This is a genomic window from Pseudomonas sp. 6D_7.1_Bac1 (genome assembly GCF_025465945.1).
In the GTDB taxonomy this organism is placed as follows: domain Bacteria; phylum Pseudomonadota; class Gammaproteobacteria; order Pseudomonadales; family Pseudomonadaceae; genus Aquipseudomonas.
In genome coordinates this window covers 57672-113304 of the sequence record NZ_JANLNW010000004.1, presented here as the reverse complement: position 1 = coordinate 113304, position 55633 = coordinate 57672, and the positions used below count along the sequence as shown (strand labels likewise).

The following is a 55633-nucleotide window of genomic DNA, read 5'->3' as shown; positions in this document are numbered from 1 at the left end:
GAAACCCTGCTGGCTTCGGTGCTGCACGGTTACGGTCTGGTGGGTAACGACCACCCGATCCAGCCCGGCAGCCGCTTCATCAATACTGCGCTGGAACAACGCACTTACGACCCGGACAAGTCGCGCTTCTACTTGCGCAAGGCCGGTGTGGATTCCCTGAAGGTTCGCCTGCAAGCCTCCGACGCGGCCTACACCGGCGCGGTGGATGCCTCGGTGCTGTTCAAGGAACAGGCCCGTCAGGCCGGGATCGATATCGACGTGGTGCGCGAGCCGGCGGATGGTTTCTTCTCCAACGTCTGGATGAAACAACCCTTCACCACCTCCTTCTGGTACAGCAGCCTGACCGCCGACCGGATGTTCAGCATCGGTTATGCCAAGGGCGCGGCCTGGAACGAAACCCACTGGGACAACCCGCGTTTCAACCAGTTGCTCAACGCCGCCCGAGGCGAGATGAACGACCCGCTGCGCCGCGAGATGTACAACGAAATGCAGGCGCTGTGCCGGGACGATGGCGGGGCGATTGTGCCGCTGTTCGCAAGCTCGGTGGCCGCACGTTCCAACCGGGTCAGTCACGCAGAACTCACCGCGCCCTACGGCGAACTGGATGGCTTGCGGGTTATCGAGCGGTGGTGGCAGGCGTAATGCGATATCTAAAACAGTGACGATCAACGGTGGGAGCGAGCCTGCTCCGGGCGGCGTTCCGACGATGACGGCAGCACGTTCAACATCAATGTTGGCTGACCGTCCGCTATCGCGAGCAGGCTCGCTCCCACAGTAGAAAGTCGTGGTCTTCGCAAGCGTGCCCAATTCGAGGAACTGTGCGGTGAATAGTATTTTCAAGTTGCTCCTCCAGCGTCTGGCGCTGGGGCTGTTATCGCTGTTTGCGGTCTCGGTGATTATCTTCCTGGCGGTCGGCATGCTGCCGGGGGATATCGCCCAGGCCATGCTCGGCCAGTCGGCCACCCCGGAAACCGTAGCGGCGTTTCGCGCTCAATTGGGCCTGGATCTGCCGCCGTTGACCCGCTTCGGCCACTGGATCTGGCACCTGCTGCAAGGTGATCTGGGCGTCTCGTTGGCCAACCAGCGACCGATTGCCGAGTTGGTCGCCGCACGCTTGGGCAACACCTTCAGTCTGGCGATGCTGGCGGCTCTGGTCTCAGTGCCGCTCGCACTCATGTTGGGGATGCTCGCGGCGCTGTATCGCAACAGCTGGTTCGACCGTTTGCTCAATACCACGGCGTTAAGCGCGGTGTCGTTTCCAGAGTTCTTCGTCGCGTACATCCTGATTCTGCTGTTCGCGGTGAAGCTCAATTGGTTCCCGAGCATTTCCAACCTGGCACCGGATGCTTCCTTTGGCACAGTGCTGGAGCGTTCGGTGCTGCCGGTCGCCACCCTGAGCCTGGTGGTCATCGCGCAGATGATGCGCATGACCCGCGCCTCCTTGATCAACCTGTTGGCCAGCCCGTACATCGAAATGGCGCGGCTCAAGGGCATCAGCCAGTCGCGGATCATCTTTCGTCACGCCTTGCCCAACGCCTTGGCGCCAATCGTCAACGTGGTGGCGCTGAACCTCGCTTACCTGGTGGTTGGCGTGGTCGTGGTCGAAGTGGTGTTCGTTTATCCCGGCCTCGGCCAATTGCTGGTGGACTCAGTGGCCAAGCGCGATATCCCGGTGGTCCAGGCCTGCAGCCTGATCTTCGCGGCAACTTACATCCTGCTCAATACCACCGCCGATGTGCTGTCCATCGCCAGCAACCCACGCCTGATGCATCCGAAGGGGTAGACCATGAGCCTGCTTAAACAATTGGTCCGGGCGCCGCTGAGTGCCAAGTTCGGTCTGTTGGTGATCATCCTGTACATCCTGGTGGCGCTGTTCGCCCCGGTGCTGGCGCCGTATGGCGAAACACAAGTGGTCGGCGACGGCTTCGCGTCCTGGAGCGGCCAGTTCCTGTTGGGCACCGACAACCTTGGTCGAGACATGTTCAGTCGTCTGGTCTATGGCGCGCGCAACACCTTGGGGATTGCCTTTCTGACCACGGTGCTGGCGTTTCTGCTGGGCGGCTTGAGCGGGTTGATCGCGGCAATCAAGGGCGGTTGGGTCGATCAGGGACTGTCGCGGGTGGTGGACATTCTGATGGCGATCCCGCAATTGATCTTCGCCTTGCTGATTCTCAGCGTGGTCGGCACCACGGCCACCTCGCTGGTGCTGGTGATCGCCTTGCTGGATGCGACCCGGGTGTTCCGCCTGTCGCGGGCGGTGGCGATGAACGTAGTGGTTCAGGACTTCGTTGAAGCCGCACGCCTGCGCGGTGAAGGCCTGTGGTGGCTGGTGACCCGAGAAGTGTTGCCCAACGCTGCCGCACCGTTGATTGCCGAGTTCGGTCTGCGCTTCTGTTTTGTGTTTTTGTTCATCAGCGCGCTGTCGTTTCTCGGCCTGGGCATTCAACCGCCCACCGCCGACTGGGGCAGCATGGTCCGCGACAACGCGGTGCTGATTACTTTCGGTGACATCAGTCCGCTGTTGCCCGCGCTGGCCGTGGCGTTGATCACGGTCAGCGTCAACTTCGTCGTTGACTGGATGCTGCATAAATCCAGCGGCCTCAAGGAATGCTGAACATGAACACCCTCAACAATGAAAGGCCGCTGCTGGAAATCCGCGATCTGCACATCGAAGGCCATTACGAAGATGCCTGGCATCCGCTGATCAAGGGCATCGACCTGACCCTGCAACGCGGTGAAGTACTGGGCTTGATCGGCGAATCCGGCGCTGGCAAGTCGACCCTCGGCCTGGCCGCCATGGGCTACACCCGTGACGGCTGCCGGATCACCGGCGGCTCGGTGCAGTTCGACGGCATGGACCTGCTGCTTGCCAAACCCGAAGCGTTGCGCAAACTGCGGGGCCTGCGGATCGCCTATGTCGCACAAAGTGCGGCGGCTTCGTTCAATCCGGCCCATCGGTTGATCGATCAGCACGTGGAAACGGCGGTCAAGAACGGTGGCATGAGCCGTGCTCAGGCGAAGCGCGAGGCGGTGGAACTGTATCGAGTGCTACGCCTGCCAAATCCCGAACAGATCGGCCAGCGCTATCCGCATCAGGTTTCCGGCGGGCAGTTGCAACGGGTTATGACCGCCATGGCCATGGCGTGCCATCCGGACCTGATCATCTTCGACGAACCGACCACTGCCCTTGATGTGACCACCCAGATTGAAGTGCTGGCGGCGATTCGCGATGCAGTGGCAACCTACGGCAGCGCGGCGATCTACATCAGCCACGACCTCGCGGTGGTGGCGCAGATGGCCGACCGGATCATGGTGTTGCGCCACGGCAAACGGGTGGAGGAGGCCGAGACTCGCCAGATGCTCGGCGATCCGCAAGAGGACTACACCAAGTCGCTGTGGGCGGTTCGCAGCTTTCGGACCGAACCCAAGCCGTGCCCGCAGCAGGAAAAACCGCTGCTGGAATTGCGCAACAGCTGCGCCAGTTATGGTCATCAGCCGGTGCTGCACGATGTCTCACTGAAACTCTATCGCGGCCAGACCCTGGCAGTGATCGGCGAGTCCGGCAGCGGTAAGAGTTCGACCGCACGCTTGATCACCGGGTTGCTGCCACCGACTAATGGTCAGGTGCTGTATGACGGTGAGGTGCTGCCCGCGGACTTTCGGCAGCGTAGCAAGGAGCAACTGCGGCGCATCCAGATGATCTATCAGATTCCCGATACCGCGCTCAACCCGCGTCAGCGCATAGTCGACATCATCGGTCGGCCGCTGACTTTTTACCTGGGGCTCAAGGGCAAGGCGATGCGTGCGCGGGTGGCGGAGCTGCTGGAAATGATCGAGCTCGATCCGGCGACCTTCATGGAGCGACAGCCCCGCGAGTTGTCCGGCGGGCAGAAGCAACGAATCTGTATCGCTCGGGCGCTGGCGGCTGATCCACAACTGATTATTTGCGATGAAGTGACCTCGGCGCTGGATCAACTGGTGGCCGAAGGCGTGCTGAAATTGCTCAACCGGATTCAACAGCAACTGGGTGTCGCCTACCTGTTTATCACCCATGATGTCGCCACGGTGCGGGCGATTGCCGATGAAGTGCTGGTGATGCAGCGGGGAAGGGTGGTCGACCACGGCTCGCGCAACGCCATCTTCAGGCCGCCGCATCAGGACTACACCGGGCTGCTGTTTTCATCCGAACCGCAAATGGACCCCGACTGGCTGGACCGGTTGCTGGCCGCACGCGCGTTACCGTCTTCAAACACAAAGCTTGCAAACGTCTAAGGAATTGCCATGAAAGTACTGATCGTCCACGCCCATCCGGAGCCGAAATCCTTTACCGCCGCCTTGCGTGACCAGGCTGTCGCGACCCTCGAAGCCCAGGGGCATGAGGTCCAGGTCAGTGACCTGTACGCCATGAACTGGAACCCGATCGCCAGCGCCGATGACTTTTCTTCGCGGGAAAACCCGGAGTACCTGGTCTATGCCCTGGAGCAACGTTTGGGCGTGAAGAGCCAGTCGCTGGCTGCGGATATCCAGTCTGAACTCGACAAGCTGCTGTGGGCGGATTTGCTGATTCTCAACTTCCCGATCTTCTGGTTCTCCGCGCCGGCGATGCTCAAGGGCTGGATCGACCGGGTGCTGGTGTCCGGCGTCTGCTACGGCGGCAAGCGCTTCTACGACCAGGGTGGGTTGAGTGGCAAGAAGGCGCTGGTGAGCGTGACCCTTGGCGGACGTGAGCACATGTTCGGCGAGGATGCGATTCATGGCCCGTTGCAGGACATGCTGCGGCCGATACTGCGCGGTACGCTGGCCTACGTCGGCTTCGACGTGCTGGAGCCGTTCGTGGCCTGGCATGTGCCTTACATCAGCGATGAGGCACGCCAGACGTTCCTTGAGGATTATCGCCAGCGCCTGGAACACCTTGGTGATGAGCAGGCGCTTGAGTTTCCGCGCTTGTCGCAGTTCGATGAGCAACTGTATCCGTTGCGTAAGCCGGCCACTGCCGATGCCTGATTAAGACCACATACCTTGTGGGAGCGAGCCTGCTCGCGAAGGCGGCGTGTCAGCCAACTAAGATGTTGAGGTTGATGGCCTCTTCGCGAGCAGGCTCGCTCCCACAGTGCTTTGTGCCGTGGGCAGCTCGCCGGTGGTTTCACCCCCATTCGGGGTATGGTGCCGCCCGCAAATTCCCTCAATAGTAGGCTCGTCCGCTCATCCAGAGCAGAGCTTGCTAAAAGGTGAAACTGCATGCGCAAGGCACTGAGGGTGATTTCCAGTCTGTTGCTTGCTCCCTTGTCGGTGGCGGTACACGCCACAGACGTGAACGATGCGAATACGTTGAGGTTGTTCAACTGGGCGGATTACATCGGCGAAAAGACCATTGCCAACTTTGAGAAAACCACCGGCATCAAAGTTGTTTACGACACCTTTGATTCATACGAAACGGTTCAGGCCAAGCTGCTGACCGGGCACTCCGGTTATGACCTGGTGGTGCTCAACGCGGCCCTGGTTCCTCCGCTGATCAAGGCCCATGTGTTCCAGCCACTGGATAAAAAGCTACTGCCTGGCTGGAGCAACCTCGACCCCAAGGTGCTGCAGAATTTACAAGGTTACGATGCCGGAGTGGCCTATTCGGCGCCTTATACCTGGGGCAGCAATGGCGTGACCTACAACGTTGACATGATCAAGGCGCGTATGCCGGACGCACCGATCGGCTCGTTGGCAATGATCTTCGACCCCAAGATTGTCTCGCGCTTCGCCGACTGCGGCGTAACCCTGGTCGATGCACCGACCGAAGTTATCCCGCTCGCGCTGAAGTACCTGGGACGTGACCCTCGCAGCGCCGCGCCGGAAGACCTCAAGGCTGCGCAGGACCTGCTGCTGTCGGTGCGGCCTTACATCAAGAAATTTGACTCGGTGAATTACCTCACCAGCCTGCCTAACGGTGATGTCTGCATGGCCATGACCTGGTCCGGCGACTATGCCACCGCCCAGGCCCGTGCCGAAGAAGCCAAGCTCAAAATCAAGCTGGCTTACTTCATTCCCAAGGAAGGCTCGCTGATCTGGTTCGACAACATGTACATCCCCGGTGACGCACTACATGTCGCCAACGCGCACAAGTTCCTCGAATACCTGTTGCAGCCGCAAGTCATGGCCGATGTCACCAACTTTATCCATTATGCCAATAGCAACTCGGCGGCAACCGCGCTGGTGGATGCCGATGTGCGCAGCAATCAGGCCATTTATCCCGACGATACGACCCGCGAACGCCTGTTTACGCAGAAGACTCAAGACGCAAAAGACATGCGGGCGATTACCCGTGTCTGGAGCACAGTGAAAACCGGGATGTAAGCCTTGAAGTAGCGTCAACGCTGAATGCGATCTGCTTGTTTTTTCTATTCGAGAACATTTTATGGCCACCCCAACCCAAGATTTCTTTGCTACGTTTGAACAGACCAAACTGGTAAAAGCCGATAAAGCCCATTACATGCACGGTTATCACGTGTTCGATGAACATCAGGAGCAGGGCGCGCTCAACATCGTTGCCGGCGACGGTGCGTATATCTACGACACCGAAGGCAATCGCTTCCTCGATGCGGTCGGCGGCATGTGGTGTACGAACATCGGCCTGGGCCGTGAGGAAATGGCCTTGGCCATCGCCGATCAGGTGCGGCAACTGGCGTATTCGAACCCGTTCTCCGACATGTCCAATGCGGTGGCCATTCAGCTCTGCGAAAAACTCGCCAGCCTGGCACCGGGGGATCTCGATCACGTGTTCCTCACCACGGGTGGGTCCACGGCGGTGGACACCGCGTATCGACTGGTTCAGTTCTATCAGAACAGTCGCGGCAAACCGCAGAAGAAACACGTTATCGCCCGTTACAACGCCTACCACGGTTCAACCTGCCTGACGATGTCGATTGGCAACAAGGCGGCGGACCGCGTGCCAGAGTTCGACTACGCCCACGACAAGATTCATCACATCTCCAATCCCAACCCTTACCGCGCGCCCAAGGGCATGAGCGAGGCGCAATTTCTCGAATTCCTGGTGCAGGAGTTTGAAGACAAGATCCTCACCCTTGGCGCCGATAACGTCGCCGCGTTTTTCGCCGAACCGATCATGGGCTCGGGTGGCGTGATCATTCCACCAAAGGGTTATCTGTTGCGCATGTGGGAAGTCTGCCAAAAGTACGACATCCTTTTTGTCGCAGACGAGGTCGTCACCTCATTTGGCCGTTTGGGCAAGTTCTTCGCCTCGTACGACGTATTTGGCGTGCAACCGGACATCATCACCACCGCCAAAGGCCTCACATCGGCTTACCTGCCACTGGGCGCCTGCATCTTTTCCGAGGGTATCTGGAAAGTCATTGCCGAACCCGGCAAGGGCCGTTGTTTCAGCCACGGCTTCACTTACAGCGGTCATCCGGTGTGCTGCACAGCCGCGCTGAAGAACATCGAAATCATCGAGCGGGAAAACCTGTTGGCCCATGTCGACACGGTTGGCAGCTATCTGGAACAACGCTTGAGCACGCTGCGAGACTTGCCGTTAGTGGGTGATGTGCGCTGCCAAAAACTGATGGCCTGTGTCGAGTTCGTCGCGGACAAGGACACCAAGGCGTTGTTTGCCGATGAGGTGAACATCGGCGAAAGAATTCACATACGCGCTCAAGCGAAAGGCCTGTTGGTGCGGCCGATCATGCACCTCAATGTCATGTCGCCGCCGTTGATCATCAGTCATGCGCAAGTGGACGAGATCGTTGAAACCCTGCGTCAGTGCATTCTCGACGTTGCGGCTGAACTTCAGGAACAAGGGCTGTACGCCGGTCAATGAGCCCCGTAGACATGACTTTGCGAGCCACTGGCTCACCCGCTAGACTGCGGGGCATGAGCAAAGCACACGACGACACCTTGATTGCATTGTCCTTTCGCGCCTTGCATCAATGGCACGCCGGCGTACAGGAAGCGTTTGCCCATGTCGAAGAGCCCGATGCTCTTCGATACCTGGCGCTGGCCCTCGGACATTTAGTGACGATTGAGTCGGTGATGATCAGCCTGGAGCGCAAGGACCGGCCGCCGCACTTGCTGTTTCAACAAGGCATACCCGAGCAATATCGCGATTCGATCATCGACCGGTATTTCTCCGGCGGCTACTTGCTCGACCCGTTTTGCCTGGCGGTGGAGCAGGGGTTGGCTGAAGGCTTTTATCACCTGGAGGAAATCGCCCCGGACAATTTCTTCGACAGCGAGTATTACAAAACCTACTACCTGAAAGCCGGTTGCTCGGAAGACAGCTTTTACATTGTCGATCTGGGTAATAACAGCAAGGTCTCTGTCAGTCTGTTCCAGGGTTTTGGCGGCGAATGCTTGAGAGCCGATCAATTGAATCTGCTGCGCGCGGTCGAGCCCATGGTTCGGGAGCTGATCGCCCAATTTGCAAAACGCGGGCTCCAGCGCAATGCCGCCATTTATGAACAAGGCGTCATTGCCGACAGTACACAAGCCGGTATCAAGCTGAGTATTCAAGCGGCCTTCGAGAACTTCGGCTGTGATCTGCTGACCGACCGTGAGCGCGAAGTCGCGCATATGATCCTGCGTGGCCACTCCGTCAAATCCACAGCCAGCGAGATGGGGATTTCTCCGGAAACCGTGCGTATGCACCGCAAGAATCTGTATTTGAAACTGGGGGTTAGTTCTCAGTCGGAGCTGTTCGCGCAGTTTATCGAGTGGCTGCGTCAGGATTGAACCGGTTCCGACACGTGCAGTGTGCGCCACCGAACAGACGTGGGGCGGTAGCTACTACACTCTAATGTGCAGTCGGCGGCTGCCCCTCATGCTGGTTATCGGCTTGCCGCATCGTTTGTATCGCTGGCATTGGAGTACAACCATGACAACCTCACTACGCTCACTTCTATTTATCGCGCTCGCCACTTTGTCGCTGGCTTCAACCGGTTTGCTCAATACTGCAAGCGCCGCAACAGCCCAGGATCTGGATCAAGACTCCCGGCATGCCTTGCAAATCCTCTACAAAGCCAATCCGTTGGCAGAGACCATGTCGCGCACTGCCAAGGCTGTGCTGGTGTTCCCTAAAGTCATCAAAGCGGGCCTGGTGTTTGGCGGCAGTTATGGTGAGGGGGTGATGTTCAAAGGCCCCAAATCAGACAGTTACTACAACACAGTCACCGGTTCATGGGGGCTGCAGGCGGGTGCCCAGTCCTATGCTTATGCGCTGTTTCTGATGACAGACAAGGCGGTTAACTATGTGCGTGAGACCAAGGGGTGGGAAATTGGCGTAGGTCCGACCGTTGTCCTGGTTGACCAAGGTGTCGCGAAAAACCTGTCGAGCTCGACATTGAAAGACGATGCCTATGCGTTTGTCTTTGACCAGCAAGGCCTGATGGCAGGCGTCAGCATTGAAGGCACCAAGATTTCGCTGATCAAACGTTAAGCAGAACACGCTACGCGGTGATGATCGATCAACTGGGTTAGAGAGGCTGCCTAAGGCAGTCTCTCCCAGACTTCCGTATTGGCTAGCTCGTGGTCTGTCGCGTGTTTCGCGTGGCCGTTTATAGGGCTCAGCTCATAACTGCCGGCTGCGTCATAGACTGCCAGGTAACGTACGCCACTGAGCTTGTGCAAGTAGCACAGCAATGGATGGCACTGTGCGTTGATGCGCAGTACCAGCGCTGAATCGGTCATTGTGTTCATGGTCATACCTGCTGCGGCGAACGCTGCTCTGTTGTTATTTTTATCCTGCTCCTGATCGTCGCAATGATCTGTACGCCATCACACACTGTGCAACCTGAATACTGCAAAAAGCGTTGCACAAGCGAAATAACAACGACTGCGCAGCTGATCAACCAAACAATGACGATATGTGTGTTGCCGTACAGACTGCACCGGATACTTGCGCCAATTTGGTGACATGCACCGTGCAGATAAGGGACTCACTGCCTGCACATAATCCACTCACTTGCAGACTCAAGGAGAAACGCCATGAGCTTGGGCACAATACTGTTGATCTTGCTGGTTTTGCTGCTATTTGGCGCCATTCCGACATGGCCGCACAGCCGCAGTTGGGGATATGGACCTAGCGGTTTGTTGGGCGTGGTTGTTGTCGTGCTGATCGTGTTGCTGTTGCTGGGAAGGATTTGACACTTGTCACTAAAGCAAACGGCTATCCGTGTACTAGCGCACAGACCCCGTCCGGCGACCACGCGCACTCTGAGTGACAGGCAGATTGCTGCCAGTCACTCACCGGAGAAAACATGAAAACCCTGCACAAATTCACGCTCGGCGCTTTAACGGTAGCCTTGCTCATCAGTTTGAGTGGTTGTCCCAGCATGTCGACACGAGGGCGCAACACGGCCATTGGCGCTGGCGTCGGTGCTGTCGGCGGGGCCGTACTGACTGGAGGCAGCGCTTTGGGGACTGTCGGTGGAGCGGCCGTGGGCGGAGTCATTGGTCACGAAATCAGAAATTAGTTTCCCAATTCACTGTCATTCGTTTCAGTACGATCCAAGGAGCATTCATCATGATGTTCAGTCATTCACTAACGCTTCCAAGACTCGCATTGGCCCTATTGCTGGGTGTGTCACCCCTGGTGGTGCATGCGGCCACCGAAGAATCGCCTGACCTGTCTGTCGTACGGCTGGAGCCGCAGGAGCAGAATGGAATCCACTATGTATCAGGCGGCATTGGCCTGGATGAATCACAGGCCTTGCTCCAGACCCAGGGCTACAACCTGCACATGACCTTTTCAATAGGTAAAGGCAATCAGTACCAAAGCAATGTCGACGTGGTGATCCAGAGCGAAAAAGGCAGCCCCCTGTTGTCGCTGAGTCAGGTCGGTCCCATCGTGTACGTTCAGTTACCGGCCAACAAATACTTGGTCATTGCCACTTTCAATGGACATGAAGAGCGCCACACCATTGCACTCGATGGTAAATCCGTCGAAACGCTGAATTTGCATTGGAGTGAATAGCGTGCAACCCAGTGCCGATTTACGGCGAGGTCATAGTGGGAGCGAGTGGGTGTCGCTATAGCATTCGCATGACGCCGCTTCCAATCCCTTGCGGTCAATAATCGTGATTTCACCGCGGGTATAGCGGATCAACCCACGCTGTTGCAGTGCGCCAGCGGCCAACGTCACGCCACTACGCCGAACCCCAAGCATGTTCGCCAGCGACACGTGGGTCAGATGAAAGTGGTTGGCGTGCGCACGATCGTGGGTCATCAGTAACCAGCGCGCCAGGCGCGGTTCGATTTCATGGAAATGGGTACAGGCAGCGGTTTGAGCGAGTTGCATCAGCTGCACATACAGGTATTGATTGAGCCTGCGCAACAATAACGGGCTATTGCGCAGTGCGATCTGCAGCTGTAAGCCGCTCATCCTCAGACACGTGCCGGCCCCTTGCACCACGGCACGCATGGGGGCGGTATTCACCCCCAGCGCAAGGGTCGCCCCGAGCATTCCTTCGTTACCGATCAGGCCCACCTGAAGAGGAGGGTGGCCGTGTAACGTGACCACTTGAGAGATGAACGCGGTTTGCGGGAAGTACACATGCAGGATCGGATGACCCGATTCACACAGGACGGTGCCAAAGGTCAGTTCGACGTTATCGCACTGCGCCTCCAGCCGGCCGTAGTCAATTTTCGACAGCCCCTGGAGTAGTCGGTTTTCGACCGGCCGATTTGTGGTCATTGGCATGCGAATGTCCTGCAGCACCGTGGGCCCTGAATGGGCGTGACAGGTGCCGAACCGTCGTGTGCTTGCAGTGTGGGTGACGCCGGCAGGGCGGTCTGTACGCTAGAACACGCAGGTGCGGGTCAGCGAGCCGGTTTAAACGGAACATAGGGCAGCAAGCGCTCGGTTTCTTTTCTGACGACGGCGTAGCACTCACAGCTCAGTTCTTCGAGCCTGGTTCTATCCAGCACCTTGATGTGGCCACGGCTGTATTCGATGACGCCCAGGCGTTGCAGCTTGCCGGCGGCATCGGTTACGCCCTCGCGGCGTACGCCCAGCATGTTGGCGATCAATTCCTGGGTCATGATCAACTGATTGTCTTGCAGGCGATCGAGGGACAGCAGCAACCAGCGGCACAATTGTTGATCTATGGAGTGGTGGCGATTGCACACTGCGGTCTGGGCCATCTGCGTGATCAACGCCTGGGTGTAGCGCAACATCAACAGGAGCATCTCCCCGTGGCGGTTGAACTCATCCTTGAGTCGCTGGCCGGGCAACCGGTAAGCATGCCCGGCACTCTGGACAATGGCCCGGCTTGGCGTGCTTTCACCGCCCATGAAGACGGCGATGCCGATCAAGCCTTCATTGCCGACCACCGAAATCTCCGCCGATGCGCCGTTTTCCATCACATACAGAAGAGACACGATGGAATCGGTGGGGAAGTAGACGTGGCGCAGGGCATCCCCAGACTCGTAGAGCACCTTGCCGAGCGGCAGGGTGATCAGTTCAAGGTAGGGCAACAAACGCTCCAACGCTAATGCGGGAAGAGCCGCCAAAAGATGGTTCTGTTGTGGCTTGGGAGCATCAAGCATTTCAGCCACCGTCCGAAAGTGAGTTTTCCGATACCTACAGATTAATCCATGGCGCGCTGTGTACGTTGCCGTACGAAGCCGTCCGTCGGTTTTGGTCTGCACATTCAAGTGTGCTGGGACCTTCCCGGTAATTATTGACCATGATCAATCGCTCGCCCGCGACCCCGGCGCATTCTGAGCCTCGTGTTCAATTCAAGCCCCTGTACAGGGGCAGGAGAGATCGTCATGGCAGTCATGAAAGCGGCGATATTTGTCGAGAAGAATCGGATCGTCCTCGATGACAAACCGATCCCGGAGGTCGGCCCATTGGATGCGCTGGTCCGTATTACCACGACGACAATCTGCGGCACAGACGTGCACATTCTGCGCGGCGAGTATCCCGTCGCCAAAGGGCTGACCGTCGGCCATGAACCGGTGGGCGTTATCGAGCGCCTCGGCTCCCAGGTACGCGGCTTTGTTGAAGGGCAACGGGTAATCGCCGGGGCAATCACCCCCAGCGGTCAAAGTTATGCCTGCCTGTGCGGTTGTGCCTCACAGGATGGCCCGGACACCCGTCATGGCTTCCGGGCCACGGGTGGCTGGAAGTTCGGCAATATCATCGATGGCTGCCAGGCCGAGTACGTGTTGGTGCCGGACGCCCTGGCCAACTTGTGTCCGATCCCGGACGGTCTCAGCGACGAACAAGTGCTGATGTGCCCGGACATCATGTCCACCGGCTTTTCCGGGGCGGAGCGGGGCGAGGTGAGCATTGGCGATACGGTGGCGGTATTCGCCCTCGGGCCGATCGGGCTCTGTGCAGTGGCCGGTGCACGCCTCAAAGGCGCGACCACCATCATCGGCGTCGACACCGTGGCAGAGCGGATGAGCGTCGCCCGACGGTTGGGGGCGTCCCATGTGGTCAACTTCAAGGACGGCGATGTGGTTGCGCAGATCATGGCCCTGACCGATGGGCGCGGTGTCGATGTGGCCATTGAAGCATTGGGAACCCAGGGCACGTTCGAGTCCGCCCTGCGGGTACTGCGTCCCGGCGGCCGGCTGTCCAGCCTGGGGGTGTACTCCAGTGACCTGCGAATTCCCCTGGATGCCTTTGCTGCTGGTCTGGGGGATTACAGCATCGTTACCACGCTGTGCCCTGGCGGCAAAGAGCGTATGCGCCGCTTGATGGCGGTGGTGGCCAGCGGCGCCGTCGATCTGTCACCGCTGGTGACCCACCGTTTCAAACTGGACGATATCGAAGCGGCTTATGAGCTGTTTGCCCAGCAACGTGACGGGGTGATGAAGGTTGCGATTACGCCGTGATGAGGCCAGAGCGTGTTGCAGTCATGAGCGTTGAATCGCCCCCCGGAACGCCGATATCCGACCCTCCGGGGGGCGATTTCTTTATAGGCTGAGACGGTGAATGACCTGCCGGGTATCGTCAGGATCATGACGCAGTCCAAGGTAGGAACCAATCTCTTCGCGCCGCATCTTCAGGACAGACTCCCTGGATGAATAACCGCGAATGCCGAACCGCTGAGACAGATTAAGCAGAAAAGCCGCCAGGCGTTCGTCCGAGCTCATGTTGCCCATCATCAGCATGCTGTGATCACGGACGATTTCCCTGCTCAGGAGTTTGTTCAGATTGTGCTGCAGTGAAGGCAGCTCATGGGCGAGCTTCTCCAACTGGGCGAAATGGATGGGGCAAACCTCGCTGTCCTCAAGGGCGAAAGCATTGCAGGCGTGCTGCTCTGCACTGATCGCATCCAGGCCTAGCATCTCGCCGAGCATTTGAAAACCGGTGACCTGCTCGCGGCCATCAAGTGACAGCACACTGGTTTTGAAAGAGCCTATGCATAGGCGTTGTGAGTCCAGACAAACACTTCATTTGAGCGCTGTAGGGGAGGGGCGACGAACGGGGGGGACGCTGATGATCCAGATGCAAAGACGCAAACCCGAAGAGGCTCCTCGCGCCGGATGTCATTGGCAACAGGAAACAGGAAACAGGAAACAGGAAACAGGAAACGTCATTTGCCTTTCCAGTACCTCTGCATCTCGAGAAACAGAAACGATGCGGTCCAGGAGATGAGTACCAGACCGGTCAGTGCCTGCAACCCAGTCAGGTACTTGAGTTTCCCCATGGGGGATATATCGCCGAAACCGATCGTGGTGAAGGTGGTGAAGGAAAAGTACACGCAGTCCATGAACGAGCCGTCAAAGTTGCCCTTCAGACTTCCCCACTCGCCAGAGCCAGCCATCAGGTAATAAACCAGTGCGAAGCACCAGACTTCTACCGCATGGGCCAGCAGCGCACCGAATACGCCAACCACGATTCTGAATCGGCTCCAGACCTTAAGTCTGGGTAGCCAGTCGTTCAGGCGCGACAGACATTCGTAGTGGATCAACACCGCTACGATCACCACCAGCGTATTGATCAGCGTTACTGCAAGCATGACGAACCTCGAAAGTGCGAGCTCCTGTGCCGATCAGGCACGCGAGGGGTACTTTCCCCGACCACAACATCTTAGGTTTGTCCGCCTCACCATCAAGTCTGGGGTCAGTTGATCCACTGCAGAGGGCGTCGATAAGGATTCATAACGCAAACGGCATTTTTTAATATTTGAGGTTCCGGCTGGCGCCAGAATGAAAAAATCAGACTCTGATTAATCGTCTATCCGGAACGGATACACTACTTCTGCTTATGCAGGTATTGCTGTATTGCATCAACCTCAAGTTTGTTTGGTGTCGCACCGTTGTCAGATTTGAAGCTGGCACCCTTCCAGTGTGGCATTGGCCCCTTTAGAGGCTTTCCATGGTCATCAATACCGTTCAATACGGCCCGTTCAAATACCGTTGACTTCCACTCGCTGGCATCTCCAGCCAATTTAGGTGCTGATCCCCCAATGCCTTGAGGCCCATGGCAGACGCTACAGTTCTCTTGGTAAAGCGCCTCCCCATCTGGGGAGGAAGCAATAGTCGATGAGCAAAAGAGTAGAGTCATCATTGCAAAAAACGCATGCTTCATTTCCGGCTCCTTGGCAGGCCAATAGCTGCGTGGGTCACAAAGAAGGGGAATGCCTTCCACGGCGAGAACCCTTGAGTTGCTATTGGGTGAAAGAGTAGCAGGTCGAATAGGGGGGGACTGAGTCAATTCCTGTTCTCAAGTACATTTCATATAAACGCTAAGTAACCGCACCGAATGAAATACCGACTGCAGCCGTAATGGCCATCGCCAGCGCGCCCCACAGCGTCACCCGCCATGCCCCCATCAGAAGATCGGCGCCACCAGCCTTGGCGGCAATACCTCCCAATGTACCCAGGAATACCAGTGACATGCCCGATATCCACGGGATCACACTGTGAGGTGGTGCGAGGATGGTCACGCCCAGCGGTAATGCTGCGCCAACAATAAAACTCGCCGCCGAGGACAGTGCTGCCTGCAGTGGTTTTGCGCTGAGCGCATCAGAAATGCCCAGTTCGTCGCGCGCATGTGATCCCAGTGCATCGTGCGCCATGAGTTGCGTTGCGACTTTTCTGGCGAGCTCGGGTTCAACGCCGCGCCCCATGTAGATAGCTGCCAACTCCCTATGCTCAGCAACCGGAGCCGTCTCAAGCTCTGTTTGTTCGCGCAATAGATCAGCCCGTTCGGTATCCGCCTGGGAGTGCACGGAGACGTATTCTCCTGCCGCCATCGACATTGCACCTGCCACCAGCCCGGCGATACCGGTGACGAGTAACGTGCTGTGGGTGGCATTGGCTGCGGCCACCCCGATCAACAGACTGGCAGTCGATACAATGCCGTCGTTGGCGCCCAGTACCGAGGCTCGAAGCCAGCCGATCCGGTCATGTTTATGGGACTCAGCGTGCTTGCGAAAGAACTTCATCTTTGAAATCTACTCACTGTCGTTGCGTCAATGTCGATTAAAAATCTGCCGCGGTGAGTCGGTCAGTCGCATCTGATCTTGATCAGATGAGGGCTCTAAAGACGGCCGTGATAAGCCGCATCGAAAATTTCTGCCGCGCCGTTGCGTGTCAATGGCAGCGGGTTGCCGCAGGCAGTGGGGTCGACAACCGCCATGTCCGCGATCAGATCGGCTTGCCGATCATCCACCCCCAGCTCAAACAGCGTATGCGGTACGCCGATGTCCTTGCGCAACTTGAGGACGAAGGCCAGGAAGCTATCGAAACCTGGAGAGGGCAGACGCAGATAAGCCGCGAGGCGGGTGATGCGTTCCTCGATGGCCGGACGATTGAACTTCAATACATAGGGCATGAAGGTGGCATTGGTCATGCCGTGATGGGTGTCGTACAGGGCGCCCACCGGATGTGAGAGCGCGTGTATCGCGCCCAGACCTTTCTGAAAGGCAGTGGCGCCCATCGCAGCAGCCGCGAGCATTTCCGCTCGCGCCTCAAGGTCGGAAGGTGTACGTACTGCCCGCACCAGGGCATTGGCCACCAGGCGCATGCCTTCCACCGCAATGCCTTCGGCCATCGGATGAAAACCGGGGGCGCAGTACGATTCCAGGCAATGCGCAAACGCATCCATGCCAGTACCGGCGGTGACCTTTGCCGGCATGCCGACGGTGAGCGCCGGGTCGCTGATGACCACCCGCGGCATCATCTTCGGGTGGAAAATGATGCGTTTGGTGTGCGTGCGCTCGTCGATGATCACCGCCGCACGCCCCACCTCGGATCCGGTACCCGCAGTGGTCGGCACTGCAATGATCGGGGCGATGCTGCCTTCGTCGGCGCGTGTCCAGTAGTCGCCGATGTCTTCGAAATCCCATACCGGTCGGGTCTGGCCGCTCATGAAGGCAATAAGCTTGCCCATGTCCAGGCCGCTGCCGCCACCGAAGGCGACCACCCCATCGTGGTTGCCGGCGCGCCAGGCGTCGAGCCCACCTGCCAGATTGGCCTCAACCGGATTGGGCTTGAGGTCAGAAAACAGCACAGCGCCGAGGCCGGCGTCGCGCAAGGATTCCAGCGCTGCGGTGGTGATCGGCGCACGTGCCAGGCCACTGTCGGTGACCAGCAACGGGCGCTGGATACCTTGACTGCGGCAGGTTTCAGCCAGCTCGGCGATACGGCCAACACCGAAGTGGATGCTCGTGGGGTAGTTCCAGTTCGCGGTCAGGCTCATGGCTCAGGTCTCGTGGCGCAGATGGAAGGATTTGGCGCGGGTCAGGTGCTCAAAGCCCAGGCGTGACAGCGTTATGCCGCGCCCGCTGTTCTTCACCCCGGTCCAGGCCAGGGCCGGGTCCAGGTAGTCGCAGCGGTTCATGAACACGGTGCCGGTGGCGATCTCGTTGCCGATACGTTCGGCGGCGGCGAGATCCTGGGTCCAGAGGGAGGCGCTGAGCCCGAATTCACTGTCGTTCATCAAGGAGATGGCTTGGTCATCGCTGGCGACAGGCATGATGCCGACCACCGGACCGAAGCTTTCCTCACGCATCACCGACATGTGATGCGTGACGTCGACTAACACCTGCGGCGCGAGGTAGGCGCTGCCCGGCGCGTCAGCAGGGAAGGTCTTCGGATCGATCAGCGCACGGGCGCCCTTCGACAATGCATCGGCGATTTGCCCGCGAACGAACTCAGCGGCGCTTGGTGTGACCAGTGGGCCGAGCGTGGTGGCTTCGTCGAGTGGGTTGCCGAGCACGTATTGACGGGTCAAGGCGACGAAGCGCTCGACAAACGCCGGGTAAATTTTTTCATCGACATATATACGCTCGACGGCGCAGCAGCTTTGCCCGGAGTTGAAGAAGCTGCCGTCCACCAGGTTTTCCACGGCATGCTCAAGGTTGGCGTCTGCTCGCACGTAGGCCGGATCTTTGCCGCCGAGCTCCAGGCCCATACCGAGGAAGCTTCCGGCGGCGGCGATTTCTATTGCCTTGCCCGCGTCGACTGAACCGGTGAAGTTCACCTGCTGCACACGTCCTGAGGCAATGATCGCGGCGGTTTGGTGATGGTCGAGCAACAGGTTATGAAACAGGCCAGCGGGCAGATGGGCGCGGCGCATGGCCTCGGCGAAGCGTTCGCCGACCAGCAGCGTTTGCGAGGCGTGCTTGAGGATGACGCTGTTGCCGGCCATCAGCGCCGGGATAATCGTATTCACCGCCGTCAGGTACGGGTAGTTCCAGGGTGCGACGACCAGCACCGTACCCAGTGGCTCGCGTTGGATATAACGCCGAAAGCCCGCGACAGGCGCGGGCTCTAGCGCTGCCAGTGCCTCAGGCGCAATCGCAATCATGTGGCGGGCACGCTCTTCGAAACCGCGCAGCTCGCCGGCACCGAAACGTACTGGGCGGCCCATCTGCCAAGCCAGTTCCGGCACGATTTCAGCCTTCATTGCCAGCATCGCGTCCACCGCGGCGTTACAGAAAACGGCGCGTTCGCTCAATGGCCGGCGCTTCCATTGCGCCTGGGCGGCAGCGGCAGCCGCCAGAGCCTGTTCGATCTGCGTCGCATCGGCGCAGCGGCGTTCGGCGTAGACCCGGCCATCGACCGGTGAGATGAGTTGAATCATCGAAGTCATGGTGGTCTCAATAGCGCTCAAAGCCGCGCTGCAGTTCCCAGTCGGTTATCCGTCGGTCGTACTCTTTCTGCTCCCAGTCGGCGGTGTGCACGTAGTGGTCAATCACCTCATCGCCGAACGCCTCACGCAACATAGTCGAGACCCGGAGCGCGGCGCAGGCCTCGCGCAGGGTCTTCGAGACTTCAGGCAAGTGCTCGTCGAGGTAGGCATCGCCCTCGAAGGGGGGCGCCAGGCTGAGCTTTTCGTCGATACCGGCCAGGCCCGCGGCGATCAGGGCGGCGAAGGCCAGGTAGGGATTGAGGTCAGCGCCGCCGATGCGACATTCGATGCGGATGGCTTTGCTGCCTTCTGCGCACAACCGAAAGCCCGCGGTGCGATTGTCCCGACTCCACACCGCCCGCGTCGGCGCGAAGGTGCCGGCCTGAAAGCGCTTGTATGAATTGATGTAGGGCGCGAGAAAACAGGTGATGTCATTGGCGTATTTGAGCTGCCCGGCCACCCAGGAACGCATCAATTTCGACATGCCAAATTCGGCCTTTGGGTCGAAAAACAGCGGCTTTTTGGCATTTTTGTCCCACAACGAATTGTGGATATGGCTGCTGGAACCGGCGGCGTCATAGCGCCACTTGGCCATGAACGTGATCGCCTTGCCTTGCAGTTGCGCGATCTCTTTGCAGGCGTGCTTGATGATGACGTGGTGGTCGGCCATGGTCAGGGCATCGGCATAACGGATGTTGATCTCTTCCTGGCCCGGCCCCCATTCACCCTTGGAGTTTTCCACGGGAATTCCCGATGCCTGCAGATGTTTGCGAATCGCCCGCAGCACCGGCTCTTCGCGGGTGGTCTGCAGGATGTTGTAATCCTCGATGTAGTGGCCGGCTGTTTTCGGCTTGTGGTAGTTGCGTTCGTGGATGGCCGCGTAACTCTCATCGAACAGGTAGAACTCCAGCTCAGAGGCGAACATGGCGCTGTAACCGCGCTCGTGCAGTCGTTCGACCTGTTTTTTCAGGATTGCCCGTGGGCTGTGGGGCAGATCCTTTCTGTGGTGATGATCGAGCACGTCGCAGAGCACCAGCGCCGTACATTCCAGCCACGGCACGCGCCGCAATGTGGCCATGTCGGGTTTGAGCACAAAATCGCCATAGCCTTTGCTCCAGCTGGCCGCGGCGTAACCCGGCACCGGCTCCATGTCGATGTCGTCGGCCAGCAGGTAATTGCAGCAGTGGGTCTCTTCATGGCCGCTGTCGATGAAAAACTCGACCTGGAATCGCTTGCCCACCAGTCGTCCCTGCATATCAACCATGCAGACCAGCACGGTATCGATCTCACCGCTGGCCGCGGCGCGTTTGAGTGCTTCGAAGCTGAGGAGGGGCTCGGTCATCACGTCAGTCCTGCGCGAAATATGAGCAATGAGCTGCTGAAAGCGTAGCCTACTGCTGCTGTAAACAAGTCTTGGCGGGCGAGACCCGACGAATCAGCAGCAGATCCAGAAGCTAAAATAACTATCAAGAAATGTCAGTCAGTTAAGTCAGTACGCAATCTGTAGCAGCTGGCGAAGCCTGCGTTCGGCCGCGAAGCGGTCGTGAAATCATGCGATGCGGACTTCCAGATCGACCGAGGAGGCAGGATTTACGACCGCTTCGCATTCGAACGCAGCCTTCGGCAGCTGCTACGAGTATGCGTTACACCCGGAATCTCTTATGCCTCCTGGAGTGACACCATGAGTGAATTCGTCAAGGTCGCCTGCGTAGGCGATATCGAACCGGGAAACGGCAAGACCGTGAACCTTGGGGGAACGCCCGTCGCGCTGTTCAATGTGGACGGCGAGTATTTCGCCATCCACAACACCTGCCCGCACGAAGACGGGCCGCTGGGCGAAGGAATACTCTGCGACAACGTGGTGATTTGCCCGGTTCACGCCTACGAGTTCGACGTGACCAGCGGTGAATGCCTCACAGAACCGGCTTATCGAGTCGAGCAATTCGAGGTGCGGGTGGACGGCAACGACATTCTGTTGCGGCAGTCGTCGGATGTTTGAACGCTAAGGATGAGCTCGAGTTGCAAGCGATAGGGAAGGAGTATAGTTAAACGATCACATCGTCCTGCCAACAGCAGGAGGCATCAGCGATGAGTACCGACAATGCCAGGATCCGCGAGCTCAGCAATCGCGCCTACAAGTACGGCTTTGTCTCTGATCTTGAGAGCGACGCGGCCCCGCGCGGGCTCAATGAAGACCTCATCCGCCTGATCTCGGCGAAGAAGAGCGAACCGCAGTGGTTGCTGGACTGGCGCCTGAAGGCGTATCGCCACTGGCTGACGATGCGCGAGCCCACCTGGCAGAACGTCCACTTTGATCCCATCGACTACCAGGACATCATCTATTACTCGGCACCCAAGCCGAAAACGCCGGGGCCCAATAGTCTTGACGAGGTCGATCCCGAGCTGCGCGAGATGTTTGGCAAGCTTGGCATCTCGCTCGCCGAACAGGAGCGCCTGACCGGAGTTGCGGTGGATGCCGTGGTCGATTCGGTCTCGGTGGCGACCACCTTCAAGCACAAACTCGCCGAAGTTGGCGTGATCTTCTGCTCCTTCTCCGAAGCGGTGCAAAATCATCCGGAACTGGTGCGCAAATACCTGGGGTCGGTCGTGCCCTACAGCGACAACTTTTTCGCCACACTGAATTCGGCGGTGTTTTCCGACGGCTCTTTCTGCTACGTGCCCAAGGGCGTGCGCTGCCCAATGGAGCTGTCGACCTATTTCCGCATCAACGCCGCGGATACCGGCCAGTTCGAGCGCACGCTGATCGTTGCAGAGGAGGGCGCCTACGTGAGCTACCTCGAAGGCTGCACCGCACCGATGCGCGACAATAACCAACTGCACGCGGCGGTGGTCGAGCTGGTCGCGCTGGATAACGCCCGGATCAAGTACGCCACGGTGCAGAACTGGTACCCGGGCGATGCTCAAGGGCGCGGCGGGATCTTCAACTTCGTGACCAAACGCGGCAAGTGCGCCGGCGCGCACTCGAAGATTTCCTGGACCCAGGTCGAAACCGGCTCCGCGATCACCTGGAAGTATCCAGGGGTGATTCTCCAGGGCGACTATTCGGTCGGCGAGTTCTACTCGGTCGCCCTGACGGCCAATCACCAGCAGGCAGACACCGGCACCAAGATGATCCACATCGGCCGGCATACGCGTAGCACCATTCTCTCCAAGGGCATTTCCGCCGGCCATGGACAGAACACCTACCGTGGCCTGGTGAAGATCCAGAAGGCCGCGACGGGTGCCCGCAACCATACGCAGTGCGACTCCCTGCTGCTGGGCAGCCAGTGTGGCGCGCACACCTTCCCCTATATCGATGTGAAGAACCCGAGCGCCCAGGTCGAGCATGAGGCCTCCACCTCGAAGATCAGTGATGAGCAGCTCTTCTACTGCCGGCAGCGCGGCATAAGCGCCGAGGACGCGGTGCCGATGATCGTCAATGGCTTCTGCCGCGAGGTGCTCAAGGAACTGCCGATGGAGTTCGCAGTGGAAGCCCAGAAACTGCTGGGTGTGAGCCTGGAGGGTTGTGTGGGCTGAGGCCCGGGGTGGGAGCATGCTCGAGATCAATGATCTGCACGCCAGTGTCGAAGGCCGTGAGATTCTGCGGGGCATCACGCTGCGTATTGAAGCGGGCGAGGTGCACGCGATCATGGGGCCGAACGGCTCCGGCAAAAGCACGCTGGCCCAGGTGCTGGCGGGCCTCGACACCTACGAGGTCAGCGGCGAGGTGCTCTACGAAGGCCAGGACCTGCTCGCCATGCCGGCCGAAGCGCGCGCGGTTGCCGGGATCTTCCTCGCGTTCCAGTACCCGGTCGAGCTCCCCGGTGTCGGCAATCTGTATTTCCTGCGCACGGCGCTCAACGCTGTGCGCAAGCAGCGTGGGCTCGAAGAACTCGACGCGCTGGATTTTCTGACACTTGCCAAGGAGCGCATGGCGCTGGTGGAGATGGACCAGAGCTTCATGAACCGCTCCGTCAACGTGGACTTCTCGGGTGGCGAAAAGAAGCGCAACGAGATTTTCCAGATGGCGATTCTGGAGCCCAGGCTGGCGATCCTCGACGAGAGCGACTCGGGGCTCGACATAGACGCGCTGCGGATCGTCGCGGCAGGCGTCAACGCGCTGCGGAGCAAGGATCGTGCGCTACTGGTCATCACACACTACCAGCGACTGCTCGACTACATTGTCCCGGATCGCGTCCACGTCATGGCCAACGGCCGGATTGTGCAGTCCGGCGGTAAGGAGCTGGCCGTCGAGCTGGAAAAGCACGGCTATGCCAGCTTTGAACAGGCCACGCCAGTACCCGGAGCCGAGTCATGAACACCGCGGCGAGCGTAGCCTTCCTCGCCCGGCTCAAGCCCGAGGTCGACGCCCGGCATCCTGCCTGGTTGCAAGCATTGCGCTATGCAGCGTTCCAGTGGGTGGCCGAACAAGGCTTTCCCACGGCCAAGGACGAGTCCTGGAAATACACACGAGTCGCGCCCATCCTCGAGACCGCTTTCCAGCCGGCCGAGAGCCGGTACCCGTCCATTGCCAGCGTCGAGCGGCTGGTCGGCGACTATGGCGGCCCGCGACTGGTTTTCGTCAATGGCTTTTTTGACCCCGAGCTCTCGGTACTTGAGTGGCTACCTCCAGGCACACAAGTCACCCATTTCGCGCCGCTGCTGCGGGCCGACCGCGGGTCGCTCGAATCCGTGTTTGCGCAGGCGTTCCGCTCGCAGCCGCAGGCCTTTACGGCGCTCAATGCGGCACTCGCCGAGGACGGGGCGCTGGTGCGGATACCCGCCCACACAACGGTCGAAGCACCGATCCACCTGGTGTTCTTCTCGGACCCGGGCGCCACGCCGCGGGTATCCCATCCGCACACGATGGTGCAGGTGGGCGAAGGAAGCCGAGCGATCCTGGTGGAAAGCCACGTCGGCAGTGAAGGCGAGGTTTACCTCAGCAATGCCGTCAGCGAGGTGGTACTCGAAGCGGACGCTGTACTCGAACATTACACGGTGCAGAACGAAAGCACGTCGGCATTCCATGTCGCGCTGCTCAGCGTGCGCCAGGCTCAGGGCAGCCACTTTACTGCGCACTCGTTTGCACTGGGCGCGGCGCTGGCACGCCAGGAGGTGCGGGTCGTGCTCGAGGGGCCAGGTGCTGCGATCGCGCTGAACGGTTTGTACCTGCCCCGAGGCGAGCAGCACCTGGACAACCAGACGACCATCGAGCACCAGGCACCGCGCTGCACCAGCCGCGAGCTCTACAAGGGTGTGATCGATGATCATGGGCATGGAATCTTTGACGGGCGGATCATCGTGCGCCCACATGCAATGAAGACCGATGCCAGCCAGACCAACAAGAATCTGTTGTTGTCGACGTCGGCCCAGGTCAACACCCAGCCACGGCTTGAGATCTTCGCCGATGACGTCAAATGCGCTCACGGTGCCGCGGTTGGCCAGCTGGATGAGCAGGCTGTTTTCTACCTGCGCTCGCGAGGGATTCCGCTGGCGATGGCGCGGTCCGTGCTGACCGTTGCGTTCGTCAGCGAGATGCTCGAACTCATCCAGTTGAAGCCGCTGCGCGAGCATGTGGAACGGCTGGCCACCGCGCAGTTACGGGGCCAGGAGGTGTTGGCATGAGTGACCTCGAAAACAGCCTTCGGGCACTACCTGAACAGCTCGACCTTACGCCAGTCTATGACGTCGAGCGCGTGCGCCAGGCGTTCCCGATCCTCGCGGAGACAATCTACGGTAAACCGCTGATTTACCTCGACAGCGCCGCGACCAGCCAGAAACCGCAGGCGGTCATCGATGCCATGTCGCATTTCTTCTTGAAAGAAAACGCCAACGTGCACCGTGGCGTGCACTACCTCTCGGTGCGCGCCACCGAGGAGTACGAGAAAGCTCGGGCCAAGGTCCAGGGCTTCCTCAATGCCGAGCATATCGAAGAGATCGTCTTCGTCCGCGGCACGACCGAAGCGATCAATCTCGTGGCGCAAACCTATGGCAAGACTCAGGTTCGAGCGGGCGACGAGGTGTTGATCACTGCCATGGAGCACCACTCCAATATCGTGCCTTGGCAGATGCTCTGCGAACAGACTGGCGCCCGGTTGCGGGTAGCCCCCATTAATGACGCTGGCGAACTCCAGCTCGATGAGCTGGAGCGGCTGATCGGGCCCAGGACCCGACTGGTGGCTGTCACCCATGTCTCAAATGTGCTGGGCACCATCAACCCGATCCGGCGCATTGTCGAATTCGCTCACGCCAGGGGCGTACGCGTGCTGGTCGACGGCGCTCAGGCAGCTCCGCACCTTATGGTCGACGTGCGAGCGCTGGGCTGCGATTTCTACGCCTTGTCGGGTCACAAGATGTACGGTCCCACCGGCATCGGCGTGCTTTACGGTCGCCACGAGCTACTCGAAAGCATGCCGCCTTACCAGGGGGGCGGCGACATGATCCTCTCGGTCAGCTTCGAGAAGACCGTCTACAACAAACCACCCTACAAGTTTGAAGCCGGGACCCCGAACATGGCCGGTGCGATAGGCCTCGGCGCGGCGATCGACTTTCTCGGTGAACTGGGGCCAGAGGCCGTTGCTGCCCACGAGCAGGCCGTGCAGGCCTACGCAACGAAGGCGCTGGCGACGGTGCCCGGCCTCAGGCTGATCGGCACCGCCGCGCAGAAGGTCGGTGTCCTCTCGTTTGTCCTCGACGGCATCCACCCGCACGATATCGGCACCATCCTCGACCGCGAGGGGGTCGCGATTCGCACCGGGCACCACTGCGCACAACCCTTGATGAACCGTTTCGGTGTGGCAGCGACTGCTCGCGCCTCGCTCGGCTGCTACAGCACCGAGCAGGATATCGATGCGCTGGTGGCCGGCCTGGCCAAGGTTCAGGAGGTGTTTCGATGAGCGGCGATGAACTGCGCGACCTCTACCAGGACGTGATCATCGACCACGGTAAGCGGCCGCGTAATTTCCGCCCGATCGAGGGGGCGACCTGTACGGCGGAAGGCTTCAATCCGCTGTGCGGCGATCAGCTCAGGGTCTATATCAAGCTTGAGGACGGCGTGATCGCGGACATCGGCTTTCAGGGGGCTGGCTGCGCCATTTCCCAGGCCTCGGCCTCTTTGATGACCTTGGCAGTCAAGGGGAAAAAGCCTGCGCAAGCGCTGGAACTGTTTGCCCGTGTGCATTCGCTGCTCACTGAAGGGCCAAACAATCCGGTGGAGCCCGCAGAACTTGGCAAACTCGCCGTGCTTTCGGGGGTATGGGAGTTTCCCGTGCGGGTCAAGTGCGCCACCCTGGCCTGGCACACGTTGCGCAGTGCGCTCGAAGGCGGCGCCTCACAGGTCACGACGGAGTAATCAGCCATGGCAGCCAAATTACCAATCCCCGGCATTCACCTCAGCGACTCGGCGCGAAGAGTCTTGCTTGATGCTCTGGCAGATGGGCACGTGCGTGGGGTGCGGCTCAAGATCGACGAGCACTTCGCACATGAGTTTTTCTTCGAACGCGGTGCCGAAGGTGATATCACGGTCGAAACAGACGGCATCAAGCTGTTGCTCGATCCCGCGAGCGCAGGGCGAGCCGATGGTCTGTCCATCGATTTCGAGTATGACCTGCGCGGCGCCGGCTTCCACTTCGATAACCCGAATAAGCCGGGTTATCTGCAACCGATCGCGCTCACGCGGGACTGCGCGGTGACCCTGATTCCCGGAGGGGAGCGGTTGCAGTTGGGGCGTGGTGAGCATGTGGTGGTGACGCAGGCGCTCGGTGGCAGCTTCACGGTTCAAATCTCCAGGGGCCGGCTGGCGCGGATCGCCGCCAGCGATGCCGATGCGCTGGGCCAGGATGCTCCCCAGCAAGCGCAGCCCCAGGCGAGCGTGCAACCGGCGGTCAGCGGCGCGTTCGACATCCAGCAGGTGCTCGACGTGCTGCGTACCGTCTATGACCCGGAAATTCCGGTCAATGTGGTCGATCTCGGGTTGATCTACCAGTGCCAAACCCGGTCGCTGGCCGACGGTAGCCAGCGAGTCGAGATCAAGATGTCCATGACCGCGCCCGGTTGCGGGATGGGCGATGTGCTGAAGGAAGAGGCGCACGCCAAGGTCCAGACCATTCCCGGAGTCAGCGAGGTCGAGGTCGAGATTGTCTGGGAACCGCCCTGGGATCAAAGCCGCATGTCCGATGCGGCCCGGCTGCAATTGGGGCTGCTCTGAGGAACCCGGTGTGAGGAGCCAACCATGAGCAATCGACTCGCAAAAGAAACTTCGCCCTATCTGCGGCAGCACGCCGAGAACCCTGTCGATTGGTATCCCTGGGGCGAGGAGGCGTTTCGCCGCGCACGCGACGAGGACAAGCCCATCCACCTGTCGCTGGGTTATGCCGCCTGTCACTGGTGTCACGTGATGGCCCACGAGTCGTTCGAGAACCCGCAGATCGCGCGCCTGATGAACGAACGCTTCATCAACATCAAAGTCGACCGCCAGGAACGGCCTGACCTCGATGAGATTTATCAAAAAGTCGTGCAGATGATGGGGCAGGGGGGTGGCTGGCCGCTAACGGTGTTCCTGACTGCGCAGCGCGAACCGTTCTTCGGCGGCACCTATTTCCCACCACAGGAGGGTTATGGCAGGCCTGGGTTCACTCAACTCCTGCTCGGCTTGAGCGACGCCTGGCAGAACAACCGCGCGACGCTGCAGCTGAATGTCGAACAATTCCTCCAGGGCTACCGCACCATTGAGGCGTCAACGCTGGAGGGCGATACACCGCTGGAGCAAGACCAACCGACCGTCGCTGCTCGGTTGTTTGCCAGAAACACCGACCCTGTGCACGGCGGTCTGGGTAACGCACCGAAGTTTCCCAACCCGGCCTGCCATGATCTCGTCCTGCGCCTCTATCAGCGTCTACACGAGCCGGATCTGTTGCGCTCTGTGGAGCTGACCCTCGATCACATGGCAGCCGGAGGGCTCTACGATCACCTGGGCGGCGGGTTTGCTCGTTACTGCGTGGATGAGCGCTGGGCCGTGCCGCATTTCGAAAAGATGCTCTACGACAACGGCCAACTCGTGAAGCTCTATGCCGACGCCTATCGCGAGACCGGCAAGCCTGCCTGGCGACGGGTGTTCGAGGAGACGATCGACTACATCTTGCGTGACATGACCCATCCTGAGGGCGGTTTCTACGCCAGTGAGGATGCTGACAGCGAGGGTGAGGAAGGCAAGTTCTATGTGTGGACACCCGCCGAGGTGCAAGCCGTGCTCGGCGACCCGGACGCCGCCCTGGCTTGTCGGGCCTACGGCGTCACCGCCGCCGGCAACTTCGAGCATGGCAGCACCGTGCTGCATCGCGCAGTCGCGCTGGACGCGGCGCAGGAAGTACAACTGGCGGGCCTGCGCGACACGTTATTGCTGGCGCGTGCCCAACGTATTCGTCCGGGGCGTGACGAGAACATCCTCACCAGCTGGAACGCGCTAATGATCCAGGGCCTTTGCGCCGCCTGGCAGGCGACCGGAACCCGAGCCCACCTGGACGCCGCGAGGCGCGCCACCGACTTCATTCTGGACCGACTCTTGACCCCTGAGGGTGGCCTGTACCGGGCTTGGCGGGAGGGCACGGCCAAGGTCCCAGGCTTCCTCGATGACTACGCCTTCCTAGCCAACGCCTTGATCGATCTCTACGAGTGCGACTTCGATCAACGCTATTTCGAGCGCGCCACACAGTTGGTCGAGGTGATCCTCGATAAGTTCTGGGAGGACGGTCTCTACTTCACGCCCAGCGATGGCGAGATGCTGGTGCACAGACCTCGGGCGCCGCACGACAGTGCCTGGCCATCGGGAACCTCGGCCTGCGTGTTCGCTTTCTTGCGACTCTTTGAACTCACCGGCCGCGAGCTTTACCGCGAGCGTGCCGAGCAGGTTTTGGCGATGTACCGCGCCGCAGCCGCCCAGAATCCTTTCGGCTTCGCCCATCTTCTGGCGGCGCAGGACTGGGTACAGCGTGGCCCGATCAGCATCGTCATCGCCGGTGAACGCTCCGCCGCCAGCGCCTTGGTAGCGAGCCTGCAGCGCCGCTATCTGCCGGCACGTGTCCTGGCCTTTGCCGAAGATGTGCCCATCGGCGTGGGCCGGCATGCTCTTGCGGGGCAAACCAGCGCCTATGTGTGCCGAAACCGCACCTGCGCAGCCCCGGTGACCAGCGCCGCAGAACTCGTAGAGCGCTGTTTGAAATGAAAGGCGAGAACTGAACCGCACCTCCAACGCGAGGAGAGAAAGATGGACAGCAAGAGCGATCACAACCCGTACACGTACCAACGCCTGAAACATCAATACCCTGATTATTTTGATGCTATGGATGCCTTGGGTGCAGCGGTGCGTCATGCCGGCCCGCTGGACGAGAAAACCGTCCAGCTGATTCAGCTCAGTGCCGCGGCGGCCATCCGCTCTGAGGGCGCCGTGCACAGTCATACCAGACGGGCACTGGCAGCCGGTGCGACGACTGAGCAGATCCATCACACACTGCTCGCACTGACCAGCACGATCGGTTTCCCGACCGTCATTGCGGCCATGAGTTGGGTGGACGATGTGATCGGGAAAGGAGGCAATGCTGTACCTGACTCAGGACTCCCGGATTAACGGTGACAGCCTCAACGTTTGGCCGGGCCGGGAATGAACTCACTGATGCAGTACGAAAGTCGCCAGGGTTTTCAGATCGTCCGGGCTTAACTGCGTGAAAGGCGGCATCGGGACATCCCCCCATTTGCCGGTACCGCCCTGCTGAATACTGGACGACACCTTGGCCAGTGCCTGCGGGTCATTGGCATACTTGGCAGCCACATCGTGATAGGCCGGGCCTACGACCTTATGATCGATCGCGTGGCAAGACAGGCAAGAGTTGCTCTGGAGCAAGGCCATGGTGTCGGATTTTGCTACAGGCGTCGCTGAGGTCGAGGCAGCCTGCACATCGGCATCGCTTGCATGGGCACTACCGTAGGTCACCGCAAGGTAGGCGCCGATGATATTCACATCCTGATCGCTGATCGGAGCACCGTACACGTGCTGCATCTTGCTCGCTTCCCCAGTCCACTGCGCCAGGCTCATGCCGGGAGGCTGGAAGTTGATGTAATCGGCAGAATGGCAGGTGGAGCATTTCTGCTGGGCCAACGGGTAGCCAGGTAGCGCATTGGGCTTGAACACAGCCGTTTCGGGCGGCAATGTGATCGATAGTGGAGCTGCGCTAGCCATGGCGGCCAAACAAAACTGAGCCGCGCACAGCAAGGTGGTCATGGGTTTCGTGCATTTCATGCGGGGCCCCTCAGGCGACAGTCACGTGGCTGGTTTCTACGACGTGGCGGCGGTAGCCACCAGGGTTCCAGTCAGCTCGCAGCGGCTGCGTCTCGCCCGCACGGTTACTGGCTCGCACCATCAACTGTGTGGCGCCCTTGCTGGTAAAGGTGATCGGCAGCGTCCACTCACGGAAGGAGAACCGGCCAAGATCCTGCCCAAGCCTGGCTTCGCGCCAACTGTTTCCGCCGTCGATCGACACTTCCACCTTGTTGACCCCAACGCCGCCGTCGAACGCAATGCCCTTGAGCACTACGCTTTTTTTCAGCGGCAACACATCGCCGTGTTTGACGCTGGTAATGAAGCTGCGTACCGGCAACCTGGAAATCGGCACTGTTTGCGCCGCAGTGGTGCCGGGGGCGATACAGAAACAATCGTTGTCTGGAACGCGGTAGCCCTTAGCCATGAAGAAACCGTCGTAGGTGTGGTCGACGACTTCGATCTCACTCAGGTGCTTGACCCAGTACGTGCCGAAATATCCCGGCACCACCAGACGTATCGGGTAACCGTTGAGGAATGGCAGGTCGGTACCGTTCATCGACCAGGCGATCATGGGCTCGCCGTCCATGGCATGGCTGATATCCAGAGCCTTGATGTACTCCGGCGTGCTCGGCAGCACTGGCTTATCGAGCCCACGGAATGTCACTTGCCTGGCGTCGGCTTTCACCCCCGCCTTTTCCAATATCGCCTTGAGCGGTACCCCCACCCAGCGGGCATTACCCATTGAACCATTGCCCAGCTGAGCGCCGAACACGCGCGGCATAGAGAAGCCACGGCTGTTACCCGAACACTGATTGACGGCCACCACTTCTACCGGTTCGGCCAGAGCCTTGAGTTCTGCAAGGGAGAGTGACAGCGGTGTGTTGACCGAGCCCTTGATCGTCAGACGGTAACTGTCCGGATCGATGCTGGTAGGGATATTGGCCAGATGGTAACGCACAAAAAAAGCGTCATTGGGCGTGATGGGCCCTTCGTTGAAGATGGGAAACGGCGTCTCAAGGTGCGGCGGGCGGGTGGTTACCAGGGTCAACGGTCGTTTTTGCGGGTATTGCACCAGCGGTCGTGGGCCAGCAGCAAAGGTCACTTCTTCCGGTGTTTCATCGGCTGCCTTGGCAAGATTTGCCAATGGAGAAGACGCCAAAGCCAGGGCGAGTGCATCGCGTAGTACACGCCGGCGGCTCGGATTGCCGTTATCAACAAGACTGAACTTCATGCTGCTCTCTCCTTGATTTGTTTACTGAGATGCATCTGACCGCACCCCACACAGACCATAAGGGAGGAGAGGCATCCGACGTAATGTGCAAGTGGGTTTTCGATCAACTGACCAACTTCGATGAGCCAACCAGTATCGTCACGCGCAAAGCGATTGCTTTTCATTGAACGTCAGTGACTTGGCATTTGATGACAGACGATGCCGATACGTGAGGTATAGCCAACCAATGGCTGTCCGGCCAGCCTGCGATTCCGTAACCGTGCACGCCTTGGGCGCAGGCTCGCAGGCACACTGATTGCGGGCCTCGATCCAGAATTGCTGGTCGATCATGACTATGTCTGGACGCGGTACCGAATGTTCATCCGTGAGCGCCAGGCGTTAAAGACGCGTCAGTTCGATATCCATCTGCGCCAGTTGTGGATCGCGACAGATAAGCCTTTCGACGGGGGGCCTTGCCATTGCGACGCCTCGCAAGTGCAAGGCGTCGAACGGTTTAACCGCTTACAACCAATAATGCAGGCCAATCATTAATGACTGGGCGCTGTAGTCAGTGCGCACATCGCCTTGGGGCAGGCCTTGAATGTCACCGAAGTGCGCATCGCGAGTCTTGAGGTATCGATAGTCCAGGGACATGGACCATTGATCGGTGAGCTCGAAACCGACTCCGGCGCCGAGTTGGTAGGCCGATACGGTGTCGCGATGGGTGTTGCCGAACTGGACGCCGCCGGCTTCAAGGCCACTGACCGACAGGGTGGTGTAGCCCAGGCCGCCGCCAATATAAGGTGTGACCCGACTCAAGGGAGCAGGGAGGTTCAAGAAGTCATACCAGAGGTTGGCCATCAGGCTGGTGGCTTCCTCTTTGCCTTTGCCGGGGATGCTCCCGCCGCCTTCATAGACCCGGTGATCGAACTGGTTCAGGGTGTTCTTGCGGTAGCTCAGTTCCAGTTCAGGTCTGAGCCCAACGGGAAATCGCCAGCCGAATGCCAGTCCGGTGGCGTAGCCGGAGTCCAACGGGTGGTTGAAGTCCATCTCGACAAAATCGAGGTTGTTCTGGCGCAGGTCCTGTGGCGCGACCCAGTTCAGGCCACCCATCGCACTGATGTAGGGGCCGAGCGTGTCGGCTGAACTGGACGCCGGGGCGAAAAAGCCCATGCCTATGACGCCCATCAAGAGGTACTGAGTGTTTTTTTGTAGGTTCATGCTCGGTCCGATGTGTGCTGTTATCGTTCAGTTAGCGAAGCGTGTTCAGGAGCAAGCATTCAACGCGCAGCTCCCGGGCTATTTCATGTTCGGTGCAAAGGCGTTCAAGGCGTGTCGAGCACTGGGCTGTTCATGGCATTCGCCCGTTGTTCAGCCAATGCGCACAGGTTGCTCAGTGCGGTGGTCATTGCCGCAGTCAGCATTTTTCGTAACAGCCCACGGTACAAAAAACTTAAGGGGCCGCAGATCTGCGCGCTGTGGGTGACCTGGGTTTCATGTGGGGAAAGCCTGTGCATCCGGTGATCGAACGTGAGGTCTACCCAAAGCAGTCTTGCGGTATTGCGATAGCTTTCATGCAGCGTCACTTCTTCCAGTTCCAGCGGCATGCTCAGGCCATTTTTGAGGGTGCAAGTGCCTCGGGTTCCAGGCTCGAACGGGCCATTGAGTTGACAATGGCGGACGTCGGTATCCCATAACGGGGCTTCTGAAAAATTGCTCCAGATATTCCATATTTCAGCAGGCGGCGATTTGACTCGGACTTGCACATTTACATCGTTCACGGCGGCACCTTGGTTGTGGGGGCACTGTCAGGCAGCGGGCACGGATTGACTCAGCACTTGAGCGGTAATACTGGCTTGACCGATTTTTTCGCCCCGGTTGAACAGGTCGATATAGATGCGGTTGGTTTTGAAGGGTTGATCCTGTGCATCAAAGCCGGCTTGCGGTGCCAATGACGACGGACTGTTCCTGGGGATTGGCCGATCCAGGGTAAAACTCAAGGCCAGCAGGTTCATTGGGGTATTGAGTGGAATCCGCAGATAGCTGTGGGCAATCTGCATGTAGCACTGGCGGGCAACTTCGAGGAAATAGACCATCGAATAGTGCTCGGGGTCGCCATCCTGGAAGAAGTGCTCATCCGGCAGCTTGAGCGTGTCCACGCTCAAACCTTGAGCAATACCGCTCATGTCACTGACGATGATGTTTTCTTCTCGGGCCTTGTGCAGTAAGGGCTTGTCGCGGCAGCGAGTGGCCGTGAATCCGGCGCCGGGAGACGTCTCGAACGCCGAGCTGTACGCCATGCCAAGGATGCAGGTGCACATCAGCTTTCCGGCCTGCATGACCCTGGCATTGAATACCTGGGGTCCTTCGCCGGGTTCCAGATGCAGATCAATCACACCCTGCTTTTGTACGTATTGCTGGAACTTGATGTTCAGGCTTTTGACATAGGCGACTCGCCCATTCAGTGGGGGCATCGCGAGTTCGATCAGTTGCAATACGCCCTCGAGCAATAAAATGCCGGGGATGTGATCAAGAGGGTGATCGAAGAAATAAGGGTGCGCTTCATTCACCACAAGCTCGGCGTGCAGCGACTGAGGGCTACGCCGAACGTTGGCGATCACGCTATTTTCCGGGCGACGTTGCCAATGTGCGGGGCGCAGGGCTTCAGCGCCACGGTGCAGGGCGAAAAGACCCTCCATGGCACGAACTCTGACACGCAACCCTGAGAGCAGGGTGTTGGTCAGCATGTCGCTGAGTTCCAGTACGTCGACGCCGTCGGGTTGCGGCGCCCTGACAAGGCTGACAGGGCGGGGAGGCTGGATGACTTGCGGCAGTGCGTGGGGAACCGAATGAGCGAAACGCAGGTTGAAGGGATGTTTGATGGCAGTGACAGGTTCGGTCGCCAGCCTCCATTCCTGACGTTTTTCAGTAAATAACCACATCACCGCCTTGCCGGCCTCGCGAACCTCGATCACCGTGTGAGCCGACGCACTCAACATCACCGCCAACAGGGTTTCAATGCCACTGGCTTCGGCAAGGAAACCGGTAATCTCTTGCAGCGGACTGCTTGCATGAGCCGCATCAGGCTGCAGCTCGCAGACTTCAATGTTTTGGTATTGACTCCGCTCTTTGCCGAGCAATTGGCAAGCCTCTTCCAGCGAGTTCGCGGCATGGGCCAGGACCGCCGCGCGGATCACCAGTAAAGGTTTGTCGTCGGAGGTCGGCCGATAGGGACGCAGAGCAATGACTCCCAGTCCCTCACCTTGCATTGTCGATGAGTGCCGGGCGCGGTCGATCTCGATTTCGCCACTGATAAAGCGCCCCGCACCGAGCAAGAGCGTCGTCACTCCCTCCTTGAACCAATGCTGCGACGCCAACAAGGTTTGCCAGAACAAGCCTGCGGTGCCGACCAGCGTTTGGTGGAAGCCCTTGAAGTCAAAAATTTGCGCCGGATAGCCGGACAACATGTTCGGCAACATGGTTGCCACGTCTGCCACCTCCACACCCGGTGGCATGCCCTGGGCCCGGGAATAGAAACTTTGAGCGCTGCTATACGCATTGCTGAAGCGCTCACCACCCATGTTGCAGCACATGACCATCGCGGCACCGGGCGAACCGGCCACGCCTGGCAAGCGTCGCAGCAAATGATTGACGCGATCAGTGATCAACAGCTTGAACGGATCGACATGGGCCAGCGGTTTGGGTCCCATGCCGAAACCGTCGATATCAATGACGCAATCCTGCGCAAGGAATTTCCCCAGCAAGGGCTGAGCGGGAGCGCCAGCGTGATCAACAAAGCGCCCATAAGGGAAACTGACGGATGGCGCTGCTGGCTGATCGAGCTGTTGCTTGAATGAGCGCAATGAAAAGTGACTGCCCAGAGCCGCTTCGGCCTCGACAATGGCAAGGTTAAGCTCCAGCACACCGGAAGCGACCCGGGGGGCGGCCAGGTGGTTGTCGGGGATGTATTCGTCCACCACCAGATGCGCATTGGCTCCCCCAAAACCAAAGCTGGATATGCCTACCCGGATCGCCGACTGACGATCACCAAGGGGCTGTATCTGCTCGGTGGCCAACTTCAGGCAGGTGTCATCGACTTTTGCGCTGGGTCGGTAGTCGGGCTGAGGTGGAATACCTTTGTGACGCAGTATCATCAACGCCTTGGCGAGCGAAGCGCCTCCGGCCGCGGCCAGCGGGTGACCAATGACGGACTTGATCGAACCGATGGCTATTTTTTTACCGTCTGTGCGACGGGGGGCGAAGAAGCTGTTCAACGAGTCCAGCTCTGTCGCATCACCCAACGGCGTACCGGTGCCATGGGTCTCGATGTAGTCCACGTCGTTGGGGTCAAGTCCGATATAGGCACGCTGGTAAGCCGTATATTGGGCCTGTTTCCCAGGCGCAAACACTGAGCCTTCGGCGCCATCGGCCGAAAGCCCTAATGCCCGCAAAACGCCCAGGGGGCGGCGCTGCGCAATCACGGCCTGCGACACGGGTTCGACCAGAAAGGCGACTGCACATTCGCCTGGCACAATGCCGTCCGCGTCCTGGCCGAACGCCTGCATCCGGGCCCGTGAGGAAAAGGCAGTCAGCTGCGAAAATCCCAGAAACAGCGCCGGTGGCAGTACAGTGTTCAGTGCCATGACAATAGCGTTATCCGCCTGTCCACTGTTGACCAGGGCCTGAGCCATATCGATTGCATAGGGGAACGAACTGCAGGCGGTGTCTACCGATAACGCCGGGCCGCCCAAGGCAAAGGCCGCCGCCAGCTCAGCCACTTGTTCACCCGGCGTATAGCCCCGGGATGAATGGCCCCGTGGTGCATCGGCTTGTCCGGACATACCCGTGACGAAATAACTTTCATCACTCCAGGACGTTGCGACCACTAACGCCGTGCGTTCCTTGATCAGGACCGAGCCTTGTCCGGCAAGCTGGGCGATGAGGGTCTGGAGTACTTTTTTGCCTATGGCGACCTGCCGTCCTTCATGCCGTGAAGGGGTTGATACGTCATCGGCCAGGCAATAAGCACTGTCCAGGTAAGTGCGATCCTTCTCTCCTGCCTTTGCCGAATAGATCGACGCCTTATTCAGTTCCCAGCGTGTCAGCATCGAGTGGATAGGCGCTATCTGTCCCTGCGAGAGCAAGTGCCAAAGCGCATCCGTTGACGGTGCCCCCGGAAACTCGCCCGCCATTGCACTGAAGCAAAAATCGCTCTCTGTCCTTGTTACTGCGCCGCTCATACCCTATCTCCTGATTGCCAAAACGCTGGGTGATCTGTCGATCCCCCGGATTCCATGCCATTTTTCCACCGCGGCTCAGTGCATCAGCTCAGTCTTGTCAGAAGCGACAAGGCCTCCTGCGGCGTACGACGCGACATCAGCGCTTCACCAGCAAACTCGCTGGCGGGACACTGTTGCGCCATTGATTGGCAGAGTGTTTCTCGGGCAAAACCGTTGAGTCCCAACTTTGCAAAGGGCGTTTCAATATCGATAGACGTTGGCGCGTCCGGGATCAGGGGCGACAGGGAGTTGAAAAGCAGATGGCTTATCTGCTCTTGGTCGCCTGTTGAGGCAAGTGATTGCACTTCGGATGGCGCTGTCGATGTTGACTCGGGAGCGGCCAAGGCGGCTTTAATCAGTGCAATAGTTTCCTGTGGAAACTTGGCGTTAACCAGTTCAGTGCTGTTGGCCTTGAGTTGTGGCCACAACGCGACGACCGACTCCAGGAAGTCCAACTGCACCAGGGAGTCCAGGCCCAGACTTTCATAGCTTTGTTTCTGGTCGATCTGATCAGCCGTAAAACCGGTGATATTCGCCAGTTGTTCGAGTACCCATGCCTCGACATCCAAGGCAGGCGCCTGCGGATTGGCTTCGAGCCGTGCCAGCAACGCGGTAGGGCTGGGGGCATCAAAGAGTAATGAGGTGAGTTCTTTCTTTTCCGGGAAGTGCTGGGCCAGAGATTCAAAAATATCGACCAGCCCCAGAGAGTCGATACCCAGACTCTCGAAACTTTGATCAAAGTCGATTTCTTCCTTTTTGAATCCTGTCACCGAGCTTATTTCGGCGCGCAACCATTGCCCATAGCTGAGCGCTGGCGTTTGTTCAGCAACGGGGGCCGATGCGAGCATTGCAGCGCTCGAGTGTACGGGCTCCAGCACCGGAAGGCTTTTATTGACGGAAGCTTCGACCCCACGCGAATAAACGCCCTCCAGGACTTGTTGATGAGCATTGAAGTAATGCGCGGTGACGGATTCGGCTTGCTCCAGCAAACGCATCAATATTGATTCTTTTGCTATGTTGGATTCGCACAGTGAATCAATGATCTTCTCTGAAAGAGTAAAATAGCTATTGGCTATTTTTCCATTGGACACGATGAATTCCTGCACAACATCGTTGAGTTCGAAGCGCATGAGGTTCTCCTAACCAAAGTCGGTATATGGTTTTCTATAAGTAAGACATCAAAAGCCATGGCCCAGGGCTGGGCCTTGTGTGTATCAATGAACCAAACAGGCAGTAGCCATATAGAGACTTAGAGTTGAAGTTCCACTGTGCCGATCTCGGAAGATATTGTTTTTCTGGCGCCCTTGAGCAGCCCGGATCTGACGTTCAGATAAGTGATGAACGTGATTGCATCGGCGCCCTGGAAAGCGATGTAGCCATCAGGACGGATCAGCATCAATGTGCCCGCTTTGGCATGGTAACGCTTGTGCAGCCGCCAATCGGGGTCCAACAACGTCGAGTGCCAGAAAGGCAGTTCGGCGCTACTCAGGGCATCGATAACGCAGTAGGCCTTGATGCCTGGGTAATCTTTCTCCACCGACTCGGCCAGCGAGTAATAGCCCGGTAACAAAGGGGAAAACTGATCGGCTGCGCTAAAAATCAACAGCGTGAATGTTCCTTGGAACAAGTCGATCAAGCGTTTGGGTGGCATCCCTTGCAGTTGCCACAGTTCAACATCGGGAGCCAGTTGGCCTGCGCGAGGTGTAGACGTCTGAAATTCGGGTTTCTTGCCTTTTTTGTCCCAGTTCATGCGCTGCTTTTTCGTCAGTGATTCTTGAATGTAATCACTTTTGCCGTAGTGGAACTGATGACCGGAAATCATCGAAGGCAGTTTGCGCTGAACCTTACGCCTGTTGCTCAGGAGTGGCAGAACATTGTCGCGCAGCCAAACGAGGGCGCGATGCTTGAGGGTAATCAGTCTGGTCAGTCGGTGGGCCGTGTTTTCGACTTCCAGGGCAACCGGGTAGCGCTCTTCGTTGTAGCTCTCCAGCAATGATTGCTCCGCCAGACCCTGATCGACATAGGCCATTTTCCACGCCAGGTTATAGGCCTCGGAAACCCCCAGGTTCATCCATTGCCCACCGATCGGGCTGCCGATATGCGCCGAATCGCCGACCAGAAACACCGAGCCCTGTTGCAGCGACTGCACGCGACGGTGTTGAAAAGAGGCGATGGTGGTCGATGAAATGTTCGACAGTGTCATCTTTTGCCCGCGCCCTTCGCACAACCGCTGGAAATTCTCCAGGCTCAAAGAAGGGCGCTCACCTTCTGGCGGCAGCTCATAGGGCATCTCGATGAACAATCGATAACGGGATTGAGCGCTGATCGGCGCAACCGCCACATAGCCGTCCTGCGCACCGAGGAAGAAAGCCCCTTCGTCCTTGCTGCCGGACCACTCGATATCGGCATCGGCCAGCATGAAGAATCGGTCGTAGGACGATCCCTCGTAGGTCATCTCAAGACGTTTTCTAATGTTGCTGCGAGCACCGTCGCACGCGACCACCCAGCGACTGGTAAAGGATTCGTCGTGTCCGTCCGCATGATGGAGCGTCATCTGCACTGACCCTGGCTGGTTTTCTATATCGACCAGTTCGGTATTCCACTCAACATCCGCACCTAACGCGTTAAGTCGCTCAAGCAGAATCTTCTCTGTCTGCGGCTGTGGCAGGCTGAGGAGCAGGGGATAGGTGGCATCCAGGTAGGAAAAGTTATAGTTCAGCACCCGTTTGGCGTTCGACCGCACCGAAAACTGGTTGATAGTGAACCCGCTGCTGATGGCCTTATCGGCGATGCCCAGATCACGAAAGATTTCCAGGGTCCTGGAATGGATGGCCATCGCTTTGGTAGCGGTCGAGGGGCCGGCATTCTTCTCGATAATGCGAAAGGAGACGCCCCACTTTTTCAGCATGATTGCCAGGGACAGGCCAATAGGGCCGGCACCGACGATCATTACTGTCGGGGTGTTGTCAGGTTGACTGAAGTGTTTGGGGGCCAACGTGCTCAGCGTGTTCATCTGTTAATACCAGTTTCTATAGAAGGGAGAGTTGGCAATGCCGAGTAAAGCATCGTCACCCGATGAGTCGCCGTAGGCATAAATGTAAAAGTCATCAAGGTTGCTCAAACAGCCTTTGAGCCGTGTGACTTTCTCTCTCTCAACACAGTTGGCACCTGATATCCCGCCGGTCAATTTGTTCTTCGCCGTCGCCAGGCGGGTGCCGCACACATAGTCAAAACCCACTGACTGCCCCCAGGGAATCAGGTAGTTCTCCGGCGAGTTGCTGACCAGCGCCGTGACATGCCCCCTGGACTGATGCCATTGCAGCCGGCGCAGGGCTTCGGGCCTGAGCCAGCGCGGTAGCTGCTCGGTAATGAAATACTTGGCGTGTTCACGCTCTTGCTCAACCGACAGGCCGCCCAGGTAACAGGCAATGAACGCCAAGCGGGCTTGCATCAATGGCGTGATGCCAAGGATCACACTGAGCATTTTGGGCAGCAGGGGAATGATTCTGAGCCAGAACGATCGGGTGCCCACGATAAAACGCATGTAGCGCCAGAACGTATGCCTGTCGGTCAATGTGCCGTCAAAGTCGAATACGGCCAGTACCGGTTGTGTGCCATTAACTTGCATGGGCCTCTTCCTTGATAGAGATGATCTCGATGGTTCTGGGCAGTTTGAAGCCTGAGAGGTAGCGCGAGAGCAGGGTGGAGATAGCGCTCTGGGTCAGGTCACCGCTCCCTTCAACGCATAGGTGCAAGACGTTGACCTCTTTGTTGTCAGGTACGATGTAAGCTCTTGCGCGCACTACGTCGGGATGCTTCAGCGCGATGGATTCGATTTCGCTCAGGTCGACCATTTGCGCTTTGATTTTTGAGATTCGCAGGCGCTGGCAATAGAAGAACACATGCCCATTGTCATCCCGCCAGACCAGATCACCGGTGTGTAGCCAACCATCACGGAAGAACCGGGCATTGACATCTTCTTCATCGTTGTAGCCGTCAATCAACATTGGGCCGCGTATCAGCAGTTCGCCGATGCGTCCCGGTGCGACTTCCTGCCCTCCAGCATCGACGACCCGCAGTTCTACGCCGGTAATCGGCTGGCCCATGGCACCGCGATGGACCTTGCCAATCGAGCTCTGGACAATCACCGGCATGCTCTCGGTCAATCCATAGCCTTGCAGCACAGGATTGCACCCCAGCAGTTTCCCCAGTTTCTCGGCTTCGTCCGCCGGCAGATGGCTGCCACCCGAATAAATCATCAGTTGAGGGTGTAACGGCAAAAGTTCGCCTTTGCGTTTGGCCAGTCGAGTATTGAAGTAGCGAATGACGTCGGGCACCAGGCAGGTAAAGGTGACCTTATGCTCAGACAAGACTTCAGCCAGGTCCCTGTTGAGCAGGCTGTTGGTAATTAATAATGTGGCGCCCACGCTCAATGGAAAGACCATCATTACGGAAAGTCCGAAGATGGCATACAGCGGCAGCGTCACCAGATGAACAGATCCAACGCCTTGCGGATGAAACTGCTCATGCAGCCCATCGCTCGATTGCGTCAGGTCAAGGTAGCGGTGAGAAACGGCCAGAGGTCTACCGAGGCCTCGATAGGTGAACTGTACCGAGACTATCGGATTGCCCTCGGGCAGTAACAAGGGCTCCGTTTGTCGAGGAAGCTGAAAATAGTCCGTTGCGTTGTCGGGCAGGGGAGCTGGCGGCTCGCTCCCGGTGTTCAACACCAATATGTGATGAACGCCGAAGGCCGGTTGAAACGTCTCGCTATGTTGCTCCAATAGCGTTTCGGTCGTCACTACCAGCGTCGGCCTGGCGATGTCGATGACGCTGGTCATTTCGAACGGCGTCAGTTTGTAGTTGAGGATGACCGGGATCGCACCACGCCCGATGATCGCCAGATAGAAAGCGATGAACTCGACCCCATTGGGTAGAACAAGCGCCACTTTGTCGCCCGGCAATACATCTAATGCTTTAAGGGCCGCATTGCGCTCCTCTGCCTTCGTTCGCAATCCATGGTAAGTGACGGTCTCTTCTTCTTCGTCCAGACTTCTAATAGCAATGTGGTCGGGAAAAGACTCTGAGAAACCGACGAACCGATGCAGAAAACCTTCTTTATATGAAAGGCTCTTCATTTACCAACCTCTCTCAATCCTTGAATATTCGGTTAGACAAAAAGTACTACAGAGACAGGCTATATAAAAAATATTTCAATTAAGCATTTATATAATTGTTATTCCGATACCAGCTCAGGGTATCGGCCAGTGTTTCAGCGACAGGGCGAAATTCACACTTCAGCTCTGTTAGGCTTTTGCTATGGCTGAAGTGGGTACGTCCTTGCTCTTGCTCCATGAGCTTAACGGTGGAGGTACTAATGAGTACCGGTTTTTTCGTGATCCGGTAATAACCTTCATAGATCAAGGCAATCATTCTTAGCATGAACAGTGGAACGTTGCGCTCCGGAGCTTTTACGCCGCTGACACTGGACAGCGCCTGGAAAATACTTTTCATGTCCATATGATTGCCGGCTGCGAGATAACGCTCTCCGGATCGACCGCGTGCGATTGCCGCAATTTGATGTTCCGCCACATCCCTGGCGTCTACCACGGAAAAACTTCCAGGCAGTACTCCGGGCAATTTCTTTCCGACAAAGTCGAGCAGGAATTGTCCTGATGAGGTAGGACCGATATCCCCGGGGCCAAACATCCAGCCCGGCAATACCATGGCGATGAACATGTCCGGGTGCTGCAACAGAAATTCCTGAACTTTTTGCTCGGACAGTATTTTACTCAGGTAGTAATCGTCAGCCTCCACTTCACTGCGAGACATTGTTTCATCGATCACTTGGTCTTTATTGCCCTTCAGGACGGCAATGGATGAAGTATGGACTGCACGACGAATACCGGCGGCATAAGCGGCTTGCAACAATCGCTCGGTTCCGGTCACGTTGGTGTCATACAGTTTCTGCCAATGCTTTCCGCCTTTGTAGCTATCGCGGAAGTAGGCGGCCGTATGGAACAAGGCATCGCAGCCTTGCAAGGCATGGCTGAAGGCATCGACATTGAGCATGTCGCCTTCGACAAATTCGACAGGCAGATTGCCGAATTGCTTCTTGGCCTTTTCTACGGAACGAACCAGTGCTTTTACTTTGACCTTTCGCTTCAGAAGCGCATGTACCACATTGTTTCCGAGCAGGCCAGTAGCACCTGTAACAAAGGCATATTCCATTAAAATCCAGCTCCTGTGAGGTTACCTGCTGCTGCATCGAGATTGATGTCACCGATCTCGATGCCCTGATCAGGTGTTGGATACACCAACGGCGACAGTAAAAACCATTCGGTATCTGAAAATCAAGTGGTATTTCATGACCGTCGTAAGGGCGCCCCCTGAACCTGACCTCAAGCCTCGTGACCGGAGGTTCAGCGCTGCTTCGGTTACAGGCATTCACACCGGTCGAGCGGGGCAAGGCGCCTTGAACATACTGGAACTGATGCCGCTGTATGAGTTGTGACCGCCCCCTCAAGGCTTGAAAGTTTTAAATGCAAAATGATTACGAACGTCTAGCATAAGATACACTTAGTTGAAACAGGCTTTGCGCAGTGACTAGCAGGCTTGTTTTATTTCGTTACAAATTGATATTTTTTGTATGGCCACAGGAGCCGAAGGTGTGATAAGAAAAAGATTAGGTCGAGAAGAAAGTCAGCAAATAACAAGAGATACGCTATTCGAAACCGCTACTGATCTTATGGTTAGGAAAGGCTTTCACGCCGCCAGCGTCAATGCTATCTCTGAAGAGGCTGGTTTTTCGAAGGGTGCTTTTTTTTCAAATTTCGCAAGCAAGGCAGACTTGCTTCTGCAATTGACTCAGCGGTTCAAGAGAGTTGAAATAGACCGATTGAGTGTCACTCTAAGTTCGGGGTATTCGCCGGGTGAACTCGCCCAAGGGTTGAATGCTTATATCGACACACTAAAAGACAATACCGCGTGTGCGATTCTTGATGCCGAGCTGCAACTAATCGCCTTGCGCGATGAAGAATTTTCAAAGCACTACTACGATTTGCATCAAGAAAACAGCGAGGCCTTGGGCAAGCTGATTACCATCATATTCAATCATGCAGGCAAGAAGCCTCCGTTGGCCTATGCTGCTCTTGCAAAAACATTCACTGCTCTGTCGGAGGGGTTGATACTGCAAGGGCATAACGATCCTGCCGCTGAAATAAAACTGGTATTGAACTCGCTTATCCAGACAGCAGAGCCTCTATAGGAACCTTTCTTGCGCCAGAAAAATCAGCCGTCCGACTCGGCCGTACAACTCATTTCCCCTGAGCCTGGCTTCTGGAAAAGGACCACGTTCCCGTTTTGCCAGAAGCTGTAGTTTCCCTGGTAATCCTTGCCAGTGTATTGGATTCCCGAATCACTCGGCACTTGGCTCAGGGTGATCGAGGTGTTCGCCCATTTCAGGTACACCACACCAGGCTGTGTGATAAAGAAGGTGGCGGCAATCAGCGCGTTAAACCCTGTACAACGAAAAACCAGGGGGCCTTCGGTGAGTCTGTCTGGATCCTTGGTTCTCACAATTGCCGAGCCTTGTCGTAGCTGATGCGCGCGCTCGGCATAACTTCGGATCGTGCACGCCTTGGGCGCAGGCTCGGAGGCACACTGATTGCGGGCCTCGATCCAGAACTGCTGGTCGATCATGACTTTGTCTGGACGCGGTACCGAATGTTCATCCGTGAGCGCCAGGCGATAAAGACGCGTCAGTTCGATATCCATCTGCGCCAGTTGTGGATCGCGACAGATAAGCTTTTCGACGGATGCCCTTGCCTTTGCACAGTCGAAGCTGGTCTTGAAGATCGGCGAAGGGGGCGCAGCATTTGCACAGGTGCTCGTCGCCGCGCACACGCTGGCAGCGAGCAGACCGGTGAAAAGGGCCGTGACCGTTTTCATGTTGGCTTCACCCAGATCATTACGTGATGCATCGGTGGCTGGGCGCAGATTACCGGACACAACACCATTTTTGTCAACGATAAAGACCCTCTTCGTCACGAATTCCAACTTGCATAATCCGTTGCAGAATGGCGATATGCAATAAAGGCTTTCTACAGTTTCAACGGTTAGCATTGCGCTTTATCAACGCACCAAACGACAGGGTCGTAAACGTAACGGAGTGGGTCGAGTATTGATCGAACGACGCCAATTTAGCGGAGGCATGAAGGGGAAAAACCTTCGCTATCTGAATGAGCAACCCGGCGAGACTATGCAAACGGTTCGGGCAGGATTTCTGCTGCTTGAACATTTCTCGCTGCCCGCGTTCACCCAAGCGCTGGATACCATTGTCACCGCGAATCTTCTGCGACCCAAGTCGTTCTCTTCCCGGACGTTTTGTTTGAACGATGGGGAGGTCGTCAGCGATCTGGGCCTGGTCATTCGGCCAGATGCCCGTATCGAATGTTCAATGATTAAAGACTTGGATCTACTGGTCATTTGCGGCGGCTACAGAACAGAACTCAAGGCAACGGAGGAATTCATTCATGTGCTGAGAACTGCCGCAGACCTGGGTGTCAGTCTGGCCGGGTTGTGGAATGGCGCATGGTTCCTGGGACGCGCAGGATTACTCGACGGTTACCGTTGCGCCATTCACCCTGAACATCGCCCCGCACTCGCAGAGTTCTGCAAGGCGACGCAGGTCAGCAGTGAGCCCTATGTCATTGATCGAGACAGGCTCACGGCATCCAGTCCCTCTGGAGCATTTCATATGGCATTGGACTGGATCAAAGGACTGCACGATAAAGCCCTCGTCGAGGGTATCGAGGACATCCTGGCTTTCGAGGAGTCGCGCTACCGGCGCATAAAACCAACTGAAAATATCTGTCTGAGCGCGCCATTACGCGAGGTGGTCAAGCTGATGGATGCCAACCTCGAAGAGCCTTTGGAGTTGGAGCAACTGGCGGTCTACGCTGGCCGTTCACGCCGGCAACTCGAACGCCTGTTCAGGGAGCAACTGGGAACAACACCGCAACGGTATTACCTGGAACTGCGTATCACCGAGGCACGTCGACTTCTCCAGCACACAGAGCTGTCCCAGGTCGATGTGCTGGTTGCCTGTGGCTTTGTTTCGCCCAGCCATTTCAGCAAGTGCTATAGCTCGTATTTTGGCTACCGACCTTCCAAAGAAACGCGGCTAGTAAAGTAAAAAGTACCAGTGACTTAGTAACGGTGGATCGGCTAGGCCACTTTGATTCCGGGAACCGTCCGGCCAACACACCTTCCTGATCCCAGCGCTTACCTGAGAAGCAGGCCGGCGCGATCGTCAGCCTATGTCGCCCGACGCTTTCCACCATTCGTTTAATTGATAGTTATCATCAAGGAATGCAAGTTCTGTTTTGCCGGCAAAGGAGGAGGATAGCGCTATGCCGAAGCCGCCTCTGAAGGAACATACGCGATGAGAATTTCTACCCTGCTGACTCTTGTCGCCGTATTGAGCGGTGGTGTTGCAGCCATAGCGCCTGCCTACGCTGCCGGTGAGCAGACCTGCCATTTTCTACCGATGGCCGACAGCGCCACTGGCCTGCAGCATGCCCAATCAGCGGGCGTGCTTTACAGCGAAAACACCGTCAACACCCTCGAATACCTGGAGCAGTACCACTCTGTAGCGCTGAACGGCGCGAAGAATCCCGCGCTGGATTCGCGCATCAGCAACGCCTTCGTCAACAGCTCTGATCCGAAACTGGCGATCGACTGGCTCAAGAGTTCGCTGCAGAAAGAGTTCGCCTCGGTGACCGTGTACGACAACCTCGATGCTCTGGTGCAAGCCCATCCTGACGTGGTTGTGATGTTGGACACCTACAGCCGTCTGGTGTCGAAGCGCAACAACCAGGTTGAAGCGCGATTCATGGCCAAGTTCTACGATTCGAACCTGCAATACATCGGCAAGGCCGAAGGCTACCGTGGAAAGGAACTGCCCTCGGTCTGGGTTCATGGCAAAGCGGCTCCGGAGATTGCCGCGCAAATTAACCAGCAACGTGACCTGCAAGTAGACGCCCTGAAGCAGTTCGATGCGTCGCTGAAGGCGCTCGTTACATCCAGCGAAGTGGCTCAGCTCGCAACCAACTGATGGCGTGGCCCCTAGGCCGCATCCGAATTTCGGTGCACATTGGCACGACGGGGCCAACTGTTCAGCAATGCTTCGAGTTCAGCATCGCCTATCAGCCCTACTGGATATCGTTGCAAAAGCTCGGCTCTGTACTCAGCCGTTTGCATTGCCGGCATTTGATTCCTCCATGGTGCGCCGATCATTCTCTTCCGTGAGTCTGTGTTCGCAGCTAAACGTCGAATTTTCTTCCGGCACTCTGCGTTCATAAGATCACCCTCTAGCGTGTTAGCGAGGGAAAGCTACGGGGGTTGTGTGACAGAAATAAGGCAGGCGGGCGATATCAGATTAATGGCAACTCTCTAAAGCCAAGCAGGCCTTCCAACAACGCTGAGGTTCTGTCATTTCACCAAAACGCTTCGAAAGCAGATTGATCGATTACATGCTGCCGTGGATGACGTTCAATTTGATCGGCATGAATTGAAAATACTGGTCAAACGAACCCGTTGTCTAACCGAAGCGTTCCCCGAGTTATCTCCCTTGTCGAGGGATGCAGCTAGATCGCAAAAGGAGCTGCAATCAGCATTGGGCTCTTGGCATAACCGCTATCAGTGGTGTCAAAAAGCGCCGGTCGAAACCGATCTGCGTCCGCTGGAGCAGACCTGGTTATCTTCTGCTACTACCGCCCTTGAAAAGGCCGAGGCTCAATGGGTAGGTCTGGTGGATGGCCAATGCCGTGCTCGGATTAAAGTGCTCAGATTGAATGGCAGGTTCGTCAGCATTGACTTACTAGGAGCGACGGTTATCATTTAGCTATTATGCGAAACAGCTAAAAGGTAGAGCTATGATGGATTATCTTGTTGTGCTTAAGGCATTGGCCAGCGAGCCACGTCTTCGTGTTCTCGAATGGCTCAAAGAACCCGTGACGCATTTCCCCCCGCAAGTGGATGGCGACTTTGAGGCTGACGGCGTTTGCGCCGATTACATCCGCGAGAAGCTCGGCGTTGCCGCTGCCACTGCTTCGCGTCATCTGACGCTTCTAACCGATGCTCAGTTGCTTATTGCGACACGTAAAAAAGGCTGGGTGTTTTACCGACGTAATGAGGTTGCTATCACGCAACTCTCCCAAGACCTTAAAGAGCTGTGAAGGATCACCATGACCATTGAATTCATTCACGTTGATGTTTTCAGCTCCACTCCATACAGCGGGAACAGTCTTGCGGTCATCTCCGATGCTCGAGGCTTGAGTTCCGATCAGATGCTACGTATTACGCAAGAACTACGACACTTCGAAGCAATTTTTCTTGAGCAGACCGAACACCCTCAGACGGTTCGTGCTCGAGTCTATGATTTGTTCGGAGAGTTACCTTTCGCGGGTCATCCGATCATCGGGGCAGCGGCAACGCTTTTCGATTCCACAAATAAGGCCGTGCGCCAAACCTGGCAGGTGATTTTGCCAAGCAAAACTGTCAGCGTTACCACCGAACGTACTGATCGCGGCTTCTACGCTCTGCTCGATCAGGGAGCTCCGGAATTCCTCGGTTCGGTATGTGACCGCGATGTAATTGCTCGAGCGTTTAACCTAGAACTCAGCGATTTACATGCCGACCTTCCTATGGAAGTGGTCAGTACGGGCCTGCGCTATTTGGTTGTGCCAGTTCAAGCCGATGTGCTTGAACGTGCGCGTATCGTGGCGGACATCACTGAACTGCTATCAGACGTAGGCGCGCAATTTGCAGTACTGCTCGACGAGACGGCGCTCGAAGTGCGGCACTGGAACAATGACGGGATTATGGAGGATGTCGCCACTGGCAGCGCCGCAGGAGTTATCGGTGCGTACCGTTTAAAACATGGTTTGGCTAGACCTGGTGAAATATTCACGCTTCATCAGGGGCGCTTCACTGGACGCCCGAGTGTGCTTCGTGTGAAGCCCGAAGGCAGCAGCAGCGCAGTCACTACGGTTAAGGTCGGCGGGGACGTTGCCTTCGTTGGGCGTGGCACATTGGAGGCGCTGCCATGAGTGTTCGCGTAATAAACGCCGATGAACTTCGGGCACTTGTGAAATTTGAGGACTTAATCGAACCTGTTTCCCGCGCCTTTCAGGAATCTAGCGCTAAGCAGGCCGAGAACGGCTTGATCGTAATGTTTCCCGCCGCTACACCAGAGTTGGGTGATGTTGTCATCAAAACCGGAACCTTACGCGGACATCGCGTGTACATCGTCAAGGTTTCACCCTGGTTTAAGGTCAACCTCGAACGAGGCCAGCCCCAAGGGGGATTCATTGGAGTCTTCGACGCAGACACGGGGCATACGCTTGCATTGCTCAATGAAGAACATTACCTCTCAGACATACGCACTGCCGCAGCGGGTGCGCTAGCTGCTCGAGCGTTCGCGCCAACCAGAATCAAAACAGCGGCCGTTCTCGGTTCAGGTGTGCAGGCATATTGGCAACCGCAAGCTCTTTATCGCGAGCGCCCATTCGAGACACTGCTGATCTGGGGACGCAATGTAGACAAAGCCAACTCTCTGAAAAATCGCCTGATTGAGAGGTTGCCCAATGTCGAAATCCGTGTGACCAGCGACCTAGAGAAAACGGTTCGCAGCACCGATGTGCTCATCACTGCGACGCTCTCCAGGGAACCACTGGTACGAGGAGAATGGTTACGCGAAGGGCAGCACATAACAGCCGTTGGCGCAGACGATCCGACCAAGTGCGAGTTAGACGCCGTGGTATTGCAACGTGCTCGGGTCTTCGTAGACTCGATCGAGACGACGGTTTCGAATGGAGATGTTTTACGCGCCATTCAACAAGGACAATACCGCCCTGAGAGCGTGGCGGGGGAAATAGGTGAGGTGTTGGCTGGGCACAAGATTGGACGCACGAAGAGTGCAGATATCACAGTGGCAAAACTCGTTGGTATTGGTGCGCAGGATTTGGCCGCGGCCGAATATGTGCTCGAAAACCTGTCCAGCTAAAGCACCAATGCTGGTATGTCCTCCGGCCGCGCTTTTTCAGTTCGGCATGGCTGCGTGCTTAAGGTCGGAGTAGGCCCGGCAAACCTGTAACTATTACAGACTCCTTGACTCCGTACCTAAGTACGATATCTAGAATGATACAAGCGGCAGCAGCTCACGTTCTGGATCGTCGCCACACTGTTGCTCGCTCTACTCGCCGTACCGTCACTGGCTCCACTGTTTTACTAGGAGTTCCCCATGCGCAAACTACTAATGATCATGCTGACCGCCATTCCCTTTGCGGTGCTGGCTGCGACTCCCAAGACGGTCAAGGTCGATTTCGACAAGAAGACTGCCACCGTCACCTATGACGCTGACCAGTCCCAGCCCGAAGCACTGACCGGGGCAACCACAAACGCAGGTTACCCCTCGACCGTCCACAAGTGAGGCGTTAATGGACACCATCGTTCTTGAGTCTGTGCTGACCTGCCCGCAATGCGGTTTTGCGAAGCTGGAAACCATGCCTACGAACGCTTGCCAGTTTTTCTACGAATGCAGCAACTGCAAGGCGCTGTTGCGCCCAAAGGCGGGTGACTGCTGTGTGTTCTGTTCGTTTGGCTCGGTAAAGTGTCCGCCGATCCAGCAGCAACGTGAATGCCGCCATTGAGGCGGCAAGGGCAGGGGAGGCGGGACGCTGCTTTGCAGTGGTTGCTGATGAAGTTCGCAACCTGGCGCATCGTACTCAGTAAGGGCTCTCAGATTACCTTGCGGCAAAAACAGTAAACGAACTTCTGCTCATTGCCCCCGGGGGTATGGTGAGACTCTTTTTCATGTCCAAGCAAAACAAACGGCTCACCAAATTCGGCATGAAGCTCATCGGCATCGTAACGCATTACCGGCAAGCCACTGCATTTGCTTGGCCCATCCTCCGCAAAGGTTGCCACGATGACCAGACCTCCAGGTTTAACCGCCCTAAGCACCGCCTGGACATAGGCATGCCGCTCTTCTGCTGTGGTTAAAAAATGAAATACGGCTCTGTCATGCCACACATCGTAGGCGTTCGAATCAAGCTTGGTTTCGAGGATATTGGCTTCTTGCCACTGTACGCTCGAAGCCTGGACGCCGAGCCTGGTTTTTGCCGTGGCAAGCGCTGCCCCGGAAAGGTCAAGCACCGTGACGTTTTCATAGCCGTTAGCCAAGAGATCATCAACCAGCGTTGATGCGCCGCCGCCAACATCAATGATCGAAGCCGTAAGCGGTACGCCCGCCTCTCGAATCAACTTGAGGGAGAGTGCGGCATGCTCTTGAAACCAACTGACCTCATCGGCGGTTTTGGTCGTGTAGACGTTTTCCCAGTGATCCTTGGATTGCATAGTTATTTCTCTGGGCTGTTTTGCGAAATAGAGAGGGTTATGCACCTGCTCTCCACGGCTTGGAGCGCTCACATTGAGCCTTGTTAATCGCGCTTTCAAATTCCCCGTACATTCCGCGCCGGTTGTGCAATCCAGTCAAGGTGTCATCTTTGGCCAAGTAATCCAGCATCGCCGTCTGTTCGCCGACTTTCGCGTACAAACCCCATGCGCGTGGCGAGTACGCCTCTGCACCCTCTGATACGGGCGTCTAAAATTGGCTTCGGAGTTATCACGTTTAATTTAACTTTGCGTGAGGATTTGGGGATGTGTAGGCCTACATAATTCCCAACAAACCTAACGCTTGGAGCCGATCATGTCAGCGTTGCCTACATCGACCAGCGCTACCTCTCCGCATCCGGTGATCAGCCATCCCCGCTGGCTAAGGTTGACTCATTGGTTGAATGCTTTGGCCGTGCTGGTGATGGTCACCAGTGGTTGGCGAATCTACAACGCATCTCCTTTGTACGACTTTAGCTTTCCAAAATCGATCACTCTGGGCGGTTGGCTGGGCGGGGCACTGCAGTGGCATTTCGCTGCAATGTGGTTGCTGGTTTTCAACGGCCTCGTCTATTTGATCATCAATGTTGCCAGTGGCCGTCTGTTCCGTCGCTTTTTTCCGGTATCACCCAAAGGTGTGGTGCGTGACCTATGGGCTGCGTTGAAAGGACGCTTGGGGCATGCCGACTTGAGCTATTACAACCAGGTGCAACGGGTTGCTTATCTGTTCGTAATGGTCGACATCGCGATGATGGTTGTTTCCGGGTTGGTGCTTTGGAAGTCCGTTCAGTTCGCAACACTGCGCGAGTTGATGGGTGGCTACGAGGGCGCACGTCACGTGCACTTCATCGCAATGGCACTGTTGATGGGGTTCGTCGCGGTTCATCTGGTGATGGTCGCACTGGTTCCTAAAACGCTGTGGGCGATGATCGTCGGTCGCAAGGAGCGCGTATGAACAAGCGAAAAGAAGGGGCGGGGCTGGACGAGTCGTCCATCCTGACAGACGCCAGAAAAATCATTGCGCCTCAAATACAAATAGAAGACCGCTCACGCCGGTCGTTTCTGCTACGAGGCCTGACCCTCGGCGGCGTGGCCATGTTGTCCGGTTGCAACCTGACCGACAGCGAAAGCGTTGAGACCGCGTTGTCCTCAATGTCCCGGTTCAATGATCGGGTGCAGGGCTGGTTGTTCAACCCCAACGCACTGGCACCGACCTATCCGGAGTCGATGATTACCCGACCATTTCCCTTCAACGCCTTCTACGACATTGATGAGGTACCTGTTGTCGAGGAGGCCGATTATCGACTGGAAGTGACCGGACTGGTCGCGGACAAGCGCAGTTGGCGGCTCGAAGAACTGCGAGCCATGACGCAGACCGAGCAAATCACTCGGCACATCTGCGTCGAAGGCTGGAGCGCAATCGGTCGGTGGGGCGGGGTACGGTTCAGCGATTTCCTGAAGCGGGTCGGTGCCGACACGGACGCGAAATATGTCGGCTTCAAATGTGCGGACGACTACTACACCAGCATCGACATGGCCACCGCACTGCATGCGCAAACCCTACTGACGCTGACCTATGACGGTGCAGTTCTGCCTCGTCAGTACGGCTTCCCGATGAAACTGCGTATGCCCACCAAGCTGGGCTACAAGAACCCCAAACACATTCAGGCGATATTCGTCAGCAACACCTACAGTGGCGGCTACTGGGAAGACCAGGGTTACAACTGGTTCGGCGGCAGCTGACAGAGCGCTGAGCAACGTCACCGCGCAGCCCTCGCTGCGTTCATTCGCAACCTGTGCTTCAAGGAGTTACATCATGAAAAAGTTAACGACTGCCATACTCTCAATGTGCCTGGCACTGGGCGTGGCCAGTGTGTATGCCGCCGATACCATGAGCAACGACAGCATGAGCAATGACACCATGTCGAAAGACACAATGAAGAAAGACACAATGAAAAAGGGCACCATGTCCAATGACTCCATGGGCAAGGACACCATGAAAAAAGGCACTATGTCCAAAGACACCATGAAGAAGGACACGATGAAAAAAGGCACTATGTCCAATGACTCCATGGGCAAGGACACGATGAAGAAAGACGACATGGCACAGTAAGTTTTCCCTTGGTGCGGAAACTGTTGAGGCTTGGAGGATGCCATCAACATTCGCGATAAAAACCGACAGCGGGGAGATCGTCGAAACCCAAGGCAGCAATCACAAAATGACTCGCCATGAACACGGAGTACATGGCCCGTTAGTGCCTTGCGAGGCTCATGAACATTTCTTACATAGCACATCGTTTAACATAATATACATTATGCGTACCTTTGTATTCTTACGTGGGGACTCTGATGGTCAGATTTGGAGCCAGGCTAGTCCCCTCAGCGCGTCGTTCATCCCTCGCTGTGATTGCAGGAACACACTGACCATGCACGATGACAGCATCATGGACCCGCAGCGGAATTGTGATGAACTGCAATGCAAATACTGCGGCTTTGAACCATCTGGATTTTGTAGGCATTTCACATCCCCTGACTATGCCGGATTGGCGACAAGTCAACGGTGACGGGATCCGCTCCCGGTGTGACGTGGTGAAATCAGGGCATCGTGATGCCTGGGTGCATCTGTTGATCGAGCGACCTAATCTCGCGGTGCAGCCAGTCAGTATTGGGTGCACATTGCAGAAGCTGCGTTAGAGACACGATGAAGTCATGCAGCGGCCCGCTGTGGTCGCCGTGCTTGTCGGTCTGCCGACCGTAGCTTATAGAGCCACAACCTTCATGACAGATCAGCCAGGCATGCCGGATCGCATTAATCAGCTGATAACGGGCGCAGCTTAGCTTCATCCTGGGAGTTGTACCGAGTATCACGTTGGCAACAGTTGCAGATTTGGCTTGAAGGATCTCAATAACCTTTGGGAAAAGAGAGAATTTTAAATCCTTCATCTGAACGCCTTGGCGTAACTTCATACGCCGATTAAGTGCTCTTTTAGGGTCCAGCATGCCTTGAAATCCCTGAAAATTCTTTGCCCTACTCTAGCGGCAGCCGCCCTACTTTATAATGGCTAATAGTTATAACTAAACTAAATCTCTATTTAGTTGAGCTAATTAATACTGCATTGAAATTCTGCCAGCGGTCTGTTCTGCCAACTAACTATAACTCTTTGATGCCACTACTGCCCTGCTCCTCAAATAGACCAATATGTACCGCACATGAGGGATTCATCTATGCAAAATCCTGCTGCTGGCGTTGTTGTTTGCGGTCGTCGCTCAGGCGGACGATCGACGAGGTAACGCCATTTCGCTCCTGCCGGTGCTGATTGATCCAGCGCTGCAAAGCAGACTCGATCACCTCAGCGACATGCCGCTGGAGCACATCAGCCTTAGCCTCGGACAAGATTGCATTACAACTTTGTCATTGTGCTGTTCGTCGGCTGTTGGAGTTGCCTTGTTACTGTGAATTCACTGCCAAACAACAGGCAGCCCACCTTAGACAGGGAGATACTGCCATGAAACTGTTCATACTCGGATTCGCCGCCCTCCTCGCCACCGGTTCAGCCTTCGCCGATACCACCGACACCTCGGCGGTGATCCACGACAAGATCGGTTTCTTCTTCCACTTGGACGTTGCGAAAGTCATATCCATGACTGACATTTCGGACCAATGCGGCGTAACTCCGGCCCGTCTCGATTACCTGGATCATCAGGCGCGGGAACATGTGCTGGACTATCAGGTTCAAGGACGTTGCACGAACGAAAACTGATGGGATGCTTTTACACATGGCTGTACGAGAGCAGGCAATACGCAACACAACCTGATCATTGGGCTAAACTTGTGTGTAGCCTGCTCGCGGCTTTCAGGTTCGTTTTTTGTGGAAGGAAGTTTTCCGCTCTTCGCGACTGGCCACTCTTTGCTCAAACACACCAACGGAATTACCGCCGAGTGCCACATACAGCCGCACCGTGTCGAGATACTGCGCCGTCTTCACTCTGATTCGACCCAGCAACGCCTGCTCATAGGCACGTTCCGCCTCCAGTACTTGGAGAATGCTGTTTTCGCCTTGCGCATAGGCTTGTTGGTTCAACCGAAAACTAGTTTCCGCCGCTCGTAACGCGTCTTCCTGCGCCAGGTTTTCCTCTGCGTCATGGTTGATTGCTTGCAGCGTGTCTGCGACCTGGCCGAACGATTTAATGACGGTCTGCTGGTAGCCGGCGAGCGTCGCCTTGTAGCCATCGACTGCAACCTGACGTTCAGCCTTGAGCGTGCCGCCATCGAAGATCGG

At 57.2% G+C, this 55633-nt stretch carries 57 protein-coding genes and 4 pseudogenes (2 of these 61 only partly in view); 36 read left to right on the top strand and 25 right to left on the bottom strand.

Annotation, left to right across the window (positions count from 1 at the left end):
* From NTD87_RS01250 to NTD87_RS01210, 9 genes are all read left to right on the top strand, one after another.
* Positions 1-642 carry the end of an ABC transporter substrate-binding protein gene (locus NTD87_RS01250; RefSeq protein ID WP_262111299.1) on the top strand. It extends 972 nt beyond the left edge of the window, so the window shows 642 of its 1614 coding nt (coding positions 973-1614); its start codon lies beyond the left edge, outside the window; the stop codon is at positions 640-642.
* Between the two features lie 181 nt (positions 643-823).
* Positions 824-1783 (top strand): ABC transporter permease, encoded by a 960-nt coding sequence (locus NTD87_RS01245; RefSeq protein WP_262111298.1) that lies wholly within the window; start codon positions 824-826, stop codon positions 1781-1783.
* A 3-nt stretch (positions 1784-1786) separates the two neighbouring features.
* Complete coding sequence (locus NTD87_RS01240) at positions 1787-2614, top strand: ABC transporter permease (RefSeq protein ID WP_262111297.1); 828 nt, start codon at positions 1787-1789, stop codon at positions 2612-2614.
* A 2-nt stretch (positions 2615-2616) separates the two neighbouring features.
* Positions 2617-4272, top strand: coding sequence for an ABC transporter ATP-binding protein (locus NTD87_RS01235; RefSeq protein WP_262111295.1), 1656 nt, complete (start codon positions 2617-2619; stop codon positions 4270-4272).
* A gap of 9 nt (positions 4273-4281) precedes the next feature.
* Positions 4282-5004, top strand: a complete 723-nt coding sequence (locus tag NTD87_RS01230; RefSeq protein ID WP_262111293.1) for an NAD(P)H-dependent oxidoreductase — start codon at positions 4282-4284, stop codon at positions 5002-5004.
* Positions 5005-5238: 234 nt separating this feature from the next.
* The gene (locus NTD87_RS01225; RefSeq protein ID WP_262111292.1) at positions 5239-6342 is read left to right on the top strand and encodes a polyamine ABC transporter substrate-binding protein; all 1104 of its coding nucleotides are present in this window, start codon (positions 5239-5241) and stop codon (positions 6340-6342) included.
* A gap of 61 nt (positions 6343-6403) precedes the next feature.
* Positions 6404-7822, top strand: coding sequence for an aminotransferase (locus tag NTD87_RS01220; RefSeq protein WP_262111290.1), 1419 nt, complete (start codon positions 6404-6406; stop codon positions 7820-7822).
* On the top strand, positions 7819-8733 hold the full coding sequence (locus NTD87_RS01215) for a helix-turn-helix domain-containing protein (protein WP_410017446.1): 915 nt from the start codon (positions 7819-7821) through the stop codon (positions 8731-8733). Before NTD87_RS01220 ends, NTD87_RS01215 begins: the two co-directional genes overlap by 4 nt.
* A gap of 142 nt (positions 8734-8875) precedes the next feature.
* Complete coding sequence (locus NTD87_RS01210; RefSeq protein WP_262111288.1) at positions 8876-9436, top strand: lipid-binding SYLF domain-containing protein; 561 nt, start codon at positions 8876-8878, stop codon at positions 9434-9436.
* Positions 9437-9486: 50 nt separating this feature from the next.
* Here the strand turns inward: NTD87_RS01210 and NTD87_RS01205 are convergent, their stop codons facing one another.
* Complete coding sequence (locus NTD87_RS01205; RefSeq protein ID WP_262111287.1) at positions 9487-9696, bottom strand: hypothetical protein; 210 nt, start codon at positions 9694-9696, stop codon at positions 9487-9489.
* Between the two features lie 288 nt (positions 9697-9984).
* On the opposite strand from NTD87_RS01205, the gene NTD87_RS01200 reads away from it, so the two are divergent.
* The 3 genes from NTD87_RS01200 to NTD87_RS01190 all read left to right on the top strand — a co-directional run bounded on the left by NTD87_RS01200 (position 9985) and on the right by NTD87_RS01190 (position 10972).
* Positions 9985-10143 (top strand): DUF3309 domain-containing protein, encoded by a 159-nt coding sequence (locus NTD87_RS01200; RefSeq protein WP_262111286.1) that lies wholly within the window; start codon positions 9985-9987, stop codon positions 10141-10143.
* A gap of 113 nt (positions 10144-10256) precedes the next feature.
* A complete protein-coding gene (locus NTD87_RS01195) occupies positions 10257-10472 on the top strand; it encodes a glycine zipper 2TM domain-containing protein (protein WP_262111285.1) in 216 nt (71 codons plus the stop codon).
* A 50-nt stretch (positions 10473-10522) separates the two neighbouring features.
* Entirely contained in the window at positions 10523-10972 is a 450-nt protein-coding gene (locus tag NTD87_RS01190; protein ID WP_262111283.1) for a carboxypeptidase regulatory-like domain-containing protein, read from the top strand.
* A 30-nt stretch (positions 10973-11002) separates the two neighbouring features.
* Here the strand turns inward: NTD87_RS01190 and NTD87_RS01185 are convergent, their stop codons facing one another.
* Together NTD87_RS01185 and NTD87_RS01180 are read right to left on the bottom strand one after the other, a co-directional pair.
* A complete protein-coding gene (locus NTD87_RS01185; protein WP_262111282.1) occupies positions 11003-11698 on the bottom strand; it encodes a Crp/Fnr family transcriptional regulator in 696 nt (231 codons plus the stop codon).
* 119 nt (positions 11699-11817) lie between these two features.
* Positions 11818-12546, bottom strand: coding sequence for a Crp/Fnr family transcriptional regulator (locus NTD87_RS01180; protein ID WP_262111280.1), 729 nt, complete (start codon positions 12544-12546; stop codon positions 11818-11820).
* A 225-nt stretch (positions 12547-12771) separates the two neighbouring features.
* On the opposite strand from NTD87_RS01180, the gene NTD87_RS01175 reads away from it, so the two are divergent.
* Positions 12772-13845, top strand: coding sequence for an NAD(P)-dependent alcohol dehydrogenase (locus tag NTD87_RS01175; RefSeq protein ID WP_262111278.1), 1074 nt, complete (start codon positions 12772-12774; stop codon positions 13843-13845).
* A 129-nt stretch (positions 13846-13974) separates the two neighbouring features.
* On the opposite strand, the pseudogene NTD87_RS01170 reads toward NTD87_RS01175, so the two are convergent.
* From NTD87_RS01170 to NTD87_RS01140, 7 genes and pseudogenes are all read right to left on the bottom strand, one after another.
* Positions 13975-14376, bottom strand: a pseudogene (locus NTD87_RS01170) (Crp/Fnr family transcriptional regulator); the annotation flags it as partial.
* A gap of 173 nt (positions 14377-14549) precedes the next feature.
* Positions 14550-14975, bottom strand: coding sequence for a potassium channel family protein (locus tag NTD87_RS01165; protein WP_262111276.1), 426 nt, complete (start codon positions 14973-14975; stop codon positions 14550-14552).
* 236 nt (positions 14976-15211) lie between these two features.
* The gene (locus NTD87_RS01160) at positions 15212-15547 is read right to left on the bottom strand and encodes a c-type cytochrome (RefSeq protein ID WP_262111275.1); all 336 of its coding nucleotides are present in this window, start codon (positions 15545-15547) and stop codon (positions 15212-15214) included.
* 157 nt (positions 15548-15704) lie between these two features.
* Positions 15705-16406: a VIT family protein gene (locus NTD87_RS01155; RefSeq protein ID WP_262111273.1), complete on the bottom strand. Its 702-nt coding sequence runs from the start codon at positions 16404-16406 to the stop codon at positions 15705-15707.
* 95 nt (positions 16407-16501) lie between these two features.
* Positions 16502-17662, bottom strand: coding sequence for an iron-containing alcohol dehydrogenase (locus tag NTD87_RS01150; RefSeq protein ID WP_262111272.1), 1161 nt, complete (start codon positions 17660-17662; stop codon positions 16502-16504).
* A gap of 3 nt (positions 17663-17665) precedes the next feature.
* A complete protein-coding gene (locus NTD87_RS01145; protein WP_262111271.1) occupies positions 17666-19057 on the bottom strand; it encodes an aldehyde dehydrogenase family protein in 1392 nt (463 codons plus the stop codon).
* 7 nt (positions 19058-19064) lie between these two features.
* A complete protein-coding gene (locus tag NTD87_RS01140; RefSeq protein WP_262111269.1) occupies positions 19065-20438 on the bottom strand; it encodes a glutamine synthetase family protein in 1374 nt (457 codons plus the stop codon).
* 339 nt (positions 20439-20777) lie between these two features.
* Between NTD87_RS01140 and NTD87_RS01135 the strand changes: the two genes are divergently transcribed.
* From NTD87_RS01135 to NTD87_RS01095, 9 genes are all read left to right on the top strand, one after another.
* Positions 20778-21095 carry a Rieske (2Fe-2S) protein gene (locus NTD87_RS01135; protein ID WP_262111268.1) on the top strand — a complete coding sequence of 106 codons (318 nt, stop codon included), beginning with the start codon at positions 20778-20780 and terminating at the stop codon, positions 21093-21095.
* An 89-nt stretch (positions 21096-21184) separates the two neighbouring features.
* On the top strand, positions 21185-22633 hold the full coding sequence (gene sufB, locus NTD87_RS01130; RefSeq protein ID WP_262111267.1) for a Fe-S cluster assembly protein SufB: 1449 nt from the start codon (positions 21185-21187) through the stop codon (positions 22631-22633).
* 16 nt (positions 22634-22649) lie between these two features.
* A complete protein-coding gene (gene sufC, locus NTD87_RS01125) occupies positions 22650-23414 on the top strand; it encodes a Fe-S cluster assembly ATPase SufC (RefSeq protein WP_262111266.1) in 765 nt (254 codons plus the stop codon).
* Positions 23411-24721 carry a Fe-S cluster assembly protein SufD gene (sufD, locus tag NTD87_RS01120; RefSeq protein WP_262111265.1) on the top strand — a complete coding sequence of 437 codons (1311 nt, stop codon included), beginning with the start codon at positions 23411-23413 and terminating at the stop codon, positions 24719-24721. The genes sufC and sufD overlap by 4 nt, the downstream gene beginning before the upstream one ends.
* Positions 24718-25992 carry a cysteine desulfurase gene (locus NTD87_RS01115; RefSeq protein WP_262111263.1) on the top strand — a complete coding sequence of 425 codons (1275 nt, stop codon included), beginning with the start codon at positions 24718-24720 and terminating at the stop codon, positions 25990-25992. The genes sufD and NTD87_RS01115 overlap by 4 nt, the downstream gene beginning before the upstream one ends.
* Positions 25989-26447: a Fe-S cluster assembly sulfur transfer protein SufU gene (sufU, locus tag NTD87_RS01110; protein WP_262111261.1), complete on the top strand. Its 459-nt coding sequence runs from the start codon at positions 25989-25991 to the stop codon at positions 26445-26447. Before NTD87_RS01115 ends, sufU begins: the two co-directional genes overlap by 4 nt.
* A gap of 6 nt (positions 26448-26453) precedes the next feature.
* The gene (gene sufT, locus NTD87_RS01105; protein WP_262111260.1) at positions 26454-27302 is read left to right on the top strand and encodes a putative Fe-S cluster assembly protein SufT; all 849 of its coding nucleotides are present in this window, start codon (positions 26454-26456) and stop codon (positions 27300-27302) included.
* A gap of 24 nt (positions 27303-27326) precedes the next feature.
* Entirely contained in the window at positions 27327-29315 is a 1989-nt protein-coding gene (locus tag NTD87_RS01100) for a thioredoxin domain-containing protein (protein ID WP_262111259.1), read from the top strand.
* A gap of 42 nt (positions 29316-29357) precedes the next feature.
* Positions 29358-29717, top strand: coding sequence for a carboxymuconolactone decarboxylase family protein (locus tag NTD87_RS01095; protein ID WP_262111258.1), 360 nt, complete (start codon positions 29358-29360; stop codon positions 29715-29717).
* Positions 29718-29756: 39 nt separating this feature from the next.
* Here NTD87_RS01095 and NTD87_RS01090 read toward each other — a convergent pair whose 3' ends face one another.
* The 11 genes and pseudogenes from NTD87_RS01090 to NTD87_RS01040 form a co-directional block, all read right to left on the bottom strand.
* On the bottom strand, positions 29757-30386 hold the full coding sequence (locus NTD87_RS01090; protein WP_262111257.1) for a c-type cytochrome: 630 nt from the start codon (positions 30384-30386) through the stop codon (positions 29757-29759).
* A gap of 10 nt (positions 30387-30396) precedes the next feature.
* Positions 30397-31638: a molybdopterin-dependent oxidoreductase gene (locus tag NTD87_RS01085; protein WP_262111256.1), complete on the bottom strand. Its 1242-nt coding sequence runs from the start codon at positions 31636-31638 to the stop codon at positions 30397-30399.
* 255 nt (positions 31639-31893) lie between these two features.
* Positions 31894-32100 (bottom strand): annotated as a pseudogene (locus NTD87_RS01080) (hypothetical protein); the annotation flags it as partial.
* 39 nt (positions 32101-32139) lie between these two features.
* Positions 32140-32838, bottom strand: coding sequence for an outer membrane protein (locus NTD87_RS01075; RefSeq protein ID WP_262111255.1), 699 nt, complete (start codon positions 32836-32838; stop codon positions 32140-32142).
* A 104-nt stretch (positions 32839-32942) separates the two neighbouring features.
* On the bottom strand, positions 32943-33398 hold the full coding sequence (locus tag NTD87_RS01070; RefSeq protein WP_262111254.1) for an SRPBCC family protein: 456 nt from the start codon (positions 33396-33398) through the stop codon (positions 32943-32945).
* A 27-nt stretch (positions 33399-33425) separates the two neighbouring features.
* The gene (locus tag NTD87_RS01065) at positions 33426-36857 is read right to left on the bottom strand and encodes a beta-ketoacyl synthase N-terminal-like domain-containing protein (protein WP_262111253.1); all 3432 of its coding nucleotides are present in this window, start codon (positions 36855-36857) and stop codon (positions 33426-33428) included.
* 83 nt (positions 36858-36940) lie between these two features.
* Positions 36941-38026, bottom strand: coding sequence for an acyl carrier protein (locus tag NTD87_RS01060; protein WP_262111252.1), 1086 nt, complete (start codon positions 38024-38026; stop codon positions 36941-36943).
* Between the two features lie 119 nt (positions 38027-38145).
* Positions 38146-39909 carry an FAD-dependent monooxygenase gene (locus tag NTD87_RS01055; protein WP_262111251.1) on the bottom strand — a complete coding sequence of 588 codons (1764 nt, stop codon included), beginning with the start codon at positions 39907-39909 and terminating at the stop codon, positions 38146-38148.
* 3 nt (positions 39910-39912) lie between these two features.
* Complete coding sequence (locus NTD87_RS01050; protein WP_262111250.1) at positions 39913-40524, bottom strand: HAD-IB family hydrolase; 612 nt, start codon at positions 40522-40524, stop codon at positions 39913-39915.
* Positions 40514-42034 (bottom strand): class I adenylate-forming enzyme family protein, encoded by a 1521-nt coding sequence (locus NTD87_RS01045; protein WP_262111249.1) that lies wholly within the window; start codon positions 42032-42034, stop codon positions 40514-40516. Before NTD87_RS01045 ends, NTD87_RS01050 begins: the two co-directional genes overlap by 11 nt.
* A 79-nt stretch (positions 42035-42113) precedes the next feature.
* Positions 42114-43127 (bottom strand): SDR family oxidoreductase, encoded by a 1014-nt coding sequence (locus NTD87_RS01040; RefSeq protein ID WP_262111248.1) that lies wholly within the window; start codon positions 43125-43127, stop codon positions 42114-42116.
* A gap of 439 nt (positions 43128-43566) precedes the next feature.
* Between NTD87_RS01040 and NTD87_RS01035 the strand changes: the two genes are divergently transcribed.
* On the top strand, positions 43567-44163 hold the full coding sequence (locus NTD87_RS01035) for a TetR/AcrR family transcriptional regulator (RefSeq protein WP_315975256.1): 597 nt from the start codon (positions 43567-43569) through the stop codon (positions 44161-44163).
* Between the two features lie 23 nt (positions 44164-44186).
* Here NTD87_RS01035 and NTD87_RS01030 read toward each other — a convergent pair whose 3' ends face one another.
* A complete protein-coding gene (locus tag NTD87_RS01030; RefSeq protein WP_262111311.1) occupies positions 44187-44846 on the bottom strand; it encodes an MliC family protein in 660 nt (219 codons plus the stop codon).
* 262 nt (positions 44847-45108) lie between these two features.
* Between NTD87_RS01030 and NTD87_RS01025 the strand changes: the two genes are divergently transcribed.
* The 9 genes and pseudogenes from NTD87_RS01025 to NTD87_RS00985 form a co-directional block, all read left to right on the top strand.
* Complete coding sequence (locus NTD87_RS01025) at positions 45109-46092, top strand: GlxA family transcriptional regulator (RefSeq protein WP_262111310.1); 984 nt, start codon at positions 45109-45111, stop codon at positions 46090-46092.
* A gap of 249 nt (positions 46093-46341) precedes the next feature.
* Positions 46342-47013 (top strand): ATPase, encoded by a 672-nt coding sequence (locus tag NTD87_RS01020; RefSeq protein WP_262111245.1) that lies wholly within the window; start codon positions 46342-46344, stop codon positions 47011-47013.
* Between the two features lie 426 nt (positions 47014-47439).
* Positions 47440-47802: a hypothetical protein gene (locus NTD87_RS01015; protein ID WP_262111244.1), complete on the top strand. Its 363-nt coding sequence runs from the start codon at positions 47440-47442 to the stop codon at positions 47800-47802.
* A gap of 31 nt (positions 47803-47833) precedes the next feature.
* The gene (locus NTD87_RS01010) at positions 47834-48136 is read left to right on the top strand and encodes an ArsR/SmtB family transcription factor (RefSeq protein WP_262111243.1); all 303 of its coding nucleotides are present in this window, start codon (positions 47834-47836) and stop codon (positions 48134-48136) included.
* Positions 48137-48145: 9 nt separating this feature from the next.
* Complete coding sequence (locus NTD87_RS01005) at positions 48146-49009, top strand: PhzF family phenazine biosynthesis protein (protein ID WP_262111242.1); 864 nt, start codon at positions 48146-48148, stop codon at positions 49007-49009.
* The gene (locus NTD87_RS01000) at positions 49006-49965 is read left to right on the top strand and encodes an ornithine cyclodeaminase family protein (protein ID WP_262111241.1); all 960 of its coding nucleotides are present in this window, start codon (positions 49006-49008) and stop codon (positions 49963-49965) included. Before NTD87_RS01005 ends, NTD87_RS01000 begins: the two co-directional genes overlap by 4 nt.
* A gap of 237 nt (positions 49966-50202) precedes the next feature.
* Positions 50203-50391 (top strand): heavy-metal-associated domain-containing protein, encoded by a 189-nt coding sequence (locus NTD87_RS00995; RefSeq protein WP_262111240.1) that lies wholly within the window; start codon positions 50203-50205, stop codon positions 50389-50391.
* A gap of 7 nt (positions 50392-50398) precedes the next feature.
* The gene (locus tag NTD87_RS00990; protein WP_262111239.1) at positions 50399-50611 is read left to right on the top strand and encodes a GDCCVxC domain-containing (seleno)protein; all 213 of its coding nucleotides are present in this window, start codon (positions 50399-50401) and stop codon (positions 50609-50611) included.
* Positions 50595-50690: pseudogene (locus tag NTD87_RS00985) on the top strand (methyl-accepting chemotaxis protein); the annotation flags it as partial. The gene NTD87_RS00990 and the pseudogene NTD87_RS00985, both read left to right, overlap by 17 nt.
* Before the next feature lie 9 nt (positions 50691-50699).
* Here NTD87_RS00985 and NTD87_RS00980 read toward each other — a convergent pair.
* Positions 50700-51317 (bottom strand): class I SAM-dependent methyltransferase, encoded by a 618-nt coding sequence (locus NTD87_RS00980; RefSeq protein ID WP_262111238.1) that lies wholly within the window; start codon positions 51315-51317, stop codon positions 50700-50702.
* Positions 51318-51669: 352 nt separating this feature from the next.
* On the opposite strand from NTD87_RS00980, the gene NTD87_RS00975 reads away from it, so the two are divergent.
* The 3 genes from NTD87_RS00975 to NTD87_RS00965 all read left to right on the top strand — a co-directional run bounded on the left by NTD87_RS00975 (position 51670) and on the right by NTD87_RS00965 (position 53466).
* Positions 51670-52308, top strand: a complete 639-nt coding sequence (locus NTD87_RS00975; protein ID WP_262111237.1) for a cytochrome b/b6 domain-containing protein — start codon at positions 51670-51672, stop codon at positions 52306-52308.
* A complete protein-coding gene (locus tag NTD87_RS00970) occupies positions 52305-53096 on the top strand; it encodes a molybdopterin-dependent oxidoreductase (protein WP_262111236.1) in 792 nt (263 codons plus the stop codon). The genes NTD87_RS00975 and NTD87_RS00970 overlap by 4 nt, the downstream gene beginning before the upstream one ends.
* Before the next feature lie 73 nt (positions 53097-53169).
* Complete coding sequence (locus tag NTD87_RS00965; RefSeq protein WP_262111235.1) at positions 53170-53466, top strand: pentapeptide MXKDX repeat protein; 297 nt, start codon at positions 53170-53172, stop codon at positions 53464-53466.
* Between the two features lie 482 nt (positions 53467-53948).
* Here the strand turns inward: NTD87_RS00965 and NTD87_RS00960 are convergent, their stop codons facing one another.
* Positions 53949-54353, bottom strand: a complete 405-nt coding sequence (locus NTD87_RS00960) for a hypothetical protein (RefSeq protein ID WP_262111234.1) — start codon at positions 54351-54353, stop codon at positions 53949-53951.
* Positions 54354-54859: 506 nt separating this feature from the next.
* Here NTD87_RS00960 and NTD87_RS00955 point away from each other — a divergent pair.
* Positions 54860-55114 (top strand): DUF2790 domain-containing protein, encoded by a 255-nt coding sequence (locus NTD87_RS00955; RefSeq protein WP_262111233.1) that lies wholly within the window; start codon positions 54860-54862, stop codon positions 55112-55114.
* A 93-nt stretch (positions 55115-55207) separates the two neighbouring features.
* Here NTD87_RS00955 and NTD87_RS00950 read toward each other — a convergent pair.
* Positions 55208-55633, bottom strand: a pseudogene (locus NTD87_RS00950) (efflux transporter outer membrane subunit) (it continues 1077 nt past the right edge of the window).

Bases quoted from the DNA above. Each gene is read 5' to 3' on its own strand.
- NTD87_RS01240 (WP_262111297.1), top strand. From the start codon at position 1,787: ATGAGCCTGCTTAAACAATTGGTCCGGGCGCCGCTGAGTGCCAAGTTC.
- NTD87_RS01235 (WP_262111295.1), top strand. From the start codon at position 2,617: ATGAACACCCTCAACAATGAAAGGCCGCTGCTGGAAATCCGCGATCTG.
- NTD87_RS01230 (WP_262111293.1), top strand. From the start codon at position 4,282: ATGAAAGTACTGATCGTCCACGCCCATCCGGAGCCGAAATCCTTTACC.
- NTD87_RS01225 (WP_262111292.1), top strand. From the start codon at position 5,239: ATGCGCAAGGCACTGAGGGTGATTTCCAGTCTGTTGCTTGCTCCCTTG.
- NTD87_RS01220 (WP_262111290.1), top strand. From the start codon at position 6,404: ATGGCCACCCCAACCCAAGATTTCTTTGCTACGTTTGAACAGACCAAA.
- NTD87_RS01215 (WP_410017446.1), top strand. From the start codon at position 7,819: ATGAGCCCCGTAGACATGACTTTGCGAGCCACTGGCTCACCCGCTAGA.
- NTD87_RS01210 (WP_262111288.1), top strand. From the start codon at position 8,876: ATGACAACCTCACTACGCTCACTTCTATTTATCGCGCTCGCCACTTTG.
- NTD87_RS01205 (WP_262111287.1), bottom strand. From the start codon at position 9,696: ATGAACACAATGACCGATTCAGCGCTGGTACTGCGCATCAACGCACAG.
- NTD87_RS01200 (WP_262111286.1), top strand. From the start codon at position 9,985: ATGAGCTTGGGCACAATACTGTTGATCTTGCTGGTTTTGCTGCTATTT.
- NTD87_RS01195 (WP_262111285.1), top strand. From the start codon at position 10,257: ATGAAAACCCTGCACAAATTCACGCTCGGCGCTTTAACGGTAGCCTTG.
- NTD87_RS01190 (WP_262111283.1), top strand. From the start codon at position 10,523: ATGATGTTCAGTCATTCACTAACGCTTCCAAGACTCGCATTGGCCCTA.
- NTD87_RS01185 (WP_262111282.1), bottom strand. From the start codon at position 11,698: ATGCCAATGACCACAAATCGGCCGGTCGAAAACCGACTACTCCAGGGG.
- NTD87_RS01180 (WP_262111280.1), bottom strand. From the start codon at position 12,546: ATGCTTGATGCTCCCAAGCCACAACAGAACCATCTTTTGGCGGCTCTT.
- NTD87_RS01175 (WP_262111278.1), top strand. From the start codon at position 12,772: ATGGCAGTCATGAAAGCGGCGATATTTGTCGAGAAGAATCGGATCGTC.
- NTD87_RS01165 (WP_262111276.1), bottom strand. From the start codon at position 14,975: ATGCTTGCAGTAACGCTGATCAATACGCTGGTGGTGATCGTAGCGGTG.
- NTD87_RS01160 (WP_262111275.1), bottom strand. From the start codon at position 15,547: ATGAAGCATGCGTTTTTTGCAATGATGACTCTACTCTTTTGCTCATCG.
- NTD87_RS01155 (WP_262111273.1), bottom strand. From the start codon at position 16,406: ATGAAGTTCTTTCGCAAGCACGCTGAGTCCCATAAACATGACCGGATC.
- NTD87_RS01150 (WP_262111272.1), bottom strand. From the start codon at position 17,662: ATGAGCCTGACCGCGAACTGGAACTACCCCACGAGCATCCACTTCGGT.
- NTD87_RS01145 (WP_262111271.1), bottom strand. From the start codon at position 19,057: ATGACTTCGATGATTCAACTCATCTCACCGGTCGATGGCCGGGTCTAC.
- NTD87_RS01140 (WP_262111269.1), bottom strand. From the start codon at position 20,438: ATGACCGAGCCCCTCCTCAGCTTCGAAGCACTCAAACGCGCCGCGGCC.
- NTD87_RS01135 (WP_262111268.1), top strand. From the start codon at position 20,778: ATGAGTGAATTCGTCAAGGTCGCCTGCGTAGGCGATATCGAACCGGGA.
- sufB (WP_262111267.1), top strand. From the start codon at position 21,185: ATGAGTACCGACAATGCCAGGATCCGCGAGCTCAGCAATCGCGCCTAC.
- sufC (WP_262111266.1), top strand. From the start codon at position 22,650: ATGCTCGAGATCAATGATCTGCACGCCAGTGTCGAAGGCCGTGAGATT.
- sufD (WP_262111265.1), top strand. From the start codon at position 23,411: ATGAACACCGCGGCGAGCGTAGCCTTCCTCGCCCGGCTCAAGCCCGAG.
- NTD87_RS01115 (WP_262111263.1), top strand. From the start codon at position 24,718: ATGAGTGACCTCGAAAACAGCCTTCGGGCACTACCTGAACAGCTCGAC.
- sufU (WP_262111261.1), top strand. From the start codon at position 25,989: ATGAGCGGCGATGAACTGCGCGACCTCTACCAGGACGTGATCATCGAC.
- sufT (WP_262111260.1), top strand. From the start codon at position 26,454: ATGGCAGCCAAATTACCAATCCCCGGCATTCACCTCAGCGACTCGGCG.
- NTD87_RS01100 (WP_262111259.1), top strand. From the start codon at position 27,327: ATGAGCAATCGACTCGCAAAAGAAACTTCGCCCTATCTGCGGCAGCAC.
- NTD87_RS01095 (WP_262111258.1), top strand. From the start codon at position 29,358: ATGGACAGCAAGAGCGATCACAACCCGTACACGTACCAACGCCTGAAA.
- NTD87_RS01090 (WP_262111257.1), bottom strand. From the start codon at position 30,386: ATGAAATGCACGAAACCCATGACCACCTTGCTGTGCGCGGCTCAGTTT.
- NTD87_RS01085 (WP_262111256.1), bottom strand. From the start codon at position 31,638: ATGAAGTTCAGTCTTGTTGATAACGGCAATCCGAGCCGCCGGCGTGTA.
- NTD87_RS01075 (WP_262111255.1), bottom strand. From the start codon at position 32,838: ATGAACCTACAAAAAAACACTCAGTACCTCTTGATGGGCGTCATAGGC.
- NTD87_RS01065 (WP_262111253.1), bottom strand. From the start codon at position 36,857: ATGAGCGGCGCAGTAACAAGGACAGAGAGCGATTTTTGCTTCAGTGCA.
- NTD87_RS01060 (WP_262111252.1), bottom strand. From the start codon at position 38,026: ATGCGCTTCGAACTCAACGATGTTGTGCAGGAATTCATCGTGTCCAAT.
- NTD87_RS01055 (WP_262111251.1), bottom strand. From the start codon at position 39,909: ATGAACACGCTGAGCACGTTGGCCCCCAAACACTTCAGTCAACCTGAC.
- NTD87_RS01050 (WP_262111250.1), bottom strand. From the start codon at position 40,524: ATGCAAGTTAATGGCACACAACCGGTACTGGCCGTATTCGACTTTGAC.
- NTD87_RS01045 (WP_262111249.1), bottom strand. From the start codon at position 42,034: ATGAAGAGCCTTTCATATAAAGAAGGTTTTCTGCATCGGTTCGTCGGT.
- NTD87_RS01040 (WP_262111248.1), bottom strand. From the start codon at position 43,127: ATGGAATATGCCTTTGTTACAGGTGCTACTGGCCTGCTCGGAAACAAT.
- NTD87_RS01030 (WP_262111311.1), bottom strand. From the start codon at position 44,846: ATGAAAACGGTCACGGCCCTTTTCACCGGTCTGCTCGCTGCCAGCGTG.
- NTD87_RS01025 (WP_262111310.1), top strand. From the start codon at position 45,109: ATGAAGGGGAAAAACCTTCGCTATCTGAATGAGCAACCCGGCGAGACT.
- NTD87_RS01020 (WP_262111245.1), top strand. From the start codon at position 46,342: ATGAGAATTTCTACCCTGCTGACTCTTGTCGCCGTATTGAGCGGTGGT.
- NTD87_RS01010 (WP_262111243.1), top strand. From the start codon at position 47,834: ATGATGGATTATCTTGTTGTGCTTAAGGCATTGGCCAGCGAGCCACGT.
- NTD87_RS01005 (WP_262111242.1), top strand. From the start codon at position 48,146: ATGACCATTGAATTCATTCACGTTGATGTTTTCAGCTCCACTCCATAC.
- NTD87_RS01000 (WP_262111241.1), top strand. From the start codon at position 49,006: ATGAGTGTTCGCGTAATAAACGCCGATGAACTTCGGGCACTTGTGAAA.
- NTD87_RS00995 (WP_262111240.1), top strand. From the start codon at position 50,203: ATGCGCAAACTACTAATGATCATGCTGACCGCCATTCCCTTTGCGGTG.
- NTD87_RS00990 (WP_262111239.1), top strand. From the start codon at position 50,399: ATGGACACCATCGTTCTTGAGTCTGTGCTGACCTGCCCGCAATGCGGT.
- NTD87_RS00980 (WP_262111238.1), bottom strand. From the start codon at position 51,317: ATGCAATCCAAGGATCACTGGGAAAACGTCTACACGACCAAAACCGCC.
- NTD87_RS00975 (WP_262111237.1), top strand. From the start codon at position 51,670: ATGTCAGCGTTGCCTACATCGACCAGCGCTACCTCTCCGCATCCGGTG.
- NTD87_RS00970 (WP_262111236.1), top strand. From the start codon at position 52,305: ATGAACAAGCGAAAAGAAGGGGCGGGGCTGGACGAGTCGTCCATCCTG.
- NTD87_RS00965 (WP_262111235.1), top strand. From the start codon at position 53,170: ATGAAAAAGTTAACGACTGCCATACTCTCAATGTGCCTGGCACTGGGC.
- NTD87_RS00960 (WP_262111234.1), bottom strand. From the start codon at position 54,353: ATGCTGGACCCTAAAAGAGCACTTAATCGGCGTATGAAGTTACGCCAA.
- NTD87_RS00955 (WP_262111233.1), top strand. From the start codon at position 54,860: ATGAAACTGTTCATACTCGGATTCGCCGCCCTCCTCGCCACCGGTTCA.